Here is a 51718-nt window from a genome sequence, read left to right on the forward strand (position 1 = left end):
GATGGTGGCGGCATAATCGAGGCGGAAATCCACTTAGCGAAACGCCCGAAACTGTTCAAACAAACCGAGCCACCTCTGATATGCTGCGTTATCCAGATTGCGGTATTGCGTAGCTGCTGGCGGATTGACGTCATCGGCTCGAACCGTCAACAGTGCGAGGATCATTCCATTTTCAGCCGCCAATGCGTTATAAATCATATAGACAAATGAGTTATAAGTGTCGTATCTCAATGTGTCAGGCGGTATTTTAAAGCCTTCGGTACTGAGTTCCCTCATGCTTTTGACGTAGATATCATCATTCACCTGCAGTGCCACTAGCGCCTCAGGCCGGTTGCCATAGTCGGTTGTGCATGTCTGTGGCAGTGTGACGCTAACAAAATCCTGACTCGCAGCGACCACGAGCTTGCCGTCCTCATTCTGCGTGGCGTCTACAGGCCCCCATTTTGCATCTATGGATTTCGAGTTATCAATAAAGACCAGGTGTGGCGGCATGTTGTCTGGCAGCTCCGCGCGCTCGTTCCACAGGCGGACAATGGGTTCGATGATTGCTTGGGTATGACTAGCATAATAGAATTCTAACTTGCCGTCCGCCCCGGAAGTGAGCTTGTAGCCAGTCTCTCCGTCGTCATAGTCCGCAAAACTTCCGTCGCTTTTTAAAACCGCAACTGAACGGGGCGAGAGGCTGACATAGACGTCCATTGACGCGCCGCCTGTGCCATCATTTGTTATGAGCTCGAACTTGATTGACCCATCCGTTGTTGTTGGTACATCTGCTGTTGAGACATCAGTTACTTTAAGTGGGGGACTAGTAAATTGAATAGTGTTTGCCATTGAATTAACCTCATGTTTTACAATGCGCATCAACAATGAATTTTAAAACGAAACGCAGCAACTGTTGGGAACGACATAATCTTTGACGGAGTTGCCAGTTGCGCTGAAAATTGATCGATACCGGAGACAATGCGCGCTGATCAAAAGCTGATCCAGCCGTCAGCAAACCGGCACGATGATTCCCGAAAAATCCGCTCTCCTGGGGCGTGCTATCTCGCCGTTCTCAATGCGTTTTGAAAATGGGGAAATAGAAAGCATATTCCCGAAAATAAATATAGATTGGATTCGTCCTTGATGAATATAATATTCATTATTAGATTTATTTAATATAATAAAAATTCAAATTATTCATTGAATTTTTATTTAAATATGAGAAAAAGCTAGAAACTGTATTATTTAAGAGAATTGAGATGTTAAATTATCGCCGCAGATTCAGTGTATATCATTTTTCTAAATTAAAAATACTTAATTTAAATCTCCGTTCAAGTGTGGCGCTCCCAAAGGCACTTATTTTGGCGGCCTTATTGTTCTCACCCGTCTTGCCAGCTCTTGGCCAGACAGTGGGTGGGCGAGGCGGGGAAGGGATTCGTAGCACCGGTCAACCTGGTGACGGTGGATCGCCTGGCCAGCCGGGAACCGATGGAGTGCAACCTTCGGGCTTTCTTGACGCCGGGGTGGGAGGTGGAGGTGGCGGTGCCGGAGGCGGCCTGGGCGGGCATGGTGCCGGAGGCGGGGGACGAGCGCAAGGCGGCGATGGCGGCCTGGGCGGAACGCATGACAAGGAGGATGGCGCTAACGGAGACGATTACACAACCCCCCTTACCGGCGGATTAGGGGGCAATGGCGGTGACGGACAGGATGCAAACATTACCCCCAATGGCGACGGTAGCGGGGGTGGCGGTGGTGCTGGTGGTTATGCCCTGATCATTGCTGGCAATAGTTCTGTTACAAACCATACGACGATTACGGGTGGTAATGGCGGTAACGGCGGCAACAGTGGTCACATTATCGGTAGTATTTTAGTGAACGCAGAGGGTATGGGCGGCGGTGGCTATGGCGGTGGCGGCGGCCTAGGCATCTGGATGAATGGTGACGGGATAACTGTCACGAACTCCGCTACAGGCGTGATTATTGGCGGAAACGGTGGCAAGGGCGGAACATCTTTTTCGGCTTCGTTATCGGCAGGAGTTGGCCGGAACACTGGCAATGGTGGTGACGGCGGCGCGGGTATTTATGGCGCAAGCGGTAATCCTTCTCAGGCTCGACCTGATTCAGCAGTTGTGAACCAGGCATCAGGGAGCATCACCGGTGGCGCGGGTGGTGAAGGAGGGGACACGGACCCGACCGTGATTCAAAATGGCCGATCAGCCATCGACGAAAATGGGGCCAATGGCGGCGTTGGTGGCGCAGGCGTCTTTGGTGTTGCTACGGTGACGAATGAACAGGGCGCGACCATTACTGGCGGTGCAGGTGGCAAGGCCGGTCGGGGGTCGCAATGGGTCATAAACGCTGCGGATATAAATACCGAAGCCAATGGTGGTGCCGGGGGCGCCGGGGTGGTTACGCTTTCAGTTGCGGGAGGGGCTCAGTCGAGCGTCGATAATTCCGGTGCGATCACGGGTGGCAAAGGTGGCAAGGGCGGAGATGCGCTGACACCGCTACTCGATACGCTCACCGTGAACCAGAGCGTTGGCGGCAGAGGTGGCGACGGTGTCAGGGGCGATAATACAACGATTACCAATACGGGCGTGATCGCGGGTGGTGATGGCGGCGATGGCGGCGCAACACTGGCGGGGACAACCGCGGGGCGCAACGGCGATGGCGGTGCCGGCGGTGACGGTATCAATGGCTCGAACCTGATGGTTGTGAATAGCGGCACCATTGAAGGAGGTAATGGTGGCGCTAAGGGAGCAAATGGTGCCGGCACTGCGGCGGACGGAAAAAATGGCTACGGCGTACACTTCACGAGCGGCACCAACACGCTGGAACTCCATAATGGTTCCACCATTATCGGAGGCGTTTTCGCCGACGCCGGAACGACCAATACGTTCATACTCGGTGGAGCTGCCGCTGGTACCTTCGACGGAATCCTGTCGACCAAAATAGATGGTTCAGGAACCTATCAAGGGTTCACTACCTTCGAAAAACGGGACACCAGCAACTGGACGCTGACGGCGGCCAGCGATGTGAGTTGGACCATCTATGGCGGCACCTTGACGATCGGCAATGGCGGCGGATTAGGCACCGCTGGCACCTCCGTCAATACCGGTCCAAGCGCCGCAGAAAAAGGCATCCTGGCTTTTGATAGCAATGGTTCAATAACGGTCGGCAGCACGATTACCGGCGGCGGTAAGGTCGTTCAGAAAGGGACGGGCACGGTTTCTCTGGGTTCAATCGCCAACACCTACACGGGCGGGACTGACCTGAACGACGGTATTATGTCGGTAGAACTTGATCAGGCTCTCGGCGACATAACCAGCGGTGTCACTTTTAACGGCGGAACATTGCGTATAGCGGGAACGGACAACGATACATCGAACCGTCAATTCGCGCTGAATTCTGCATTTGGCACATTCGATATTGATGATGCGGCCAATATCTTCACGCTCACAAACGATTTGGACGGCACCGGAGCGTTGAAAAAGACCGGCGCGGGAACGCTCGCTCTGACAGGCCTCAACGCATATACCGGCATGATCGCAATCGAAGAGGGCACGTTGCAGATTGGTGACGGTAGCACGGTGGGAGAACTCGGTGCAGTTTCGGATGTTACGGTTGCCAGTGGTGCATCGCTGGCTTTCAATCGAACCGACGATAATCTTGTTGTGAGCCAGACGATTAGCGGTGATGGCGGTGTTACACAGAAAGGCACGGGGAAAACGACGCTAACTGGCACCAACAACTACATTGGTGTAACTGACATCCAGGCGGGCGCGCTTCAGCTTGGCCAGAACACAACAGCCGGTAGTCTGGATCCTCAAAGCACCGTTAACATCGCCCAAGATGCAAAATTTATCATCAATCACAACGATGCCTCTTTTGATTTCACCAACATGATTCAAGGCGACGGCCAGGTGGTGATTGACGGCGACGGAACTGTCGTGCTCACCAATATGAGCAATACCTATACGGGCGGCACTGAACTCGAGAAGGGTGTCCTCAAGCTTTACTCTGATAGGGTCCTGGGCTCAGGTGACCTAATAATGAATGGTGGCACGCTGTTGCCGGATTCGGCTGTTGTGCTGGGCCACGATGTTCAGGTTTTGGGCATTGACAGTGTGTTCCAAACGAACACATTGAAGGACTTAACGCTTACGGGAAAACTGACGGGCGACGCAGGTACTGCTTTCACTAAAACAGGTAACGGTCGCCTGATCCTCAATCAAAGCGCCAATGCGTCGGGCTTTGCTGGTTCTGCCAACGTGAACGAAGGCGCCTTGGTGGTCAACAGCAACCAATTTGGTGGTAGTGTCATCGTCAACAGCGGTGGAACGCTGGCAGGCGCTGGCACAGTCGGCAATACGAATGTTGTGACTGGCGGAAAGCTGGCAGGTATGGTTGGCACAACGCTGACTATAAACGGCAATCTGACCGTCGATGCGAATAGCACCGTTGATGTCAATATTGGTGCAACAACTTTCAATCAGGAGATGTTCAACGTTACGGGCAACCTCACCCTTAACGGAAAACTCGACGTTAGTACCAGCGGGGGTGCGGCACCCGGTATCTATCGCATTTTTAATTATGATCCCAGTCAAACGAACGCCTATAGCACTTTCCAATTGGGTACAATTGATGGCGCCGCCGCCAATTCGGCCGACTGGAAGATTGAGGACACGAATCCCGGTCAGATCAATCTCGTCAATATGAAGGGCATGTCGTTTGTTGTTTGGGATGGTTCCAATACAAACGATGGTGGTGGAGTCCACGGCGGTGACGGAACCTGGAACATCGCGGACACCAATTGGAAAGATATTCAAAGCCTATCCGTCAATGACCCATGGGCTGACGGATCAGTCGCGGTCTTCAGAGCAGCCGCTGGAACAGTAACCATTGACGATCAAGCGGGTGGCGTAAATGCAGCGGGCTTGGTGTTTGAGACCGATAATTATCACATCAACGGTCGACCGCTCAATCTGGTTCAAGGAGTTAATGGAACGGCGCCGTTTATACAGGTCGGTGCGGGAAGCGATCCGACCGTTAAGGCCACAATCGACACCGTTTTGCAAGGAAGCGCGGGCTTGACCAAAACAGGCGTTGGCACGCTGATTCTGACGAAGGATGCGACATATAGTGGTACAACAACGGTAACCGCTGGCACTCTTCAATTGGGCAATGGTGGCCACGAGGGCGCGGTGAATACGGATGTCGAGTTGAATGGTAGTCTGCTTGCTGACACTGCGCTCGTATTCAATCGTTCGGATGGGTTTCATTTCCAGCATTCGATCAGTGGCAACGGTGAAGTTATCCAGCGCGGCACCGGGACCACAGTTTTCGATGCAAGCAATAGCTTTTCTGGTGGTCTGACTGTCGAGATTGGGACGGCGCAAGCCGGCATCGCGGACACTGCGTTCGGCGCAGGCCGTGTGGCCGTGGAAAAAGGTGCCACGCTCGATCTTGCTGGATTCAACCAAACCATCGGTGGTCTCGTCGGCAATAAAGACGACAAGGGTGACGGTGATATCCAGCTCGGTAGCGGAATCCTGACACTCAATCAGGACTTCAGCACCAATTTTTCCGGTAAGATTTCTGGTACAGGCGGTCTCGTAAAAAACGAGAACGGTACGTTGACGCTGTCGGGTACAAACAACTATTCCGGTGTTACCACTGTCAATGGCGGCTCGCTGGTGCAAGGCGCGAAAGATGCCTTCAGCGGTACATCAGCCTATGCCGTGGCCAACGGAGCGACACTCGATCTAGGCGGTTTTGCCACCGGCATGCGGTCACTGGAAAACGGCGGTACTGTTGATTTCGGCGGTACTGGTGGTACTGCGCTTAACATTGCTGGCGATTATGCTGGTGGCGGCACGCTTGTCATGAGCACCGTGCTGGGTGCGGATAACTCCACCACGGACCAGATGAAAGTCGGCGGCAATACTTCCGGAACGACATCGGTTGTGGTCAAGAACCGGGGAGGGCTTGGTGCCGCGACGGTAAATGGTATCGAACTGATCGATATCGCGGGGAACTCGGGCGGCACATTCAATCTTCAAGGTGATTACACGACCAAGGATGGGCAGCAGGCAATACTCACCTCCTCGGCATATGCCTATACCTTGCAGAAGGGCGATGCGAGCGGTTCAAACACCAACGATTGGTATCTTGTCAGCCAGTACACCAGAAACGATCCGGATGGCCCTAATCCGCCGGCTTGTGATGATCCGAATGGTTGTCCTGAGAATCCGAGCAATCCAAGTGGACCATCCCGGTTTAGTCCCGCCGCTCCGGTATATACGTCTTATGCTGCCAGCATGCAGGCACTGAACCAACTGCCAACATTGCAGCAGCGCCGCGGGGATCGTTACCTTAACAAGTCAGGATCACTTCGCGGCTCCTCGGAGGCTGGCGAGACGGATGATCGGGCCATTTGGGCACGTATCGAAGGAGCGCATAACCGTCTGGAGCCGAATACGACTGCCGGGCATGTGCAGCAGGATATCAATACTGTCATCATGCAGGCTGGTGTCGATGGGCAGTTCTATGAGGATGAGAGCGGTCGGTTGATCGCAGGCATTACCGGTCAATACGGCAATGGTCGTGCCAGAACGGCGAGCAATTTCGACGATGTCAACGGTGGTGGCGAGCTGAACACCCAAGGCTGGGGTCTCGGTGGAACCATTACCTGGTATGGCAATGACGGTTTCTATGTCGATGGACAGGCGCAGGCCAACTGGTACAAAACCGACCTTCGCTTTGGCGGCGGCAACAACGGGCTGACGAACGACAATAATGGTTTCGGTTATGCGTTAAGCGTGGAATCTGGAAAGCGTTTCGATATCGATGAAAATTGGTCGCTGACGCCGCAGGCTCAGCTGATGTTCTCATCGGTCGATTTCGATACGTTCTCGGATAGCTACGGCGCGACTGTCAGCAATCGTGACGGCAACAGCCTCAACGGTCGTCTCGGGCTTGCCGCCAACTACGCCAATAGCTGGCAGGGAGCGGATAGCCGCATGGTCAATGCCAATGTGTATGGCATCGCCAACCTCTATCAGGAGTTCCTCGGTGGAACGAGCATCAACTATGGCGGCACCCGGATGAAAGCCGACCGGGACCGTACATGGGCGGGCATTGGTTTCGGTGGCACCTATGCCTGGGCGGATAATAAATACTCCGTCTATGGCGAAGGCACCGTGAACACTTCGCTCAACCACTTTGCTGACAGCTATGCCGTCAAAGGAAACGTAGGTTTCAAGGTGAACTGGTAGGATCAGCATAACAAGAAGAGCCCCAACAGGCTCTTCTTGTCGCTCCATCTCGATGCTGACGCTGGGCTTGTGGTTTACTTCTTTTGCCATCGGGCGAGGAATGACGTCAGGTCGCAATGCATCGGACGGACAGGGCGTTGTCGGGGAATCGGTTATTGCGAGACCTTAGCAAAGGTTGCTCGGAAGCATTTCCGGTAAATCGGAAGGACTTGCAGGGAAAATCGGACGAGACTGCTTCCCATTCATTTTGGATAGGCAAAACATACCCTAAGCAAAAAAGAAGCGCCGGTTTGATTGTATCAAATCGGCGCTTTCGTTTTCAGAGCAAGAATTCCGCTCGCTTTGAAGCCTCGGTAGGTTGTCGCGTTTCGACCGAGGGACTGATGGAGCGTTTTAATTCGGAGTGGACAACCTCTACCGAACTCACAGCTGGAGTTCGTTCAGTGAAAGTCGGATCGCTTTAGCCGGTTTAACTCGTTCTTTGGCGCCTATCTTATCCGAAACAGTTTCGGACATTTCCGTCCGCGCTCTCGAAGTCAGTCGCCATTCGTCAGGCGGGGCGCGACTTTCTCGATCTCGCCGATCAGCTCCAAAAGATTGCGGCTGATATGACCATGCAGGGAGGCTGCCACTTCCGGGTATTCTTCCAGAATGCGCCGGAAGATTGAGCGGCTGATGCGGATCACTTCGGTTTCCGCTTCGGCAACCGCGCCGGTCAGGCGTGATGTCTGGGCGATGAGAGCCATCTCACCAAGCATCGCACCGGGGCCAACGGGGCGGATCGATATCCGCCCCTCATCAGCGTCGTGAAACAGGGTAATGTTGCCGGAAACGACGATATAGGCACAGTCCGCGCTCTGGCCTTCACGAAAAAGCTCGCGGCCCGCGCGCAGCACAAGCCGCTCGGCGCCGAAGGCAAGGAGGCGCAACTGTTCCGGAGTGAATGACTCGAACAGGCCCACCGTGCCCAGAATGCGAATATCGTCGTCTAGCGCCATAGAGTGTCAATACACCTGCATCGGGCGCTGTCCATCACGGGACAAGCTTGTATCCCCCGCTTTCTGTGACGAGAAGCGTCGCGTTGGATGGGTCCTTCTCGATTTTCTGGCGCAGACGGTAGACATGGGTTTCAAGCGTATGGGTCGTCACGCCTGAATTATAGCCCCAGACCTCCTCCAGCAGCACATCGCGACCGATGACCTTGTCGCCAGCGCGATAGAGATATTTGATGATCGCCGCTTCCTTTTCGGTGAGGCGAATCTTTGCACCCTTCTCGTCGATCAGCAGCTTCTGACCCGGCTTGAACGTATAGGCGCCGACCGTGAAGGTCGCGTCTTCGCTCTGTTCATGCTGGCGCAATTGCGCGCGGATGCGGGCAAGCAAAACGGCAAATTTGAACGGCTTGGTGACATAGTCGTTCGCGCCGGATTCGAGACCGAGGATCGTGTCCGATTCGGTGTCATGTCCGGTCAGCATGATGATCGGGGACTTGAAGCCGCCTTTGCGCAGAAGCTTGACAGCCTCGCGGCCATCCATGTCCGGCAGACCCACATCCATGATCAGAAGATCGACGATGCCATTGCGGGCCGTCTGAATGCCCTTGGTGGCGTTGTCTTCCTGCAGAATCTGGAATTCTTCACACAGCTCAAGCTGCTCGACGAGGATGGAGCGGAGATCTTCGTCGTCATCCACAATCAGAATTGTACGGCCTGTCATGCCTGTCCTCGTTACTCTTTGATTTAAATATGGCTCTTCGTGTTTTATGACACTTAATGGCCAGAAGTTGAAGCGGCGAAACGCGAATCAGGCTTTCGCACGCCTCAGGGGCGAAGTGTAAACATATTTTGCCCGAAAACTGAAAATGGAGACGGCAGCGTGACCAGATACCAAGGAGGCCGTGGGGTCGGCATCATCAATGTTCGGGCCAAGCCGGGCCACAAAACGCGTGGGCTGCTTACTGCTGGCAATCTGGTGCTGGAATGCGCGCTTGGCAAGGGCGGCATCAGCGCTTTCAAGCGCGAGGGCGATGGTGCAACGCCTCTGGCCGCCATGCGTCTGCTTTATGGTTATTGTCGCGGTGACAAGGGCAACCTGCCATCGTCACGGCTGCCTCTGCGCCAGATCCGCCGTCTGGATGGCTGGTGCGATGCGCCGGGCGACCGCAACTATAACCGGCCGGTGCCGCTGCCTTACAGGGCCAGTCACGAGGATATGTGGCGCAAGGACGAGCTTTACGATGTTTGCATCGTCATGGACTGGAACATCCTGCCGCGCCGCCGCGGCTGCGGCAGCGCCATTTTCTTCCACCTGGCGAGGCCGGGCTATACACCGACGGAGGGCTGTATCGCATTGAAGCGCGCCGACATGGCGCGCCTCTTGCCGCATCTATCGGACAGAACGGTCATTCGCGTCCTGCGATAGTTCCGATTTTCAGTGCGCCGGTGCGGGCACGATTTTCACCTCGTTGCCCTGCACGTCGTAGAGCTTTCCGCCGAGGAAATAGTCGCCGTCGTGCAGCTCTGCGATGTGGTGATGACGGATAATGCGCTCGGTGCCTTCCGAAAACACCGACATTTGATCGGAATTACCGGTCTTGAACTCATTGAACAGCAGGTTCAGCACGATGGCCATCAGCGCAGCCGAGCTGATGCCCGAATGGAAGATGGTTTCAAACCAGTCGGGAAACTGATGGTAGAACTGCGGTGCAGCGATCGGGATCATGCCGAAACCGATGGAAGTGGCCACGATGATCAGATTGACGTTGTTCTGATAATCGACCCTCGACAGCGTGCGGATGCCGCTGGCCGCGACCGTGCCGAAAAGTACGATGCCCGCACCGCCCAGAACCGCTGGCGGAACACAGGCAATCACGCGCCCCATCACCGGCAGCAGGCCGAGCGTGACAAGAATGAGACCGCCGGTCGCGACGACAAAGCGGCTTTTCACGCCCGTCACCGCCACCAGTCCGACATTCTGCGCAAAGGCGCTCTGCGTGAACGAGCCGACGATTGGGGCAAAAATGCTCGACGCCATATCGGCGCGCAACCCGTTGCCGAGCCTGCGGGAATCGACCTTGGTGCCGATGATTTCGCCCACGGCCAGAATATCCGCCGAGGTTTCCACCAGGGTCACCAGAATGACAATGAACATGGAAATGGTCGCAGCGATGCTGAATACGGGCATGCCGAAATGAAAGATTTCTGGAAAAGCCATGATCGGGCCTTCGCTGACGCGCGAAAAATCCGTCATGCCGAGCGCCCAGGCGATCAGCGTGCCGCACACCATGGCGAGCAGGATTGACAGGCGGGAAATGGTGGCACTGCCGATCTTGCTCAGGATAAGCACGAGCGCCAGTGTCAGTCCGGCCAGACCGATATTGGACATGCTGCCGAAATCGGGCGCATTGCTGTTGCCGCCCATCGCCCAGCGGGCCGCAACGGGCATCAGCGTCAGGCCGATGGTTGTGATGACGATGCCAGTCACGAGCGGTGGAAAGAAGCGCGTTATGCGTGAGAAAATCGGCGTTATCAAAAAGCCGATAAAGGCCGCCGCCATGACGGAGCCAAGCACGACTTGCAGGCCTGCTTCACCGCTGCCGCTGGACGTGACAATGGCCACCATTGTGGCGACACCGGCAAAGGAAACGCCCTGCACGAGCGGCAGCTGGCATCCGAAAAAGGGAATGCCGATGGTTTGCAGCACGGTGGCAACACCGCCGGCAAACAATGAGGCAGTGATGAGCAGACCCACTTCACTGGGGCTCAATCCTGCGGCCTGACCGATAATCAGGGGAACCGCAACAATGCCGCCATACATAGTCAGCACATGCTGAAAACCATAGGCAAGGTTTGCTGCAACCGACAGTTTTTCATCTTCAGGGCGCGAAACTGCATCCGCCCCGGACAGGTGCGTATTCAATGCTACTCCCTCCCGGCAGACGGGTTTAGACCAGTCTGCCCTCTCCGTTCTCCCTGCGCAATCGTGTTGTGGCTGTCCGAGTTGTGCCGCACACAAAAATACGCATGTCTCCTCCAAGACAGTCGTCAGAGTATAGCGGCACCCGTCCGCATGACTGTGCGTGTTTTGCTTGAAATTGTTTTCGACGCGGGAAGGCTAATGTCGTGGTTGGGTTTAGCAACCTGTCATTTTCATCGCTTCTTGCAGAACCGTGAAAACAGCGGGGTCTGTCGATTGCGCCACGTTGAAGCGCAGATAGGCGCTTGCCGTGCGTGACGGGCTGAATACATCGCCGGGCGCCATAACGACACCCTTGTCCAGCGCGTGCCTTGCAATGGTGCCGGAATCCATGCCGTCGGGCAAGCGCGCCCAGAGAAACATGCCGCCTTGCGGTTCGGCCCAGAGTTCCAGCCCTGCGGCTTTCAGGCGTTTGGCGGTCAGCGTCATGGCATCGGCAAGCTTGGCGCGCATGCCTTCGATGTGGCGGCGATAGGTGCCATCGGTCAAAAGCGCATGGACGATTTGCGCCGAGATCGAATTGCCGCCGAAGGTGGTGGCGAGCTTCAGATCGGTCAGGCCGTCGATCCAGTCACTGCGCCCGGCAATATAGCCGACACGCGCCGCAGCCGAGAGCGTCTTGGAAAAACTGCCAATGTGCAGCACGCGCTCGAACCCGTCGAGTTCCGCCAGTAGTGGTGCTGGCGACGGATGAAAATCGCCGAAAATATTGTCCTCGACGAGAATAATGTCGTGCGCTTCCGCGAGCTTCAGAAGGCGATGCGCGGTTGCGGGCGACATGACGCCGCCGGTCGGATTTTGCAGGCCCGCATTGGAAATATAGAGTTTCGGGGCGTGTTCGGTGGCAGCCTTGGCGAAGGTTTCGAGGTCCGGGCCGCTATGGGTATAGGGCACGCCGACCAGCTTGACGCGGTGGGTCAGCAGCACGGCCTGAAAGTTGAAATAGCACGGATCGTCCACCAGCACGGTGTCGCCCGGCTGGAGCAGAAAGCGGCAGATGAGATCAATGGCCTGCGTGCCGGAATCGGTCAGCAATATCTCGCTGCCGGAAATATCCATGCCCTGTTCCGCCAACCGGTGCGCGAGATGGCTGCGCAACGGGCGGAAACCGAGCGGTTCGCCATAGGTGGCGAGATCGCTGCGCTCGTCGCGGGCAATGGCGCGCAGCGCACGGCGGATGCCCTCAAGCGGCAGCCATTCATCCGGCAGCCAGCCGCAGCCGGGCTTCAATGTCTTGCCTTCGGTTTCCAGCGATTGGCGCATGACCCAGAACGGGTCGATCTGCCGGTCCTTGTGCGGCGTGGTGGTGGCCAGCGAAAACGGCTGGCGCGCTCGCTCTGACACATAGAAGCCAGCACCACGGCGCGAGTGGATGATGCCTTCTGCCACCAGCCGGTCATAGGCTTCGACGACGGTGGATTTGGAGACGTCCATGGTTTCGGCTAGGCGGCGGATCGATGGCAGGCGGGCGCCGGGCGCAAGGCTCATGGCCGCAATGCGTCCGCGTATAATGGACATGACTTTTTCGACGAGCGAGGTTTTTTCAGCCATGCCATTTTCATCACCGCGCGCGCTATCGACGCCCGCATAGGCGGCTTCCACGGCTTCGAGGCTGCGCAACAGGCCCGTCGATATCATCTGTACTCTCTTTCGTATCAGTACAGTTTGCCAGAATTGTCCGGTAACTGTCTCTGATTATTTCGGCAAGTTCGCGGCATTGTCCGCGAAATTCATAGACGATTTTGCTGAAAGCTGAAAAGACACAATGAGCGAGAATGTTGGGAACAACGGTATTGGCAACAAGACCGCCGGTTGGATGAATGGGTTTCTGGGCGTGCTGATTTTCTCAGGCTCGCTGCCTGCGACACGTCTTGCGGTCATCGATATCGACCCGACATTCCTGACCCTGGCGCGCGCGTCGATTGCCGGGCTGTTGGGCATGGCGCTGCTGCTGGCATTTCGCGAACCGCTTCCGCGCAAGAGCGATGTCATTTCGCTGATCGTGGTGGCGCTGGGCGTGGTGGTCGGCTTTCCGCTGCTCACGGGTATTGCGCTCCAACATATGACCTCGGCGCACGCGATTGTCTTTATCGGCCTGCTGCCGCTTTCGACGGCAGTGTTCGCTGTGCTGCGCGGCGGCGAGCGGCCGCGTCCGCTGTTCTGGCTGTTTTCGATCGTGGGTGGGGCTATTGTCGCGTCCTATGCTTACGGGCAGGGCAGCCAGTCCACGCTGCTCGGCGACGTGCTGATGCTGGGTGCCATCATTGTCTGCGGGCTTGGCTATGCGGAGGGGGCCAGCCTGTCGCGCAGGCTCGGCGGCTGGCAGGTCATTTGCTGGGCGCTGGTCTTCTCGCTGCCGATCATGCTGCCGCTGACCATTCTCATGCGTCCTGAAACATGGACAGGCATTGGCGCGATGGCATGGGGCGGGCTGGTCTATGTGTCGCTGTTTTCGATGCTGATCGGGTTTTTCTTCTGGTATCGCGGGCTGGCGCAGGGCGGGGCTGCGACGGTCGGACAGCTTCAGCTTCTGCAACCGTTTTTCGGTCTCATGCTGGCGGCAGGCATTGCGGGAGAGCCCGTCAGCATGGGCATGGTCGCGACAGCGGGCATCGTCGTGCTGTGCGTTGCGGGAGCGAAACGCTTCGCTTAAGCGGGTCTAAATGAATGCCCAGACGGTCGTGCGCTTGACTTCGGAATCTTCCAGCGCACGCGTCACGGGCACCGTATAGACCGCAAGCTGCTCCAGCCGATCCTTGGGCAAATAGGCGCGGCCCGGATCCCCAACGATGATTTGAGCGCCGCGTTTCGCCAATTTTGCGAACCATGGAATAAGCCGGTCGGCCAGCGGCTTTTCATAGAAGACATCGCCCGCCAGAACCACATCCCAGCCGTGATCGGCGCCGATGAGATCGTCAAGGCTGGCCGTCACTGCAACGCCATTGGCCTTGGCGTTGATATCAATTGCGGGAAGCGCGAAGGGATCAATATCCGAAGCGACGACGCTTTTCGCGCCCGCTTTCATGGCCGCGATGGCGACAAGACCGGAGCCGGATGCAAAATCCAGCACAGTCTTGCTACGCACGGCTTCCGGATGGTCGAGAATATAGCGCGCCACGCCCTGACCGCCCGCCCAGGCAAAGGCCCAGAAGGGCGGCGGCAGGCCGATTGTGGCCAGTTCTTCCTCTGTCTTGTGCCAGAGGTCGTGCGCTTCGTCAGCCAGATGCAGGCGGATTTCCGGCACATGCGGCGGTGCTTGCAGGCCGGTATTGGCCAGAATGAAGCTGCGCGTGCTGGTTTCCGCCGGATCGAGCATCAGATATCTTTGGCGTCGAGGCCGCCCATGCGGCAAACCTCAATCCATTCATCTTCCGTCACGGGCTGAACGGACAAGCGCATGGAGGTGACAAGCGCCATATTCTCAAGCTTCGGGTTCGCCTTGACATCCTTCAGGGTGACCGGCTTCGGCACATCGCGAACAGCCTTGATGTCCACGCAATCCCAGCGCGGGTCGTCGGTGGTGCTGTCAGGGTGCGAAAGCGCGCAAACCTCGACAATACCGACCACTTCCAGCCCTTCATTGGAATGGTAGAAAAAGCCTTTGTCACCGAGTTTCATGGCGCGCATGTTGTTGCGCGCCAGATAATTGCGCACGCCATCCCATTGCTCGCCTTTTTCACCACGGGCCTTTTGCATTTCCCATGACCATTTGAACGGTTCGGATTTGAACAGCCAGTAAGCCATTGTGCGTTCCTCGGTAAGCGACTCAGGCGTTGGCGGGATTTTTGAACGACCAGTTCCACGGGCGCACGGTCACGTCCTGAAACAGACCAGCCTTCGCATAGGGATCGTTGGCGCCGATGGCTGCTGCTGCCGCCTTGTCTTCGGCTTCGACAACGAGAAGGCTGCCATTTGGCTTGCCATCTTCGCCAAGGAAAGGACCGGCAAACTTCAGCACATCGCCAAGGCTCGTAAGGTATTCGAGATGCGTCGGGCGCGTGTCGAGGCGCACCTGCAGATGGTCGGGCTTGTCGTTGCAAAGAAGTGCAAAAAGCATCGTCTGGTCCTCTAGTCTTCGGTCTTGAGTGGTCGGTTGATAAGGTTGATCACAGCCTCGTCGATGGTGATCTTTCCGCTGAGCAAAGCGCCAACCGCATCGATGATGGGCGCGGAAATGCCGTGCTTGTCGCACAGTTCCGCAGCAATCGGCGCGGTCGCGACACCTTCGGCCAGAGGCCGGTTGGTCAGGTCTTCGCCGCGACCAAGCGCGAGGCCGTAGGAATAATTGCGCGATTGCGAGGATGAGCATGTCAGCATCAGATCGCCGAGGCCGGAAAGCCCCATAATGGTTTCCGGCTTTGCGCCCATGGCCTGACCGATACGGCGCAGTTCGGCAAAGCCGCGCGTCACAAGGGCTGCCTGCGCGCTCGCACCATAACCGCGCCCGACAGCGGCACCCGCCGCAATCGCCAGAACGTTTTTCAACGCACCTCCGATCTCGACACCTTTGAGATCGGTAGTCGAATAACAGCGGAAAGCAGGACCTGAAAGAAGTGCAGCCAGCTGGTCAGCGGTGTCGGCATCCTCGCAGGCAACCGTTACTGCCGTTGGCAGGCCACGCGCAACATCGGTGGCAAAGCTTGGGCCGGATAGGGCGGCGATGCGGTGGTTCGGCAAAACTTCCGCCACCACTTCCGACATCAGGCGTCCGGTGCCGCGCTCGATGCCCTTTGCGCACAAAACGACGGGCGCGGATTGCGGGATGAGGCTGTTCAGTTCGGAAAGGCCTGCGCGCATGGCCTGTGCCGGGATCACGGCCAGAACGGCGTCAGCACCGGTTACAACGTCCGAAGCGCTGGCGCTGGCGTGGATACCAGCGGGCAGTTCGATGTCACCCAGATAGCGCGGATTGCGCCGATCATTGTTGATGGCTGCGACAGTTTCCGCATCGCGGGCAAAGAGCCATGCTTCGTGGCCACTGGTCGCTGCCATGGCGGCAAGCGCCGTGCCCCATGCGCCGCCACCGAGAACGGCGATCTTCGTGCGAGCACTCATGCCTTGGCTCCACGCCGTCCCGTGCCGATCAGCGGCGCGGATTTTTCATCGAGCGGCCAGCGCGAGCGCGGCGCGATGGCAAGCGAATCCGGAGACTTGGTCGCGGCATGTTCTGCCCCGGCCCAGGCGATCATGGCTGCATTGTCGGTGCAGAGATTGAGCGGCGGCGCGATGAAGCTGAAGCCGTGTTTGGCGCAAAGCTGTTCCAGCGACGCCCGCAGGGTCTTGTTGGCGGCGACGCCGCCCGCAACCACCAGCGAAGGCGTTGCACAGTCGGGAAACTCTGTCTTGAACCGTTCAAGCGAACGCCCGACCCGGTCTGACAGCGTGTCCGCCACGGCTGCCTGAAACGAGGCGCAAATATCCGCAACATCCTGATCGCTAAGCGGCACCAGTTCGCTTGCTGTCTGGCGCACGGCGGTCTTGAGGCCCGAGAAGGAAAAATCGAGCCGCGCTTCGCCTTTCAGCGGGCGGGGCAGGGCAAAGCGTTTCGGATCCCCCTGAAGCGCCATGCGCTCAACCGCCGGGCCGCCGGGATAAGGCAGGCCCAGAAGCTTTGCCGTCTTGTCGAAGGCTTCGCCCAGCGCGTCGTCTATCGTGGTACCGAGACGCTCATAATCATTGAGCCCGCGCACCAGCACCATCTGCGTGTGACCGCCGGAAACCAGCAGCAGCAGATAGGGAAATTCGAGCTTGTCGGTCAGCCGCGCCGTCAAAGCGTGGCCTTCCAGATGGTTCACAGCATAGAACGGCTTTTGCGCGGCCATAGCGAGCGCCTTTGCCGTCATCAGGCCGACGATCAGCCCGCCGATGAGGCCGGGACCGGCAGTGGCCGCCACGGCATCCACCTCGTCGAGTTGCATATCCGCATCCTGCAAGGCGCGCGCGACCAGCCGATCCAGCGCCTCGACATGGGCGCGCGCGGCAATTTCCGGCACGACGCCGCCATAAGGCTCATGTTCGGCGATCTGGCTCAGAACCACATTGGACAAAATACGGCCTTCGCCCTTATCGTTGCGTTCAACGATAGCGGCGGCTGTTTCGTCGCAACTGGTTTCTATTCCAAGAATGCGCATTTGCGGTTAGACCCTGCCAGTCTCATATTTCTGATACGTCAAGCAACCCGGTACCATGGACGACGCGATATGCAAACAGCATCCTTGAAGATTGGCCCATTGAAGATTGGTACGCGCGGTAGCAAGCTGGCTTTGGCGCAGGCGCACGAGACGCGTCGCCGCCTGATGCAAGCGCATGGTCTGTCGGAAGACGCGATTGAAATCCTGCCCATGTCCACGGCGGGCGACCGCATTCAGGATCGCCCTTTGTCGGAAGTCGGCGGCAAGGGGCTTTTCACCGAGGAAATCGAACAGGCGCTGAAGGATGGCACAATCGATATTGCCGTCCATTCGACCAAGGATATGCCGACCGTTCTGCCCGAGGGGCTGCATCTTTCCGTCTTTCTTGAGCGCGAGGACCCGCGCGATGCTTTCATCGGCCGCACCGCCGGGCGATTCATGGATTTGCCGCAGGGGGCAATCGTCGGTTCGTCGTCGCTGCGCCGTCAGGCGTTGATCCGGCGTTTGCGCCCGGACATTCAGGTGGTGATGTATCGCGGCAATGTCGATACCCGTCTGCGAAAACTTGAAGCGGGCGAAGTGGACGGCACCTTTCTGGCTTGCGCCGGGCTCCGGCGTCTCGGTCTCGATGCGGCGATCACCGAACTGGTCGATCCGCTTGCCTTCCCACCGGCACCGGGACAAGGCGCCATTGGCATTGAAAGCCGCATCGGCGATACGCGCATCGATGCGCTGCTGGCACCGCTGGCGCATCGCGATACGCAAGTGGCGCTTGCCTGCGAACGCGCATTTCTGGGTGCGCTTGACGGCTCCTGCCGCACGCCGATTGCCGGTCTGGCGACGGTGGACGGCGACAACGTGCATTTCCACGGCATGATCCTGACGCCGGATGGCGCGCAAGCGCATGACGTGACGCTGGACGGCACGGCAGCGAACGCGGCTGCAATCGGCGTCGAAGCCGCCAGAACTGTACGTGCGGCTGCGGGTCCGCATTTCTTCACGGATTGGGACTGACATTGAACGGGCCGGGCGAAGCGAAAGCAGGCAGACGGGTTCTGGTCACACGACCGGAACCGGCAGCCTCGCAGACGGCATCCCGGCTTTTGCAAGCGGGTTTCGAGCCGGTGTTGTTGCCGCTCAGCCGCACGGTTTCGCTGGCGTTCTCGATACCGGGCATTCCGTTTGCAGCGCTGACAGTGACAAGCGCCAATGCTTTCCGCCATGTCGAGCGCGCCGTTCTGCCGTTACATCTGCCGCTTTTCGCGGTCGGTGAAGGCACGGCGCAGGCCGCGCGTGAGGCCGGTTTCGGCCAGGTGATCGAAGGCGGTGGCGATGCCGTCCGGCTTGCCGAAACGATGCGTCAGGCTCTGCCTGCGGGTGCGCGGGTTCTTTATCTCGCCGGGCGCGTGCGTCAGCCGGTCTTTGAAGAGCGCGTGGCGGCAGCCGGTCTCGATATGACGGTGTGTGATGTCTATGATATCGAAACCATCGACTATTCCCGCAGCGAACTTGAGCGCCTGTTGGGCCCCCAGCGGCTTGCGGCGGTGATGCTTTATTCCGGCGTTGCTGCGGAAGCATTCGTGGCGGCGATGGACAGGATCGACCCGCCTTTTAACGATAAGACCCGTTTTTTGTGCATATCGACGCGCGTGGCCGAAAAACTGCCATCGAACTGGCAGAGACATGCGCTGGTGGCGGAACAGCCGGATGAGACAGGACTTTTCCGACTGTTTCCCAAACTTTGACTCTTTTAGACGCAACCTTCCTGCGACAGAAGATTTTATCTGTTAGAGTCACACCGAGTTACCGGCAGGCAATCGACGATTACGAGAGGACCCATGGCGAAATCCGGCACCCCGCGACATTCCAAACCGGCCCGCAATCCCGTGACGATCAATCTCGATCCGTCTGATGTAAAGCGTGTCGACGAACAAGCGGGAGCCAGGACGACACCGCCCGCCGAACCGGTCGGGAACTTTGCTCAGGCAACGACCGCCAAGCCCGCTGAAACGAAAGCCGAGCCGAAACCGGCTGCAAATGCCGCAAGGCCGCCCTTCACCGCTGGCGTAAAACCGGAAACGGAAAAGCCGGGCACGAGTTCGGGCACATCTTCAACCGTGCCGCCCGTCGGCAACTCCAGCCCGAAGCAAAGCACCGGCGCGTCGCATCTTCTGGCGGGTATTGCCGGTGGCGTCATCGCGCTTGGTGGCATGTTTGCGCTGCAATGGGGCAATGTCATTCCGTCGCCCGGCGCGCGCGTGACCGCCGAGCAACTGGCCGCGATGGAGCAGCAGATCTCAGAACTGCGCACCAACCCGACGCCCGCACCGCTCGACGCTGCGAGCCGCACGCAATTTGCCGATTTGCAGAAGAATGTTCAGGCCGCCGAAATCAAGGCTGAAGCGGTCGCAGGCACGCTGACGCAATTGCAGCAGCAGGTCGAGACATTGCCGCAGGGGAGTGCAGGCGCTGCTTCGGGTGACATTGAAGCGCTGACCGGGCGCCTCGACGCGCTGGAATCGAAATTGTCGGCGGCCCAGAATCAGGCGGATCAGGCTGCAGCCGGTGTTTCCGGTAATACCGGCACGATTTCTTCGCTGGAATCGAAGCTGACCTCCTTGCAGGCAACGGTCGGCGAAGCCGCCCGCCAGCCGGATGCAACAGCGCTGATTGCCGCCAATGCGCTGAAAACGGCCATCGATCGCGGCGGTTCGTTCAAATCCGAGCTTGAAACCTATGCGTCGCTGGCGCCACAGGATAGTTCGGTCGAGGGCCTCAAGGCCTTTGCCAATACGGGCGTGCCGACCGTGGCGGACCTCAATGCCTGGTTTGGTCCCGTCGCCAATCGTATTGTCGCCACCGAAAACAAGCTGCCCGCCGATGCGGGCGTTTGGGATCAACTCGTTGCCAGCGCCAAGGGGCTGGTGAGTGTTCGGCCCGTCGCAGGCAATGTGGAAGGCGAAGGTGTCGGACCCACGACCGCACGTATGGAAGCAGCGCTTCATGCAGGCGATCTGGAGCGCGCCATCGGTGAATGGGAAAAACTCCCTGCCGATGCGAAAGCGGTGTCCGGAGAATTTGCGAACCAGATGAAAGTGCGGCGCGACGCCGACGCGCTGATCCAGCGTCTGGTTGCTGACAGCCTCAAGCCGAAAGCACCGGCAGAAGCGGGTGCCGCGGCACCGGCGGGCAATTAAGGGGGCGGGCCGATGCTGCGTGTTTTATTCTATCTGCTGATCGTTGTGGCCCTTGGTTTCGGCTTTGCCTGGCTGGCTGACCGTCCGGGCGAGCTGGATGTTGTTTTTGCAGGCAACCATTATAATGTGCCGCTGATTACGGCAGTCGCCGGTATTGTGGCTATCGTGGCGGCGATCCTGCTTTTGTGGTGGCTGGTGAAAAGCATCATCCAGTCGCCCTACACGCTGCGCCGCCATTTTCGCGCCCGCAAGCGCGACCGTGGATATCAGTCGCTTTCGACTGGTCTGATCGCTGCCGGTGCGGGCGATGCGGAAGCTGCGCGCCGCATGACCAAGCAGGCGGGCAAGCTGCTGAATTCCGATCAGGAGCCGCTCATCAAACTTCTGGAAGCGCAGACGGCGATGCTTGAAGGTCGCACGGACGATGCCCGCAAGGGCTTCGAGGCGATGTTGGAAGACCCCGAAACCAAGCTTTTGGGCCTACGCGGGCTTTATATCGAAGCGCAGCGCGTCGGCGCAATCGAGGCGTCCCGTCATTATGCTTCGGAAGCTGCCAAGCAGGCGCCGCAGCTCGAATGGGCGTCATCGGCAATGATGGGCCAATTCTGCGCCGACGGCGATTGGGATGGCGCATTGAAACTGGTCGAGGCGCGCAAACAGGCGCTGGCGCACAGCAAGGATACGGTGAAGAAGGAACGCGCAGCGTTGTTGACCGCCAAGGCCATGGCAACGCTGAATGTCGATCACGCTCATGCCAAGACTATTGCGCTGGAGGCAAACAAGCTTGCGCCCGATCTGGTGCCTGCCGCTGTCGTGGCTGCGCAGGCGCTGTTCACCGATGGCGATGTGCGCAAGGGTTCCAGGATTCTGGAGGCGGCATGGAAGCGTTCCCCGCATCCCGATATCGCTTCCGCTTATGTCTATGCCCGCGCAGGCGACACGGCGCAGGATCGTCTGAAACGCGCGCGGCATCTGGTGTCGCTGCGTTCCAACACTGCGGAAGGCAGTCTCGTTCTGGCGCGCGCGGCCTATGAGGCTGGAGATTTCAAGGCAGCCCGCGACAATGCCGAACAGGTGTTGCGGGCACGCCCGACCGAAAGCGCCTATCTGCTGCTGGCCGATATCGAGGAAGCCGAAACCGGCGATCAGGGCAAGGTGCGTCAGTGGCTCGCGAGAGCGCTCAAGGCGCCACGCGATCCGGCCTGGACTGCCGATGGTTATGTTTCCGAGCGCTGGTCGCCAGTTTCGCCGGTTACCGGCAGGCTGAACAGCTTTGAATGGAAAGTCCCGGTTGTCGAACTTGCGCCGGTTGTTGAGGCCGAAGAGCCGGAAATCAAAGGGCCTGTCCCGGATGTTAAACCGGCAGTGCCCGTGGTGGTGACGCCGCCGCTTCGCGACGCACCTCCGAAAGCTGCGCCGCAGCTTGATGTGGTGGAGGCCGAAGTGGTTGTGCCCGCCGCCGAGCCCGTGAAAGACGATCCGCCTGCGCCAGTTCTGAAGCGCGATGAAACTCCGCAACCGCCGCTTGATGGAACCTCGTTCGATGACGTCGAAGACGGAGAGGACAAGCGCGGTCATTTCGTGGTCGATGATCCGGGTGTGGATCAAAACAGCACACCGCGCAAGGTGCAGGGTGGTTTACGGCTGTTCTAAGCCAGTTCCACTTGAATAAAGCGTTGCTTAAAAACAACGCTGGCGACGTCATCTGCGTCGAACCGTCTTTCATGACGGTTTGTCGCGTTGCCTGCCGTATTTCCCCCGTTAGGTTCGCAAATATGCAGGTCGGCGTTTCCCTGGTGAGGCGCTTGAGCGTTAATGTGTCTCGCGAGGGTGAATGTTCGATCGTCTGTTGGAATTTTTGAAAGAACTGCCCGGCAACGGTTTTCGTGACCGCACGGGAAATATTTCCAACGATGATCCGAAACTTGCCGCCGCTGCCCTTTTGTTTCACATCATGGATGTCGACGGAGAAACACGCGAGAGCGAGCGCAAGAAGCTCGCCGCGATGCTGTCGCTGAAATATAATCTCAAGGGCGATGCGCTGAAGAAGCTCATCAAGGCCGCCGAGGCTGCCGATAGCGAAGCGATCGATTTTTCAAGCTTTACATCCGTTCTCAAGCGTCAGCTGGACTATAATGCGCGGCTCGATTTCGTGGGTCTGATGTGGGAAATGGTCTATGCCGATGGCGATGTCAGCGAAGTGGAAGCGGACGTGACATGGCGCATCGCCGAGCTTATCGGCATCCGCGAGGATGACCGCAATGCCCTACAGGCGCGGGTACAGATAGAAAAGGCGAGCCGTAGCTCGCCCTTTTGATCATCAAGTCCGGCCTTGCAGATGGCGGGCCTTGCGCAATTGCGGGAACATGGCTGCCCAGATCATCGCGACGGCGATGGAGCCGACGCCGCCAATCACCACTGCCGGAACCGCACCCAGAGCCGCCGCCATCAGACCTGCGCGGAATTCGCCCAATTCGTTCGACGCGCCGACGAAAACCATATTCACGGCATTGACGCGTCCGCGCACATGATCCGGCGTCCAGAGTTGCATCAGCGTTTCACGGATGTAGACGCTGATCATATCGGCAGCACCGGCCAGCGCCAGTGCGACGACGGAAAGCCACGTCAGCGTTGAAACGCCAAAGATGATGTTGAACAGGCCGAAAAGCCCAACGAAGACGAACATCACCCGGCCTGCATGGTCGCGGATCGGATGACCGGCCAGCCAGATCGCGGTCAACACCGCGCCAATGCCGGGTGCGGAACGCAACAGGCCAAGCCCCCACGGACCAAGATCGAGAATATCGCGCGCATAGATCGGGAGCAGCGCCACCGTGCCGCCGAGCAGCACCGCAAAAAGGTCGAGCGAGATCGCGCCCAGCACGATCTTTTCCTTCCAGATATAGCGGAAGCCGGCGAGCATGCTCGACAGGGAACGCTGTTCTGCAAGCGTATGCTGCTTCGGCTTTGGTATCGAGAAGGTGAGGACCGCAGCCGCGATCAGAAAGACCGTGGCAATGCTGTAGGCTGCGACCGGCGAGATGCCGTAGAGCAGGCCGCCCGCGACGGGGCCAACGATGGTTGCGACCTGCCAGGCCGACGAATTCCAGGATACGGCATTGGCAAAATCCTCGGTCGGAACAAGGTTCACCACCAGCGATGCCGAGGATGGCCCGAGGAAGGCGCGGGCGATGCCGAATAGCAGGAGGCTCGCAAATACGGTCGCTGGCTCGAATAGCCCCGCAAGCGTCAGTGAGAGCAGCAGTCCTGTGACGACAGCTTCCAGAACCAGCGACAGGCCCATGATCAAGCGCCTGCCGAAACGGTCAGCCGTGGCCCCGGTTACGAGAACGAGCAGCAATGCAGGCAGAAACTGCATCAGCCCCACCATGCCCAGATTGAAGGCATCGCGGGTCTGGTCATAGATTTGCCAGCCGACCGAAACGCTGACGATCTGCACCGCAAAGGCGCTCAGAAAGCGTGCGCCCCAGTATTTTTTAAAAGATGAGTGGCGAAAAGCTGCGTAACGATCAGCAGAAGAAGCATCGGTTGAGGGAGACATTGCTCAAAACATCGCGAGGAAAGATAGGGGTTACTTACAGCATCCTTCCCATGATCGGAATCACTTTTTGGTGGCAATTGTGTCGGCAATTCCCGAAGCGGAAAGGACTTCAAGAAAAAGGGCGAAAAAAAAGGCCGACATGACGTCGGCCTAGTCGATCCGGGAGGGCGGATCAATCCTTGCCAAGCAGGCCTTTCCAGATGATCGCGCCGAGCGCTGCACCGATCAGCGGAGCAACCCAGAACAGCCAGAGCTGGCTGAGTGCAGCCGTTTCAGCGAAGAGCGCAACGCCGGTGGAGCGAGCCGGGTTAACCGACGTATTGGTCACCGGGATCGAGATCAGGTGGATCAGCGTCAGGCCGAGACCGATCGCGATGGGGGCAAAGCCAGCCGGTGCGATCGACGATGTCGAACCCAGAATGATGATGATGAAGAACGCCGTCAGGACGATTTCGATCAGCAGGGCCGAGGTCAGGCTATAGCCGCCCGGCGACAATTCGCCATAACCGTTGGAGGCGAAGCCGCCCGCCGTGAAACCGCTTTTCCCCGAAGCGATCAGATAGAGCACTGCCGCTGCGACAATGGCACCCAGAACCTGTGCGATCCAGTAGGGGATAAGATCCTTTGCCGGAAGCCTGCCGCCGATCACGAGACCGAGCGAAACAGCCGGATTGAAGTGGCCACCAGAAATGCCGCCCACAGCAAAAGCCATGGTCAGGACGGTGAGACCAAAAGCAAAGGCGACGCCCAGGAAGCCGATGCCAAGTTCAGGAAAAGCCGCAGCGAGCACCGCGCTGCCGCAGCCGCCGAAAACCAGCCAGAAAGTTCCGAAAAACTCAGCCGATAGTTTATTCAACATGGAAATCCCCAAGGTTGGTGTAGTGAAACTGGCCGAATGCGAATCAGATATCCAAAACTATATCCCTGTCATATTCTTCCGGCAATATTGTTGAAAACAAAGAATGGCGTCTATGCTTTGCTTCGTAGAACTATTTTAAAAGTAAATATCGAAAATTACCCCAATTATATTGTTGTTATTCGATAATATGATTGATAAGCACTTGAATTGATTAATGTAAATCATGTGCCCTACGGCTGAAGCGAAGGGCGAGCAGCAATGGCGCCCCGGAGGGCGTTGTCACCGGTCGTCGGCTGAATGACGCAATTGCGGGGTTGCTTGACCGCTGACTTCCATAGCCGGGTTATTGCGAAGGGGGCTGCATGCGCGTTATAAGCGAAGAGTAGGCACGGGGCAGGCCCGTAACCGAAGAACAGCCATTTTCAAAGGCTGTCGTAGAGCAGACAGGGAGTTTGCGGTTTGAACATGCATCCTAAGACCAGAGGATCGAGAATCTTTTGGGGTATCGCCATGGCGGTGCCGCTGGTTTCCGCTCTTTCCGGCTGCACGGCGACCGCATGGACGGAAAAGGTCAAGATCGACACCACGCCGCTACCGACCGAATGCGCGGGATGGCAGAAGATCGATCTCAAGCAGCGCACCACAATGGTTCTGCTGCGTCAGGATCCCAAGCTTATTGTCGAGATCGATTCTCACAATCTGAAGGGACGTAATCTCGGCTGCTGGCAGTAAGCGATCCAGCTTTTGAAACACGCGTCGGGGCTCAAGCCGGACGCGCCATCCTGATATCGACCTTCTCGATTGTGCCGCGCAGGGCGGGCAGCATCGTCTCGAAACGGATGTTTCTGCCGGGTTCGATGCTTGTGCGCACCGGTTCCAGCAGGCGTTCACGCTTTTGTCCGTCACGATAGGTGATGCTGACGATCAGAGCCGGTGGCGGCTGCGTTTCGTGGCTGTCATTCCTGATGCTGGCGCCCACATTCAGCACATTGCCTTCGGCGCGCTCTGCGATATTGCTGGTGATGTCGGTCACTTTCAACGCGGAAACGAGCGGCAGTGATGGCAATACGCTGGCGACGGCGTCCGACGACTTGCCTGTCATGATCGTATAGCCGCCCGCCATCCAGAAGGCGGTCGTGGCGCAAAAGGCCACCAGAACCCAATAGGCAACACTGGGGCCGCTCGCGGTTTCCGTCGCAATCGCCGGGCGTTGCTGTTTGCGGAAAAGGCTGAACCCCGGCAGCACATGCGGCGTGGCTGGCTTTCGACGTTCCGGCAGCACAGTTTCGAATTCGGCGTCCTCGACTTCGACAGCGGGCGCGTGACGCCAACCGGCAGACGTCGAGGCACGCTTATGGGCGCGCGCATGGTCTGCGGCGGGGGATCGCTTCGCCATCATGAAGTCATCTTCCTTTGCGTTTGCTCACTCATTCCAGCCCCATAGGCTGCCGCAAAATGGTTAATGCTTCGCTCGCGAATATTTTAACGGCCGAAACGGGTCCGATTTAACGCAAGATTAACCATAGAGGGTAAAGGTCGAACGGGTATTGATGCGCGACGCGTGAAGGCTTCGCGCGCGCGAAGAACAAAGAGAAACTGACCGGTGATACGTTTCGAGAATGTCGGGCTGAGATATGGAATGGGACCTGAAATCCTGAAGGATGTCAGTTTCCACATACCGCCGCGTTCATTCCAGTTTCTGACCGGCCCTTCGGGTGCCGGGAAGACGTCGCTCATGCGGCTGCTTTTCATGGCGCTGAAGCCGACACGCGGATTGATCAACGTGTTCGGCAACGACGTGGCGCGTCTCGACCATAAGCAGGTGCCGCTGCTGCGCCGCCGTATCGGCATTGTGTTTCAGGATTTCCGTCTGCTCGACCACATGACCACTTATGAGAATGTGGCGCTTCCGTTGCGGGTGCGCGGCAAGGAAGAAGCCACCTATCGGCATGAGGTGGAGGAACTTTTGCACTGGGTTGGCCTTGGTGACCGGATGGGCGTTCTCCCGCCGGTCCTGTCCGGTGGTGAAAAGCAGCGCGCCGCGATTGCGCGCGCGCTGATCGACCAGCCGGAACTGCTGTTGGCTGATGAGCCGACCGGCAATGTCGATCCGCCGCTCGCCAAGCGCCTGCTGCGCCTGTTCACGGAGCTTAATCGCTCGGGCACCGCTGTCATCATCGCGACGCACGACCTTTCCCTGATGGATCAGGTCAATGCGCGCCGCATGATTCTGGAACATGGGCGGCTCGATATCTATGAATAAGCCCCGCAGTGGTCGCCTAAACGGCTGGCAGAAAATTCTGGATGACCTCAAGGTTCGTTTCGAAGACCTGAAGGACATGGTTCTGGTGCGGGTCGGCAAACGCCGACAGCGCAAGGGGCCAAGCCCCATCGTGCCCGATGGCAGCGTCACCGGCACGGCTTTGGTGACCGTTATCGCGATCATGACCTTTCTCGCCTGCCTGACCATGGGCGGCGTTTCGCTGGTCCGCGCATCGGCTGCCGCCTGGCAGAGCCAGATTGCGCGCGAGGCGACCATCCAGATCCGTCCGGTCGAAGGGCAGGATATTGAAAAGGCCTTGCAACAGGCGAGCGATATCGCGCGCGGCTTTGCAGGCGTGAAGGCGACGAACATCATCGACAAGGATGCTACGGCGCGTCTGCTGGAACCCTGGCTTGGCAGCGGGCTCAACATTGACGAACTGCCGGTGCCGCGCCTTGTCGTGGTGACCATTGACGAAAGCGCGCCGCCAGATTTCGGCACCATGCGCGCGGAACTGACCCGCGCCATACCGGCAGCCAGTTTCGACGATCACCGGACTTGGGTGGACCGGCTGGTGTCGATGGCGCGAACCACGGTTCTGGTCGGCACGGCAGTTCTTTCGCTGGTGATCGCAGCCACCATTCTCACCGTCATTTTCGCCACGCGCGGCGCAATGTCCGGCAATAGCCACATCATCGAGGTTCTGCATTTCATCGGGGCGGAATCGAAATTCGTGGCGCGTGAATTCGAGTGGCATTTCTTCCGCACCGCGCTGAAAGGCGCGCTGTTCGGCGGTGCCGCCGCCATGCTGGTTTTCCTGATCTTTTCGTGGTGGGCTTCCCGCCATATGGCGACGCCGGAAGGCGATCAGGCCGCGGCGATGTTCGGGAACTTCGCCATCGGTCGCAGCGGCTATCTCGGCGCCGCCGCCATCATCATACTGGTCAGTGTCCTGACCATGCTGACCAGTCGCCTGACGGTTATTCGCCAGCTCGCAACCATGGATGGTCCGGGAGTGCGCTCCGAATGACAATCTTTTGGCCCAATACGCTCCGCCGCTCGCAAATTCCTGGTAGTTTTCCGAGTTATCGCCGCAATGCTGCGTATGATAGCCAGAGGAACAACGGGCGAATCGCGCACGCATTGGGCGGCGGATACCGGGCGAGTAACGATGCGGTGGCAAAGGGACAAACAGCGGAAGAGATGCGAGCGGGCGCCGTGGTCTGGCGACGCAGCCCCCCTGTTGTTGCCCCTTCATCCTTGCTGCTTGCGCCAGCCAGATTCCTGTGGTCTGTCATGATGCGCATGCTGAGACGTTTCCAACCCATTTCCATCGTACTTTTTGGCCTGCTTCTGGCTTTTCTCGTTGGCTTTGTCGCCTTCGGTGAGAAGGTGACGAGCATGACGCCGCCGGTGATCGATGAACCCGCCGACGCCATTGTGGTCCTGACCGGCGGTCAGTCCCGCATTCAGGCGGCGGTCGATCTGTTGCAGGAAAAACGCGGCAAGCGTCTGCTGATCAGCGGCGTGCATCCTTCCACGAATGAAAAATCGATACAGCGCGCCACCCATGCCGATCCGAGCCTGTTCGACTGCTGTGTCGATCTCGACCGTTCGGCACGCAACACCATCGGCAATGCCGAGGAAAGCGAACACTGGATTCGCAACAACGGTTATAACCGGGTGATCGTCGTGACGAACAATTACCATATGCCGCGCAGCATTCTGGAAATGTCCTACCGGATGAAGGACGTGGAATTCGTGCCCTATCCGGTGGTGAACACCGAGGGGCGCGGGCAAAGCTGGGTTGCCGAGGGTGACACGCTGCGCGTATTGTTCGTGGAATATGTCAAATATCTGGGCGCGGTCGTGCGCGTCGGTACGTCGGAGATTTTCGGCTTCGACATCCTGAACGGCGTCGCCGGTCAGAAAATCAATCGGTAACAAACAGCAAATTCCTGACAATCGGTCACTGTTTTCTGTATGGAAAACGGGGCAGTTCCTGATATACGAGTGCCCGAGATTTCGGAAAGCGAAGGTCTGACAGTTTTTCGAGATTGTGTCTCTCTCTACGGGACGTGCTCTAGCCGGGACATTCGCCGACACGATGCTTCTCTATCTGCGTTCAATCCTCTTCAATGCGGCGTTTTACATCTGCACGCTGGTTCAGATGATCGTCTATACGCCGTTCTATTTCCTGCTGCCGCGCAAGAAGGCCTGGATCGTGCCGAAGCTGTGGGCGCGGGTCAATCTCAAGCTCCAGAAGATCATTGCCGGGACGGATTACGTCATTGAAGGTCTCGATAATATTCCAGAGGGCGCCTATATCTGCGCGCCCAAGCACCAGTCGGCCTGGGATACCTATGCGTTCCTGCCCTATCTGGATGATCCGGTTCTGATCCTGAAGCGCGAATTGATGCGCATTCCGCTGTTCGGCTGGTACGTCGCTAAAATGGAGATGATCCCGGTGGATCGCGGATCGCGCGTCAAGGCGCTGCATTCGATCACCAAGGGCGCGGAAAAGGCCATTGCCGAAGGGCGTCAGATCCTGATCTATCCTGAAGGCACCCGCCGCGCGCCCGGTGCGCCGCCGCAATATAAATACGGCATCGTGCATCTTTACGATGCGCTGAACCTGCCGGTCTTGCCGATTGCCCATAATGCCGGGCTTTACTGGCCGCGCCGCAAGTTTCTGCGCTTTCCGGGCACCATTCGGTGCCGCGTCCTGCCGCCCATTCCGCCGGGGCTTGAAAAGGAAGAATTTCTGCGCCGCCTGATCGAAACCACCGAAACGGCCTGCGACGAGCTTCTGGTTGCGGCAAGCCGCGACCCCAACCCACCCCCGATGCCACCGACAGCTGTGGACCGCCTGAAGGAACTGGGTGTTTCACCGCGCAGTTAAATGCCCGACATCCTTCCGGCTGTACATGAGCTAAACGACAATTAGTCGCGTTTTATTGAACTTTCGTTTTTCTTGCACGGAAACATGAAACCCGTTATCAGAGCGCGACACGAAAGGACCCATCATGAATATTGATGCCATTTCCATCGGAACCAATCCTCCCGAAGACGTCAACGTCATCATCGAAGTTCCGGTCGGCGGCCAGCCGATCAAGTACGAGATGGACAAGAAGTCCGGGGCTCTGATCGTTGACCGTTTTCTCTACACGCCGATGACCTATCCGGGCAATTACGGTTTCGTACCGCACACGCTCTCGGAAGACGGCGATCCGATCGACGTTCTCGTCTGCAACACCCGTCCGCTGGTGCCGGGTTCTGTGATCAATGTCCGCCCGATCGGCGTTCTGGTCATGGAAGACAATTCCGGCAAGGACGAAAAGATCATCGCCGTTCCGTCGCCGCACCTGACGCGCCGTTACGAGAAGATCCACGACTATACCGATATGCCGGAAATCACGCTGAAGCAGATCGCGCATTTCTTCGAGCATTACAAGGATCTGGAACCCGGCAAGTGGGTCAAGATCGGTGACTGGGGCGATGAAGACTACGCTCGCAAGTTCATCGTTGAAGCGATCGAACGCGCCAAGGGCAAGTAATCGCCTGTTTCATGAGTTGAGTTCAAAACAAAAGCGCCCGATGATCCATCGGGCGCTTTTGTTTTTGGTGTTTGCTGTGCCGGTCAGAGGAAGAGCGGCAGCAGCGTCGTCCACATGAACTGGCGGATGAAGAAGATAATCAACAGCAGGACAATCGGCGAAATGTCGATGCCGCCGAGATTGGGCAGGAGATTACGGATCGGGCGCAGAACCGGCTCGGTTACCTTGTAGAGAAACTCTCCGACCGAGGCCACGAAGCGATTGCCGGAATTGACGACATTGAACGCATAGAGCCACGAATAAATGGCGCTGGCGATGATGATCCACGTATAGATGTCGAGCGCCAGGTCAATGGTGCGGAACAATGCTATCATGAGTGTCTGTCTCCTTGACGATTGGCCGAGATGTAGCGATTGCTTCGATTGAGGACAAGTGCCCGATAGGCTGCCGGCTCAATTTTCGTGCTTGAGGCACTGGATCGGCCCTTCTCTTTGCTCTGCCGGACAATGCCCTGATATGCCATCGGTGTTGCTATGCTTTGTAATAAATGGCAAGTGAGCTTAACAGTGCTGACCGGTGTTTGGCTGAACGGATAAAACGACAATGGATATTTCAGAAAATAGTCGCGATCCTTATAAGGACCGCAAAAGCATCGAGTTTTCCTTCCGTGCCAAACGGTTCGCCCATATCCGCAAATTGATCGAGGCGGCACTTGCCGAAAAGCCGGAAGGCGAAAAAGTTGAAATCCTCGATCTCGGCGGGTCGGAAAAATATTGGCTGATCGGCGAAGACTTCATCGAAGCCAACCGCGACCGCCTGCATTTCACGCTGATCAATCCTGAAAAGCAGGAAGAGAAAGATACGGGAACCTTCACGTTTCTGGTCGGCGACGCGACCGATCCGGCGCTTTTTGCGGGGCGGACTTTCGACGTGGTTCATTCCAACTCGGTTATCGAACATGTCGGCGACTGGGCGGCCATCACACGCTTTGCGGAAAATACCCGCAGGCTCGGCAAGCGCTATTACATGCAGACGCCCAATTACTGGTTCCCTTATGAGCCGCATTTCCGCTTTATCGGTTTTCAGTGGCTGCCGGTGGCGGTGCGCATCTGGCTGATGACCAAGATGCGGCTCGGCTTTTTCGAGCGTCAGAAAAGCGCCGACGATGCCCGTTTTCATGTGGAATCGATCCGGCTTTTGACCACGGGACAGGTGCGTAAGCTCTTCCCGGATGGGCGGATCGAATTTGAGAAGATTGCCGGACTGGCGAAGTCCATTCTCGCGATCAGGGATTGATCAGTCGAAATCACGCGGTGGGTGTGATTTCGCGGCAATCAGGCTGCCGACATGCTCAAGCGCGTGATCGCGTACGCGCATATCGCGCAGATGTTTCAGCGTGTTGGCGACATAGTCGATATTCGCGCCGGATTCGCCATGCGCGGATGCAACAATCGCAGCCGCGTCCTCGGCCTTGAGCGCGCCCGCATATTGCACATGGCGGCGGTCGGCCACATAGACCAGTCCCTGAACATCGCGCCCGTCATGGAGGCGCAGCCGTAACCTTTTTTCGTGGTAGACATTGTTCGACATTTCGCGTTCGCGCAGATAGACCATCACCTCGTCGGTCATCTCGCCCGGAACGCGGAACGCCATGCCAAGGCAGGAGCCGCCCGCGTCGAGACCAAGCACCAGTCCGGGGTGGTCGGGCGAGCCGCGATGAAAATGCGAATAGATGCACAAGCTGCGACGATAGCCGTGCAGGCGGGCGCGAACGGTCTCCACATGCGCGAAGCCGGGCCGCCACATTAGCGAGCCGTAGCCGAAAACCCAGAAATCACTCGTCCGCTTTGCATCGATATGGTGTGTCATGATGGTATAATATTTGCCGTCTTGTGACCGATTTCCATGGGTAATTGATGGATATCCCTCGTTTTTTCTGAAGCGCCACTTCACAAGACTCAATCCTGCCATAATATGGCCAAGAGTGAGGTTGAGCAAAACATTGTATCGAAAGATGCGTCGCTGGCGGCTCTGCTGCTTCTCAGGCTCAACTCTCTGACCGACATAAGGTTTTTCGATGGTGCATCCCGGGACGGAAGCTGGAACGAAACAACGGAAGTCCAGAAAGCGATCTATTGCGCTTGGCATTTTCCTGATCGTTCTCGTCGCTGCCTACACTGCCGGGTGGTTCTATGTGGCCGACCGCCTGCAAACGCGCGCCACCGCGGATATGGCAAAGCTGTCCGCTCAGGGCATTGGCGTGCGCTGCGAGGATCTGCGCACAAGCGGCTATCCGCTTCGTGTCAATGTGGTCTGCGACAGCATTTCCTGGCAGAAGCCCAGCGCCGGTATGGCCTTTCGCGCAGGGCGTTTCACCTCCGGCTCGCCGATCTATGCGCCGCGCTCGCTCAGCAATGATCTGACAGGACCTGCCTTTATCGAATTTCCGGGTCTTCAACCGCTTGAAGTGAGCTGGAGCCGGTTCAGCTCCAACACCCGGCTTGCCCGCCCATTCCCGACCGAGATTGCGCTTGAAGCGCGCGACATCGTGGTCGGTCGCCGCACGGAAACCACGACGACGGAGCCGCTCAGCAGTCTGGAACAGATGGATTTCAGCATGAGCGCCGTCGATGGCGCGCTGAAACTGGCAGGCCGCTTTGCCGGGCTGAAGCTTGCAGCCCCGGTGATCGGCAATGCCAAGAGCCCCGAGATCGACGGCGTTGCCGATATCGAGATTGCCGATGCTGCCACACTGCTGGCGTCGGGATCTTCCGACTTCAGCCAGCGTCTGCGCGGCCATAGCGGCACGATCCATCAGGCATTTCTCTCCATGCCCAATGGGGCGATGGTGACGCTGACCGGTCCGTTTTCCGTCGATGACAATGGGCTGATCAACGCCGATGTGAAGCTGACACTCGTCAATGCGCAATCGCTGGCGCAGGCTGGCCAGACGGTTTTCCCGGAGCAGGGCAGCAATATCGCCACCATCCTCTTCGCGCTATCAGCCATGCCGAAAGACGAAAACGGCAATCCCACGCTGGAGATTGCCGTTCGCAAGGGCAGAGCCAATGCCGGGTTCATTCCGCTTGGGCGGTTACCGGCGCTTTAGGGGAGTAAGGGAATAGGGGAATAGGGGAGTATGTTTTTACTGCCCTATCTATTGCCTTACTTCTTTTCGTTGGTGCGCGTCGCAGCATGACGGCCAAAGTCTGGCGCATCCACTTCCTGACCCGCATCGATAATGCCACGGCGCACCGCACGCGTGCGCGTGAAGAGGTCGAACAAGGCCTCTCCGTCGCCCCAGCGGATCGAGCGTTGCAGCGAGGCCAAATCTTCCGAAAAGCGTCCGAGCATTTCAAGGATAGCGTCCTTGTTGTGCAGGCACACGTCACGCCACATGGTCGGGTCTGATGCCGCCAGACGCGTGAAGTCACGGAAACCGGATGCGGAATATTTGATGACTTCCGATTTTGTCACCTGCTCCAGATCGCTGGCGGTGCCGACGATGTTGTAGGCGATGATATGCGGCAGATGCGAGACGATGGCCAGCACCAGATCATGGTGCTGCGGGTCCATATGGTCGAGCCGCGAACCGCAGGCCGTCCAGAAGGCCGTAAGCTTTTCCAGCGCCGCTTCATCCGTGTCGGGAAGGGGCGTGAGGATGCACCAGCGATTGTTGAACAGCTCTGCAAAGCCTGCGTCCGGGCCGGAATATTCCGTTCCCGCTAGCGGGTGGCCCGGAATGAAATGCACATTGGCGGGCAGTTCCGGCTGCATCTGTGCAATGACGGAAGCTTTCGTCGAGCCGACATCGGTGACGATGGCGCCCGGCTTCAGGCTGCCAGCGATCTGCTTTGCGACGGTGCCGGACGAACCGACCGGTACCGAGACGATCACCAGATCGGCTTCCCTGACCGCTTCGGCGCTGTCGGTGGTGTAGCTGTCGCCGAGGTTCAGTTCCTCGGCGCGCTTCAGGGTTTCGGCGCTGCGGGTTGCAATTGCGATATGGTTGGCAAGGCCTTCGCGACGGATGACGCGCGCCAGCGACGAACCGATGAGACCGATACCGATCAGCGCGATTTTATCAAAATGGATCGTGGACATTGATCTTACTTTAAAAACTCAGTGAGTGCGGCGACTACGCCGCGATTGGCTTCTTCCGGTCCGACGGTCATGCGCAGCGCGTTGGGGAAACCGTATCCGCCAACACGGCGCAGAATATAACCGCGCTTGGAAAGCCACTCATCCGCCTTGTCTGCCGAGTGTGCGGCGTCTTCGGGGAAATGGATCAGAAGGAAGTTCGTGACCGAAGGCGTCACCCGCAGGCCGAGCTTGGTGAACTCATCCGTCAGCCAGGACAGCCACTTGTCGTTATAGGCGACCGACTTTTCGACATGGTTGCGGTCGCGAATGGCGGCCGCACCGGCGGCAATCGCTGCCGAATTCATGTTGAACGGGCCGCGAATGCGATTGACTGCGTCGATCACATGGGCGGGCGCATACATCCAGCCGATTCGCAGACCCGGAAGGCCGTGGATCTTCGAGAAGGTGCGGGTCATCACGACATTCTCGTTCGACGAAACGAGTTCGAGACCGGCCTCATAATCGTTGCGGCGCACATATTCGGCATAGGCAGCATCGAGGATGAGAAGGACATGCTTCGGCAGGCCCGCATGCAAACGGCGCACTTCCTCGAAAGGCAGATAAGTGCCGGTCGGATTGGCCGGATTGGCGATGAAGACAACCTTGGTGCGCGGCGTAATGCCAGCAAGAATGGCATCCACGTCGATGCGCGCATTGCTTTCCTTCACGGTTACCGGTGTTGCACCGGCTGCCAGCGTCTGGATCTTGTAAACGGCAAAGCCATGCTCGGTGATGACGGCTTCATCGCCCGGCGCAAGATAAGTCTGGCAGAGCAGGCCCAACAACTCATCCGAACCATTGCCGCACAGGATATTGCCAATGTTCAGCCCTTGCGTTTCGGCAATAGCTTCACGCAGCGCGAGCGCCTGTCCGTCGGGATAAAGTTCCAGCTTTTCGCCCGCGTATCGATAGGCCTCCACCGCATGGGGGCTGGGGCCGATCGGGGTCTCGTTGGAGGAGAGCTTATAGACCTTGGCAACGCCTTCCACATGTTCCTTGCCGGGCACGTAGGCTGCGATGTTGAGCAGGCCGGCCTTGGGCTGGGGACGGGAAAGGTTTTGCTGATCGGTCATGATTTTGGCTCCGCCAAAAGAACAGTGTTGCTTTATGGGACGCTCAAGGGATTTGAGCCCCGATGCGACATAAACCGCCATGGGCGCGAAGTCGAGAAAAACCTTGTTTTATGGGGGTTGAGCAAATCCCGAAAAGTGCGAAGCGGTTTTCGGACAAGATGTGCGTCAGAGTAAATATGTAGAGCCGATCTAATGTAATCAGATGGGCTCTAGGCGTCAGACTCTTGTTTGGCCTTGCGCAGTCCGCTGACCGGGGTTCCAAGCACCGGCACGAAAACACGCCGCGACGAGCGCTGCGCAACCGGCAGACCCTGATAGAGACGTTTCTGGGCTTCCACCACCAACACGCCTGAGAAAAGCGGCCACAGCCGCCGCCCCAGACCTTCGATTGCCAGACAAGGCCGCATCATCCAGCGCCGCGTGGCGGGTGGGAAATGCAGGGCGTCGCTGACGGTGTTGACCGTGAAATTGGCTTCGCGCAGCAGGGTGGAAAGCTGGTCGCGGCTGTAAGGCCGCCCGCTGCCGAAAGGCGTATGTTCGAAGCGGGCCCAGACGCCACGGCGGTTGGGCACAACGATCACCAGCCGCCCGTTGGGCGCCAGTACGCGCCACATTTCCTTCAGCGTTTCCGGTGCGCTTTCGGCATATTCCAACGCATGGACCATCAGGATGCGGTCGATGGAGGAATCCGGCAGCGGCAATTCTTCATCGAAGACCAAAGCCGTGGTGGATTTGTCCGCCGAAGGCCAGGCGATCGCGCCCTGTCCGGCTGGCATGAAGGCAAAAGTGCGTTCCGTATCGGCGCTGAACCGGTCGAGATAGGGCAGGCTGTAGCCCATGCCGATGAGCCGTTCGCCCGGAACACGTTCCCAAAGACCGGCAATCGCCATGCGTATGGCGCGCTCGGCCAAATGACCAAGTGTCGTGTCGTAAAAGGAGCGCAGTTCGATAATGTCCGGATGCATGCGGGCACGCTATATCAAATCCTGTCATCGGGGAATGGATATAAGAGCCTGTTCCAAAAGTCGCCCTGTGTGGCTGCAAATGGCAATTTTCTCCATTCCGGTGCTCTCGTACCAATAGTACGCTCCGCTCCGGTACTCGAAAATCACCATTTTCGCACACACATGCCGCTTTTTGTTTCAGGCTCTAAGCCTGGGCTTGTTGACAGGCGGGGTGCATTTTCTTCAAACCGTGCTATAGAGCGTGCCTTCTGCAGGAAAGCGCATCCCGAAAAGCCTGAAAAGGCTTTCGGTGGCCCATGAGCAAAGCAAACGATCAGGAGAGAACCGGCAATGCCAGAAGTCGGCGGCAAGACGATAGAAATTCTATTCAGCCCGGAAGATATTGCCGGTCGCAATCTTGAACTGGCGAAGGCTATTGCCGAACGCAAGTTTCACAATCTGCTGACGATTTCCATTCTCAAGGGCTCGTTCATTTTCGCAGCCGACCTCATCCGTGCCATGCATGATGCGGGCGTGGAACCGGATGTCGAATTCATCACGGTGTCCAGTTATGGCAAGGGCACGACCAGTACGGAAGTTCGCCTGCTGCGCGATATCGACAGCGAAGTGCGTGACCGCGATGTGCTGCTGATCGACGATATTCTGGAATCTGGCAAGACGCTCAAATTCGTCCGCGAACTGATGCTGGAACGTGGCGCGCGCAGCGTCAGTATTGCCGTCCTGCTGGACAAGAGCGTGCGGCGCAAGGTCGATCTGGAAGCTGATTTTGTCGCCTTCGAATGCCCGGATTATTTTGTCGTCGGCTATGGCATGGACGTAGCCCATTCGTTCCGGCAGTTGCCCTATGTCGGACACGTCAAGGATTGAGCGGCAAATTCGTGATGCCGGGCTGCAAAGAGCGCTTTTCTGTGCCCCGGTGCTCACGTACCCTTAAGTACGCTCCGCTCCGTTGCTCGAAAATCACTCTTTTCGCCACGGCCTGACGAATTTGCAACCGTCGTACGAGTTCGTTGAGCAGCCTCTAATCGAACTGTAACAGGCGCTGCAGATATTCCTTTTCCATCTGCGGCGTCAGCGCGTTGCCGAGCTTGCGGCGGATTTCATCCAGAATTTCACGCGCGCGCTGAATGTCGATTTCGCCGGGAATTTTGGTGCCGTTGCCATCATCGGCTCCCATGCCCTGCTGGCGTCCGAGCGGATCGCGGCCACGAGAACCATTCGCGCCCTGACCCTGCTGGACGTCCTGCCCCATCGCCTGCTGCATCTTCTGCATCATGTCGCGACCGGCACGGCGCAGGGCGTCCAGAGCGCTGCCCTGATTGTCGTTGGCCTCCGCGCCTTCATTGCGTCCTAGCGCTTCGGCGGCATTGCCCATGGATTTTCCAGCATCGCCGAAATCCTTGCCGGGTTCTATACCCAAGCCTTTCAGGTCTTCCGTCAGCTTTTGCAGTTCCTGCTGCAATTGCTGCTGCTGCTGTTGCAGCTTGCGCATGGCCTCTGCGGTCTTCTCATCCGTCTGGCCGCCTTGCTGCGAACCGCCGCCCCTGGAGCCGTCATCGCCGGGGAACAGGCCTTCCATGTCCTCACCTTCGCCCTCTTCACCGGCACCCGGATTGCTGTCGAACTGGCGCTGCTGCTGCTGGTCGAGATTGAAGGTCTCATTCATCATCTGCTGCTGGCGGCGCATCAGATCGCCAAGCTTGTTCATCTGCTGCTGCATCTGCCCTTGCTGGCCCTGCTGTCCCTGACCCTGCTGGCCGGGTTGTGTCTGACCCATTTGCAGATTGTTCATCAGGTCCTGCAATTGCGACAGAAGCTGTTCGGCCTGATCGCGCGATCCCTGACGGGCCAGATTTTCGATCTGGTCCATCATGCGCTGTAAATCCCGTTCCGTCAGCATCTGCGCATTGGGATCCGGCGCTGACTGGCGCGCATTCGGGTTCTGCTGCTGGCGCTGGGCGAATTCGCGCAGGAAATCCTGCATCGCCTTGCGCAATTCGGCGGTGAGCTTCTCGATCTCTTCCTGCGAGGCACCGTTTTGCAGCGCATTTTTCAGTGCTTCCTGCGCCTGACGCAGACGCTTTTCGGCTGCCGAAAGATTGCCATCCTCAATACCGAGCGCCACCTGCCACATATAATAGGCAGTATCGCGTAGGGCGTCGTCGCTTCTCGCCATGCGAAGCCTGGTGCGGATGGTGACGAGGCCCAGATAATGCGCGGCGTTCTTGATCGTTTCTTCCGGGCGCAGCATCAGCGCCGACAGCATGTCCAGCACATGATCGCGCTGGTTGGCGTCAAGCGCCAGAATACGCCGCTGTTCGGCAATAGCGCGCGCCAGCGGGTTGCTGAAAGGCCGTTCGGGAAGCGTTATCACCTTGGTTTCGCTGCGCCCAACCTGGCCCGCCGCGTCGGTGACGACGAGGGTTAGCGCTATCTTCTGGCCTGCCCATGGATGTTCGGTCAGGTCTTTCGATGTGGTGGTTTCCTTCACGCCGCGGCGCGGCAATGCGAGCGGCAGCTCCGGTGCCTCGTAAAGCGGGGAGGCCTCTTCGTCTTCATCGATTTCCAGCGGCACGATCTCGGCAAAGGCTCTGGCCGGCACATAGTCGTCATCGATTTCATAGGTCAGTTGCAGCGTGCCGTTGAGCGCGTGACCGGGTTCCTTGGTAAAGCGGATCGTCGGCGGCGTGTCTGGCGTCACCGCAAATTTCCAGCGCGCATCGGTGCCGGAAAGGGTCACGGTTTCGTCTTCGCGTAAATCGTAGCGGAAGTTGCGGCTTCCATCGACAGCGCTTTCTTCCGGCGTCTGTACCGGCCTCAGTCCTTGCGCTTGCGTCTGCTCTTCCTTCGGGGCGACGGGCTGGACTTCCCGTTGCTCGCCTTCTGCATTGGTTGCGGTGGGGCGTTCCGAGCTGCCGCCGATGACGCGGACCGAAAGCACACTGCCCTCGGGAACCGTGATCGCTTCGGCATTGCGGCTGTTTTCAGCGCTGGCCGTCAGGAAGACCGGCGCGCGGCCTGTATAGCGCGGTGGTGTCACCCAGGCATCGACACGGGCAAGGGCGGCACCGTTGCCGGGGCGAATGTGAAAGGCGTCGGCAATGCGCCCGCTGCCAGCGCTGGACGTGTAGGCGAGCGCTGTGACGAAAAGCAGCGCCACGACGGCGCGCAGGCCATAAGGATCGCGTTCCGGCAGGCGCGGTCGCGGCAAGCCGGATTGCAGGTTCTTGAGCCGTTCGGCCATACGCTTCTGATGTTCGCGCCACAGAGCCTGCGAAAACGGATCGTGGGTGCCGCTGGCCATATGGCCGGATTGCACGGCCAGCGGTTCGTGCACGAGGCCGTTGACCGCCTCGATGCGCGCCGTGACATCGTCTTCGGTCGGCTGGCGAAAACGGGATGGGAGATAGAGCGCAACCAGCCCTGCCAGCGCGAAGATCGTCAGCACGGCGATATGCAACCAGCGCGGCATCATGCCGAACAGGCCAAACCAGCTGATGCTTGCAAAAAGCGCAACCAACAGAATCAGCGGCAGGACCAGCGGCCACAGGCGTTCAAACCCGACGGACAAGAAGGTGCGCAGACGCAGTCGGCGCAACAGAGCGCCATCGCCTGAAAACAGGCGCAAAAAGGCTTCCCGCATCAGCTGCGGCCTATCCTTCTTGTCTTGGCCTTGATCCGTCATCCGGGCTTTCTGCTCTGTCTGCCAGCGTGCAATCAAATGACAGGATAACATGCATCATGGCAAAGGCGAGGCTTTGCCATGATTAATATGGGCCCTGATTAATTGGGCCCGATGGCTTACAGCCAGTCCGGTATGGAATCGAGCGCAAGCAGCTCTTCGTAAGTGTGGCGCGGGCGCACGACATGGTAGCGGTCGCCATCGACCAGAACTTCCGGCACCAGAAGGCGGCTATTATAGGTGCTCGACAGGACCGCACCGTAAGCGCCAGCGGTGCTCACCGCAATCAGGTCGCCGGGCGCTGGCTTGGTCGTCTCGCGGTCGAGGCCGAGATAATCGCCCGTCTCGCAGACAGGTCCGACGAAATCGGCGCGGATGCGCGGCGCGTCGTCCTTTGCCAGCTTGACCGGGCGGATATCGTGAAATGCTTCATAAAGCGTCGGGCGGATGAGATCGTTCATCGCGGCATCGACGATGATGAAGTTCTTCGCATCGCCTTCCTTGACGAAAATCACTTCCGTCACCAGCAGACCGGCATTGCCGACGATCAGGCGGCCCGGCTCGAAAACCGTCTTGAGGCCGAGCGGCTTGATGTGCTTGGCGACAATCTCCGCATAGGCCACCGGCAGCGGCGGCGGGTTGTTGTCGGTGCGATAGGGAATGCCGAGACCGCCGCCGACATCGACATGGCGGATGTTGTGGCCATCGGCCTGCAATTCCTTCACCAGCTGCGCCATCAGCGCAAAAGCATTGTCGAAGGGTTCAAGATCGATGATCTGGCTGCCGATATGCATATCGATGCCAACCACGTCGATGCCCGGCAGGCTGGCCGCACGGGCATAGGCCTCGCGCGCCTTGATGCGCGGAATGCCGAACTTGTTTTCAGACTTGCCGGTCGAGATCTTGGCGTGGGTCTTGGCGTCGACATCCGGGTTGATACGCAGCGATACCGAGGCAACCTTGCCCGCCTTGACAGCACGGGCCGAGAGAATTTCCAGCTCCGGTTCGGATTCGACATTGAAGCAATAGATACCGACCTCAAGCGCGAAATCCATTTCGCGCGGGGTCTTGCCGACGCCGGAAAAGACGATTTTGCTGGCAGGGATGCCTGCGGCGAGCGCACGGCGAATTTCGCCTTCCGACACCGTATCGGCACCGGCGCCGAGCTTTGCGAGCGTCTTCAACACGGCCAGATTGGAATTGGCCTTCAGCGCATAGGCGATCAGCGGTTCCATATCGGCGAAAGCTTCGCTGAACACGCGGAAATGGCGCTCGATCGTGGCGCGGGAATAGACGTAGAAAGGCGTACCGACCGCCTTGGCGATTTCAGGCAGGCTGACATTTTCGGCGTGCAGCACACCGTCGCGATATTCAAAATGATTCACGGAAGATAGTCCTTGGGAACTAGAGCAGCTTATCAAGAATGAAAGGCTTGTCTTCCTTGGGTTTCGGCTTGGTGTGGCCCTGATCATCGGTGATCAGCGATGACGGCGGCGGTTCCAGCGGGCCTTTACGTCCACAGGCGGCAAGCGTGGCTGCGAGTGCGGCGATCATAAGCACGGTCGAAATGGCGGAGCGGCCTGTCATCAGCTTTGGTTCCTGAATCAAAATCTTGGTTGGGCTAGCTGTAACGCAAAATTCTCAAGAGTGAAATCACCCGTTGGCCGGATGATTTCACATGACTTTATCTTGAACGGCGATCAGGCCTTCACGATGCGCTTTTTCCAGTACCGGATCTGGCGGCGCACTTCCTGCGGGGCCGTGCCGCCAAAGGACTGGCGGCTCTTGACCGATTTCTCGACCGTGAGATAGCCGAAGATCGCATCGGTGATGCCGGGATGGATCGATTGCAGCTCTTCCAGCGAGAGCTTGGCGAGGTCAACCTTGCGGCTTTCCGCCAGAGCAACCGCGCGACCGGTGATGTGGTGCGCTTCGCGGAAGGGCAGTCCCAGTTCCCGCACCAGCCAGTCGGCGAGGTCGGTTGCCGTGGAATAGCCCGAACCGGCGGCTTTCTTCATGGAAGCGACATTGATCGTCAGGTCGCGCACCATGCCCGCCATGGCGGCAATGGCGAGTTCCAGATTTTCGGCAGCGTCAAAAACCTGTTCCTTGTCTTCCTGCATGTCCTTGGAATAGGCGAGCGGCAGACCCTTCATGATGGTCAAAAGGGCGACCAGCGAACCGTTGATACGGCCAGTCTTGGCGCGAACCAGTTCGGCGGCATCCGGGTTCTTCTTTTGCGGCATGATCGACGAGCCGGTGGAGAAGGCATCGGACAGGCGCACGAAGTTGAACTGCGGCGTGGACCAGATGACGATTTCTTCGGCAAGCCGCGACATATGACCGGCGCAGATGGCTGCAAGCGACAGGAATTCCAGCGCATAGTCGCGGTCGGAAACGCTGTCGAGCGAGTTGCGGGTCGGTTCGCGGAAGCCGAGCGTCGTGGCCGTCATATGACGGTCGATCGGGAAGCCGGTGCCAGCGAGGGCTGCGGCACCCAGCGGCGATTCATCCATGCGCTCGATAGCGTCGCGCACGCGGGACAGATCGCGTCCGAACATTTCCACATAGGCCATGCAATGATGGCCGAAAGTGACGGGCTGCGCGGTCTGGAGATGGGTGAAGCCCGGCATCACGGTCGCCGCGTGTTCTTCGGCGCGTTCCAGAAAAGCTTCGATCAGGTTTTTCAGGGCGACGGCGGTCTTTTCCAGTTCCTGCTTGACCCAGAGGCGGAAATCGACGGCCACCTGATCGTTGCGCGAGCGGGCGGTGTGGAGGCGACCTGCCGAGGGGCCGATCAGATCGGCCAGCCGCGCCTCGATATTCATGTGAATGTCTTCGAGCTTGCGCGAGAAGGTGAACTTGCCGTCCTCGATCTCCTTGAGGATGGTTTTCAGGCCCTGCTCGATCTGTTTGTGATCGTCTGCCGTAATGATGCCCGTCTTTGCGAGCATGGCTGCATGCGCGAGCGAGCCTTGAATATCTTGCGCATAGAGCTTGCGGTCGAAGCCGATGGATGCATTGATCTCTTCCATGATCGCATCGGGTCCTGAGGCAAAACGGCCGCCCCACATCTGATTGCTTGATTTTTGTTCGCTCATGCTCATATGCCCCGAGTGACGATTTGGCCGGATATTAGAAAGAAGTGACGCGACATGGCAGAAGACAACGAAAAGGCGAAATCGGGAAATCGCAAGATCGTCCTTCTTGCAGCCCTTGCCGGTGTCATTGCCGGTATCGGGGCGGTATACGTGATGGAGCGCCCCTCTGGCAATGTGGTAGCCGCTAATGTTTCGTCCGAAAATGACGAAGCGTCCGCCCAATGCGCCTTAAAAGCGGATTCGCTGAAGGCGCTCGACGCGGCTGCAACCGGCGGCGTGGCCGCCATGCGCCCAGCGGAAAAGCCGATTTCCGTGGCGCATCTTGCCTTCACGGGCCCCGACGGCAAGCAGATGACGCTTGGCGATTACAAGGGCAAGACGCTTCTCGTTAATCTCTGGGCGACATGGTGTGCGCCATGCCGCGAGGAAATGCCAGCCCTCGACAAATTGCAGGCCGAAAAGGGCGGCACGGATTTCGATGTCGTGGCGATCAATATCGACACGGGTTCCGACGACAAGCCCAAGGGTTTTCTAAGCGAGATCGGCATTAAGAACCTCACGCTGCACCGCGATGCGACTATGGCAAGCTTCAATGAGCTGAAGCGCAAGAACCTTGCTTTCGGCCTGCCGGTGACGCTTCTGGTCGATAAGGACGGCTGCCAGATCGCATCCATGAACGGGCCCGCCCCATGGGAAGGGCCGGACGCCATGAAACTGATCGAAGCCGCGCAGAAACTTTAACGCTCGACAACGGGGCGAATTGGTGGCTTCCTCCTTTTCCGAAGGAGACATCGCATGAGTCTCGACGTCTGGCTTGCATTCACCGCCGCATCCATCGTGCTTCTGATCATTCCGGGGCCAACGGTTCTGCTCGTCGTGTCTTATGCGCTGGGGCAGGGATGGAAGACGGCTTTTCCGATGGCGGTGGGCGTGGCGCTGGGCGACTTCACGGCCATGACGCTGTCCATGCTGGGCGTCGGGGCACTGCTCGCGGCTTCCGCAACTGTGTTCACAGTGGTTAAATGGATCGGCGCTGCCTATCTCGTCTGGCTCGGCATCAAGCTGTTCCGGGCCGGAGGCACGATGAATGCCAAGGCCCGGCATGACAAGGTGCATCCGGTTAGGATGCTGGTTCATGCCTGGCTGGTGACGGCGCTCAACCCGAAAAGCATCACTTTCTTCGTGGCGTTTCTGCCGCAGTTCCTCAGCCCGCATCGGGATTTTCTGACCCAGATGCTGGTCTTTGAAAGCACATTTTTGGTGCTCGCCTTCCTCAATGCCTTCGCCTATGCGCTGACGGCGGCACGGGCGCGGCGCTTCTTTGCCAGCGAGCGGGCCCTGCGGATTTTCAATCGCGCAGGCGGCACCTTGCTGATCGGCGCTGGTGTTGCGACTGCAACGATCAGGTCAAGCTGATGTAAAACCGGCGCGCTTTAACCGCACAATGGCGAGATCGAGCGCCGACAGAAACGCCGACCGGTCCTTCGGCGCAAATGGCGCGGGACCGCCGGTGATTTCTCCGGCAGAGCGTAGCGAATCCATCAGATTGCGTGTCGCGAGCGTGTTGCCGATGGTGCTTTGCGTATGAACGCGTCCATTGGGCGCGATGACCGATGCGCCTTTTTCGAGCGAACGGCTGGCCAGCGGAATATCGGCGGTGATGACGATAGCACCCGGCTTAGCATTTTCGGCGATCCAGTCGTCGGCGGCGTCGAGCTTGTCCGAGACGACAACCCGCTCCACCCGTTCGGCATCACGCGGGATCGCCACGAAACTGTTGGCGACCAGCACCACAGGCAGGCCATGCCGCTCGGCGACACGGTAGATTTCAGCCTTCACCGGACAGGCATCGGCGTCAACGAGGATGCGGATCGTATTGGTTTCAATGGTCATCCGTTCTCAATAAAACGACGCCTGCCTTTTGGCAAATTGAACGCTGCAATCAGATTTATGCGATAGGTGTTTCTGACGAAGCGGTATAAGGCGAGCGCAAATAAGAGAGTTTGCCATGGCCGCGCGCTTCTTCCCCATTATGTTTGTTCTGCTCTGGGCCACCGGCTTCATCGGGGCCGGATTGTCCATGCCCTATGCGGAACCGTTCACCTTCATGGCGGTGCGGTTTTCCATTGCGGCGGTCATCATGACGCTGTGGGCGCTGGCGAGCCGGGCGGTGTGGCCGAAGGGCGCCACACTGGTTCACGCGGCTATCGCCGGTTGTTTGATCCATGGTGCCTATCTTTCAGCACTTTTCTGGGCGGTTCATCACGGCCTGCCTGCTGGCATGTCGGGTCTGGTCGCGGGGCTGCAACCCATGCTCACCACGCTGATTGCGGCAATGCTTCTGCGCGAAAGGGCGAGCGGACGCCAGTGGACAGGCCTGCTGATCGGCTTTCTCGGTGTGGCGATGGTCGTCTGGCCGAAGTTTTCGGCAGGCAGCGGCGTCGATCCCAAGAGCCTTGCGGCGGCTTTTTTCGCTGTGCTTGCCATCAGCACCGGCACGGTCTGGCAGAAGCGTTTCGGCACGACCAGTGATCTGAAAACCGGTACGGCAGTTCAGTATATCGCTGCTGCCGTCCTGACGGCGCTCTGTGCTTTCAGCTTTGAAACCCGCGTGATCATCTGGTCGCCACAGCTCATTTTTGCGCTGGTCTGGCTGACGCTGGCGATTTCCATCGGCGCCATTCTGGCGCTTCTGGTGATGATCCGCGAAGGCGCGATGTCGAAAGTCGCCTCGTTGTTCTATCTCGTACCGGGCACGGCGGCGATCATGGCCTATCTGATTTTTGGTGAAACGCTCGGTCCAATCCAGATTGCCGGCATGGTTGTCACGACTTTGGGTGTTGCCCTGACGACCATGAAGCGCTGATTATTCCAAGACCAGATCTGGTTGCTGCTCGCGTTTGCGGAAATTCATGATCGCGGCGTTGATTTCAGCGCCGATGATGAAAATAGCCGACAGCATGTAGAGAAAAACGATTGCCACCATGATCGAGGCAAGGCCCGCATAGGTGGTGACATAAGTGGCAAAAGTTTCGAGATATTTTGCAAAGGCGGTCGCGGCCGCCAGCCAGGCGACAAGTGTGATGAGAATGCCGGGCAGGATATCGCCGAGACTGCGGCGTCCGGCTGGCAGCCAGATATGCACCATGAACAGCGCCAGCACCAGAACGGCCACGGCGACGCTATAGCGCCAGAAGGCGATGGTGCCGGTGAAAGGCGCGATGTCTGGGAACCATTGCTCGGCAATGCGCACGGCGAGCGGGGCCAGAACCAAGAGGAAGCTGATCGCCATCAGGCTGAGCGTGCCAACCAGAACGAAGCCGAGGCTTTGCAGGCGGCAGAAAATAATCGAGCGCTGGTCGGTGACGCGGTAAGCACGGTTGAGCGCAATGCGCAGCGCCTCTACGCCATTGGAGGCAAAATAGGCAGCGGCGATCACGCTGAGAGTCAGAAGCCCGCTGCGCTGCACGGTCAGAACGTTGGTCACTTCATTGGCGATGGGGGCCGCGATATTCGATGGCCACATGTCGAAAATGACGTGGACAGCCGTTTCAGCAAATTCCTTGGTGCCGAGAAAACTCGCCAGCGAGGTTGCGAAGATCAGGAAGGGAAACAGTGCCATCAGGCCCGATAGGGCGATGTGACTTGCAAAAGCCCAGCCGTCGTCCGAACTGAAATGGCCCAGCACATCATAGGTAATCTGACGGAGAAAACGTCTGATTTTTCGCATCCGCAGATTTTACCCTTTTCGCCGCCAGCATTGAGTTTCAATGCCTTAAATCTAGCATCACCTGACAGATTGCAAGGGTGGCGCCGTTTTAAAGGCCATGCGAATCAAGCACTGTAGAGGAAACGCGGCGGCAGGATGGGACGAAATGGTTGAGGAACGCGCAAATCGCAGCATCATCATAACCGGCTGTTCTTCCGGCATCGGCGCTTATTGCGCGGAAGCTCTGCACCGTCGTGGATGGCAGGTTTTTGCCACCGCTCGCAAGGAGCAGGACATTGCCGCCCTGCAAGCCAAGGGGATGACTGCCTATTATCTCGATTATGCGGAGCCGGATTCCATTGCCGCCCTTGCCGACGAAGTGTTGCGCAAGACCGATGGCAGGCTGGATGCACTGTTCAACAACGGTGCCTATGCCCAGCCGGGCGCGGTCGAGGATTTGCCGGTGGAAGCACTTCGCGCACAGTTCGAAGCCAATTTCTTCGGCTGGCATGATCTGACGCGGCGGGTGGTGCCGGTCATGCGCGCGCGGGGGCATGGGCGCATCGTCCATTGCTCATCGATCCTGGGGTTAGTGCCCATGAAATGGCGTGGGGCCTATGTCGCGTCCAAATTCGCCATTGAAGGATTGATGCTGGCACAGCGCATGGAGCTTGAAGGTTCCGGGGTGGAGGTTTCGCTGATCGAGCCGGGGCCGATTGCGTCGCAATTCACCTATAATGCCGCCCGGCATGCGCAAGCCAATATCGATATGGAAGCCTCCGTGCATCGTGAGCTTTATCAGCGCCAGATGGCCAAGCTGACGAGCGGCGGCACCAAATCGAAGAACAAGCTTGGACCGGAAGCCGTCTATGATGTACTGCTTCACGCATTGGAGGCGCCGCGTCCGAATCCGCATTATGCGGTGACGAGACCGGCGAAACTGGGAATTCTGGCGCGCCGCCTGATGCCGTCGCGCTGGCTTTACCGGATGCTGTCCGATCAGTCTTGAAGTATTTTCAGCAAAAGTGCGAAGCGGTTTTGCGTCTGAAAATTCAATAGACTGCGGATGATGGGAAGGGAACAAGATGGACGTTGTGTTCAAAGGCGCAGCCATGGTGGCCATGCTCGCCGTTGCGATTGTGTTGATCATCGGCCTGCGCAATATGATGCGTGGTGGCGACGCCAATTTTTCCAACAAGATGATGCAATTGCGCGTCTTCCTGCAATTCATCGCAATCGTTCTGATCGTGGGCGCAATCTATTTCGCACGGTACACGGGCGGACAGTAAGGCATGGTCAAGCTCAACAAGATTTATACGCGCACCGGCGATGACGGCACCACCGGTCTTGCCAGCGGTCCGCGACGGCTCAAATCCGATCTGCGGGTGGAAGCCTATGGCACGGTGGACGAAGCCAATGCCTGTATAGGCATGGCGCGAATTCATACCGGCGAATATGCAGAAATCGACGCGATGCTGTCGCGTATCCAGAACGATCTTTTCGATCTCGGCGCCGATCTTTCGACGCCCGATGACGGCAAGCCGCTGGCCTATGAACCGCTGCGTATCGTTGCGTCGCAGGTCGCCCGCGTCGAAGCCGATATCGATAATCTCAACGCCCATCTTCAGCCATTGCGCTCGTTCATTTTGCCGGGTGGTTCGGCGGCGTCGGCTGCACTGCATCTTGCGCGCACCGTTTCGCGCCGCGCCGAGCGACTGATGGTGGCGCTGGCGAAAATCGAGGGCGAGGTGGTGTCGCCGGAGGCGCTGCAATATATCAACCGCCTCTCGGATTTTCTCTTCGTCGCCTCCCGCGCCGTCAACGATAACGGCGCGAAAGACGTGCTCTGGGTGCCGGGCGCAAATCGCTAAGTTTTTATTTTCGCACATCTTTTCCGAAAACCGCTTCACACTTTTCGGGATGTGCTCAGACGCCTCGCTTGTTGCCCCAGATCAGCACATGCAGTTGGGGCAGCACATGCGCCTCGAACCAGCGGTCGGCAATCACCTTATCCACCAGCCATTCCATGCGGCGCATAATGCCGTCGATGTCGATCAATGCATCGTCCGTTTCTGGCGGTGGCGGCGTGTGATTGCCGGGCTGGAGATAGACCGGCAGATGCGGATAAAGCGCCGAGACGTGTTTTGCGAAAGCATAATCGGCATCGTCGAAGATCACGAATTTCAGCACCGTTCGGGGCTTTGGCCCCGCCGCTTCGACACAGGCTGCCAGTGCGTCGGGATCGAATGCCATCGCGCTGGAAGGCGGTTTCGGGCTCAATACCAGCGTGTCCAGCGCGGAAAACCGGTCTTTTGCGACGGACCCCTGCGTTTCCAGTGCAAAGCGATAGGCCTCCTTCTTGCCATGGGCGATGAGCGGGCCAAGCGGCTGTATGGCCGGATTGCCGCCCGAAAGTGACACTGTTAAGGGTCGATTTTCCGAAAGTGCCGTCACTTCATGCCAGATGGCCTCGACGCCCATTGACTTCCACTCATGGCGAAAGCGGCTTTCGACCGCGTGCAGGCTGTCGCACCATGCGCAGCGGTAGTCGCAGCCGCCCGTTCGCACGAAGACAGTCGGCTCGCCGATCAGGACGCCTTCGCCTTGAATGGTCGGGCCGAAAATTTCGCTGATGCGGATTTCGGAGACCGGTTTCATGGCTTTGCACTTGGGCGATATTCCGCCCAGGTTTTTGGCGTTTCGCTCACCCGCACGGCGGATATTTCCGGCCAGCGCGCATGGCACCAGTCGAAAAAGTGCTTTGCCAGTGTTTCGGCTGTTGTCTGGCCATGGCCCAGCACGTCATTGAGATGCCGATGATCGAAAGCGTCATCGATATAACGCTTAAACGGCGCCAGTTCATGATAATCGCGCACGAAGCCATGGCCGTCGAGATCAGGAGCGGAAAGCTCGACCTCTACAATGTAGTTGTGGCCGTGCAGGCGTGCGCATTGGTGATCGGCAGGAAGTCCGGTCAATTGATGCGAGGCGGAGAAGTGAAACTCCTTGGTGATGCGAAACATCAGGTGTTCCTCCGCGCAACGGCTTCACGCCAGAAATCGGCATCTTCATAGACGGTCGGGTCTTTGACGCCCGCAAGGTGAAAGGCTTCGCGGCGCTCCACGCAGGTGCCGCAGCGGCCGCAATGGTTCTCGCCGCCTTTGTAGCAGGACCATGTCGCCTCGAAAGGCGTGTCGTGCCTCGCCCCATCGGTGACGATATCGGCCTTGGATGCGTTCACATAAGGCGCGAGTAATTTGATATCGGCATAGCCTTCCAGCGCATGGTTTTGCATGGTCTGGAACGCATTGATGAAGTTGGGGCGGCAGTCGGGATAGATGAAATGATCGCCGCCATGGACGGCAAGCGCCACCGCTTCGGCCTTTTGCGCAGCCGCCACGCCAAAGGCAATCGCCAGCATGATGGCGTTGCGATTGGGGACGACGGTGATCTTCATCGTCTCCTCGGCATAGTGGCCGTCTGGCACATCGACATTGTCCGTCAGCGCCGAGCCGGTCAGGCTGGCGCCGATGGTGCGGATATCAATGATCTGGTGCGGAACGCTCAGCCGTTCGGCGCAGGCTTTGGCCGAATCGAGTTCCTTTTTATGACGTTGGCCATAATTGAAAGAGAGAAGGGCAGTGAGGTCATGTTCCGCCGCGATTCTATGCGCAAGCGAAACGGAGTCGAGTCCGCCGGAGCAGACGACAAGCGTTTTCATAGTCAGGGTTCCTTGTTTTGACCGGGTAGGCTGCGACCGGTTAGTGCGGGCGTGTCGTAAAGCAGGATGCCGCCTTTGTAAACGCCACGGATGAGGGAGCAGAAGGCCTCTCAGGGGATGTCGCAATCTGAGAATGAAGTTCTGCCAGAATAAATGGATATTAATCGATATAGATCGCCGAGGCTGATTGACGTGCACGTCAAGCGTCTTTAGGTTTCCCGCCGGTTTCTAATAGGAAGTGCCGTGACGGGACGGTTTGTCACCGTGCTTCCTACGGAGCCGCTTTCACGTCGCATTCCCGTCGGAATCTGGCATGCAGGCGGTGGTTCATGGCGGCATAGTCTGCCGCAAGATTCATGGAAGAGGTGATCGCGGATGAAAGTCCTTGTCGCAGTAAAACGGGTTGTCGATTACAACGTAAAGATCCGTGTGAAGGGAGACGGTTCGGGCGTTGAGCTTGCCAACGTCAAGATGTCGATGAACCCTTTTGACGAGATTGCGGTTGAAGAGGCGATCCGTCT

50 protein-coding genes and 1 pseudogene are annotated in these 51718 nt (G+C 58.2%); 24 read left to right on the plus strand and 27 right to left on the minus strand.

Annotated elements, in window-relative coordinates; translation table 11 throughout:
* Positions 1-33: 33 nt before the first annotated feature.
* Positions 34-831 carry a hypothetical protein gene (locus HWD97_RS20320; protein WP_371835483.1) on the minus strand — a complete coding sequence of 266 codons (798 nt, stop codon included), beginning with the start codon at positions 829-831 and terminating at the stop codon, positions 34-36.
* Positions 832-1241: 410 nt separating this feature from the next.
* Between HWD97_RS20320 and HWD97_RS20325 the strand changes: the two genes are divergently transcribed.
* On the plus strand, positions 1242-7259 hold the full coding sequence (locus HWD97_RS20325; protein WP_371835484.1) for an autotransporter outer membrane beta-barrel domain-containing protein: 6018 nt from the start codon (positions 1242-1244) through the stop codon (positions 7257-7259).
* Between the two features lie 536 nt (positions 7260-7795).
* Here HWD97_RS20325 and HWD97_RS20330 read toward each other — a convergent pair.
* Together HWD97_RS20330 and HWD97_RS20335 are read right to left on the minus strand one after the other, a co-directional pair.
* Positions 7796-8257 carry a cyclic nucleotide-binding domain-containing protein gene (locus HWD97_RS20330; RefSeq protein ID WP_109369936.1) on the minus strand — a complete coding sequence of 154 codons (462 nt, stop codon included), beginning with the start codon at positions 8255-8257 and terminating at the stop codon, positions 7796-7798.
* Between the two features lie 34 nt (positions 8258-8291).
* Complete coding sequence (locus HWD97_RS20335) at positions 8292-8975, minus strand: response regulator transcription factor (protein WP_078337540.1); 684 nt, start codon at positions 8973-8975, stop codon at positions 8292-8294.
* Between the two features lie 159 nt (positions 8976-9134).
* Between HWD97_RS20335 and HWD97_RS20340 the strand changes: the two genes are divergently transcribed.
* Positions 9135-9680 (plus strand): L,D-transpeptidase, encoded by a 546-nt coding sequence (locus tag HWD97_RS20340; protein WP_109369935.1) that lies wholly within the window; start codon positions 9135-9137, stop codon positions 9678-9680.
* Between the two features lie 9 nt (positions 9681-9689).
* Here HWD97_RS20340 and HWD97_RS20345 read toward each other — a convergent pair whose 3' ends face one another.
* Together HWD97_RS20345 and HWD97_RS20350 are read right to left on the minus strand one after the other, a co-directional pair.
* Positions 9690-11177, minus strand: coding sequence for a nucleobase:cation symporter-2 family protein (locus HWD97_RS20345; RefSeq protein ID WP_109369934.1), 1488 nt, complete (start codon positions 11175-11177; stop codon positions 9690-9692).
* Between the two features lie 213 nt (positions 11178-11390).
* Positions 11391-12872: a PLP-dependent aminotransferase family protein gene (locus HWD97_RS20350; protein ID WP_371835485.1), complete on the minus strand. Its 1482-nt coding sequence runs from the start codon at positions 12870-12872 to the stop codon at positions 11391-11393.
* A 127-nt stretch (positions 12873-12999) separates the two neighbouring features.
* Here HWD97_RS20350 and HWD97_RS20355 point away from each other — a divergent pair, with 127 nt between their 5' ends.
* Positions 13000-13887: a DMT family transporter gene (locus tag HWD97_RS20355; protein WP_109369932.1), complete on the plus strand. Its 888-nt coding sequence runs from the start codon at positions 13000-13002 to the stop codon at positions 13885-13887.
* Between the two features lie 6 nt (positions 13888-13893).
* On the opposite strand, the gene HWD97_RS20360 is transcribed toward HWD97_RS20355, so the two are convergent.
* From HWD97_RS20360 to tsaD, 5 genes are read right to left on the minus strand one after another with little or no spacing between them, the layout of a single operon-like run.
* Positions 13894-14550, minus strand: coding sequence for a methyltransferase (locus tag HWD97_RS20360; RefSeq protein ID WP_109369931.1), 657 nt, complete (start codon positions 14548-14550; stop codon positions 13894-13896).
* A complete protein-coding gene (locus HWD97_RS20365; protein WP_109369930.1) occupies positions 14550-14978 on the minus strand; it encodes an EVE domain-containing protein in 429 nt (142 codons plus the stop codon). The genes HWD97_RS20360 and HWD97_RS20365 overlap by 1 nt, the downstream gene beginning before the upstream one ends.
* Before the next feature lie 22 nt (positions 14979-15000).
* On the minus strand, positions 15001-15291 hold the full coding sequence (locus HWD97_RS20370) for a YciI-like protein (protein WP_109369929.1): 291 nt from the start codon (positions 15289-15291) through the stop codon (positions 15001-15003).
* Positions 15292-15302: 11 nt separating this feature from the next.
* A complete protein-coding gene (locus HWD97_RS20375) occupies positions 15303-16289 on the minus strand; it encodes an NAD(P)H-dependent glycerol-3-phosphate dehydrogenase (protein WP_109369928.1) in 987 nt (328 codons plus the stop codon).
* Entirely contained in the window at positions 16286-17365 is a 1080-nt protein-coding gene (gene tsaD / locus HWD97_RS20380) for a tRNA (adenosine(37)-N6)-threonylcarbamoyltransferase complex transferase subunit TsaD (protein ID WP_371835486.1), read from the minus strand. The genes HWD97_RS20375 and tsaD overlap by 4 nt, the downstream gene beginning before the upstream one ends.
* A 69-nt stretch (positions 17366-17434) precedes the next feature.
* On the opposite strand from tsaD, the gene hemC reads away from it, so the two are divergent.
* The 5 genes from hemC (at position 17435) to HWD97_RS20405 (ending at position 22879) form a co-directional block, all read left to right on the plus strand.
* Entirely contained in the window at positions 17435-18379 is a 945-nt protein-coding gene (hemC, locus tag HWD97_RS20385; RefSeq protein ID WP_109369926.1) for a hydroxymethylbilane synthase, read from the plus strand.
* Between the two features lie 2 nt (positions 18380-18381).
* Positions 18382-19110 carry a uroporphyrinogen-III synthase gene (locus HWD97_RS20390; protein ID WP_371835487.1) on the plus strand — a complete coding sequence of 243 codons (729 nt, stop codon included), beginning with the start codon at positions 18382-18384 and terminating at the stop codon, positions 19108-19110.
* 93 nt (positions 19111-19203) lie between these two features.
* On the plus strand, positions 19204-20562 hold the full coding sequence (locus HWD97_RS20395; protein WP_171317141.1) for a COG4223 family protein: 1359 nt from the start codon (positions 19204-19206) through the stop codon (positions 20560-20562).
* Positions 20563-20574: 12 nt separating this feature from the next.
* Positions 20575-22215 (plus strand): heme biosynthesis protein HemY, encoded by a 1641-nt coding sequence (locus HWD97_RS20400; RefSeq protein WP_109369923.1) that lies wholly within the window; start codon positions 20575-20577, stop codon positions 22213-22215.
* Between the two features lie 181 nt (positions 22216-22396).
* Positions 22397-22879, plus strand: a complete 483-nt coding sequence (locus HWD97_RS20405) for a TerB family tellurite resistance protein (RefSeq protein ID WP_109369922.1) — start codon at positions 22397-22399, stop codon at positions 22877-22879.
* 3 nt (positions 22880-22882) lie between these two features.
* On the opposite strand, the gene HWD97_RS20410 is transcribed toward HWD97_RS20405, so the two are convergent.
* Together HWD97_RS20410 and aqpZ are read right to left on the minus strand one after the other, a co-directional pair.
* Complete coding sequence (locus HWD97_RS20410) at positions 22883-24124, minus strand: MFS transporter (RefSeq protein ID WP_109369921.1); 1242 nt, start codon at positions 24122-24124, stop codon at positions 22883-22885.
* Between the two features lie 172 nt (positions 24125-24296).
* The gene (gene aqpZ, locus HWD97_RS20415; RefSeq protein WP_109369920.1) at positions 24297-24983 is read right to left on the minus strand and encodes an aquaporin Z; all 687 of its coding nucleotides are present in this window, start codon (positions 24981-24983) and stop codon (positions 24297-24299) included.
* A gap of 465 nt (positions 24984-25448) precedes the next feature.
* On the opposite strand from aqpZ, the gene HWD97_RS20420 reads away from it, so the two are divergent.
* Complete coding sequence (locus tag HWD97_RS20420) at positions 25449-25715, plus strand: hypothetical protein (RefSeq protein WP_109369919.1); 267 nt, start codon at positions 25449-25451, stop codon at positions 25713-25715.
* 31 nt (positions 25716-25746) lie between these two features.
* On the opposite strand, the gene HWD97_RS20425 is transcribed toward HWD97_RS20420, so the two are convergent.
* Entirely contained in the window at positions 25747-26382 is a 636-nt protein-coding gene (locus HWD97_RS20425; protein WP_371835488.1) for a hypothetical protein, read from the minus strand.
* A 240-nt stretch (positions 26383-26622) separates the two neighbouring features.
* Between HWD97_RS20425 and ftsE the strand changes: the two genes are divergently transcribed.
* The 5 genes from ftsE to ppa all read left to right on the plus strand — a co-directional run bounded on the left by ftsE (position 26623) and on the right by ppa (position 30803).
* Entirely contained in the window at positions 26623-27246 is a 624-nt protein-coding gene (gene ftsE / locus HWD97_RS20430; protein WP_210261380.1) for a cell division ATP-binding protein FtsE, read from the plus strand.
* Entirely contained in the window at positions 27239-28276 is a 1038-nt protein-coding gene (locus tag HWD97_RS20435) for an ABC transporter permease (protein WP_109369916.1), read from the plus strand. Before ftsE ends, HWD97_RS20435 begins: the two co-directional genes overlap by 8 nt.
* Entirely contained in the window at positions 28273-29190 is a 918-nt protein-coding gene (locus tag HWD97_RS20440) for a YdcF family protein (RefSeq protein WP_109369915.1), read from the plus strand. Before HWD97_RS20435 ends, HWD97_RS20440 begins: the two co-directional genes overlap by 4 nt.
* Before the next feature lie 163 nt (positions 29191-29353).
* On the plus strand, positions 29354-30148 hold the full coding sequence (locus tag HWD97_RS20445) for a 1-acyl-sn-glycerol-3-phosphate acyltransferase (RefSeq protein ID WP_109369914.1): 795 nt from the start codon (positions 29354-29356) through the stop codon (positions 30146-30148).
* Between the two features lie 124 nt (positions 30149-30272).
* A complete protein-coding gene (gene ppa / locus HWD97_RS20450) occupies positions 30273-30803 on the plus strand; it encodes an inorganic diphosphatase (RefSeq protein ID WP_078337519.1) in 531 nt (176 codons plus the stop codon).
* Between the two features lie 83 nt (positions 30804-30886).
* Here the strand turns inward: ppa and HWD97_RS20455 are convergent, their stop codons facing one another.
* A complete protein-coding gene (locus HWD97_RS20455; protein ID WP_109369913.1) occupies positions 30887-31177 on the minus strand; it encodes a YggT family protein in 291 nt (96 codons plus the stop codon).
* Positions 31178-31406: 229 nt separating this feature from the next.
* Between HWD97_RS20455 and HWD97_RS20460 the strand changes: the two genes are divergently transcribed.
* Positions 31407-32099 carry a methyltransferase domain-containing protein gene (locus HWD97_RS20460; RefSeq protein WP_109369912.1) on the plus strand — a complete coding sequence of 231 codons (693 nt, stop codon included), beginning with the start codon at positions 31407-31409 and terminating at the stop codon, positions 32097-32099.
* On the opposite strand, the gene HWD97_RS20465 is transcribed toward HWD97_RS20460, so the two are convergent.
* Positions 32100-32672: a gamma-glutamylcyclotransferase gene (locus HWD97_RS20465; protein ID WP_109369911.1), complete on the minus strand. Its 573-nt coding sequence runs from the start codon at positions 32670-32672 to the stop codon at positions 32100-32102. It lies immediately after the preceding gene.
* A gap of 208 nt (positions 32673-32880) precedes the next feature.
* Between HWD97_RS20465 and HWD97_RS20470 the strand changes: the two genes are divergently transcribed.
* Positions 32881-33912, plus strand: coding sequence for a DUF2125 domain-containing protein (locus HWD97_RS20470; RefSeq protein WP_109369910.1), 1032 nt, complete (start codon positions 32881-32883; stop codon positions 33910-33912).
* Positions 33913-33968: 56 nt separating this feature from the next.
* Here the strand turns inward: HWD97_RS20470 and HWD97_RS20475 are convergent, their stop codons facing one another.
* The 3 genes from HWD97_RS20475 to HWD97_RS20485 all read right to left on the minus strand — a co-directional run bounded on the left by HWD97_RS20475 (position 33969) and on the right by HWD97_RS20485 (position 36984).
* Complete coding sequence (locus tag HWD97_RS20475; RefSeq protein ID WP_109369909.1) at positions 33969-34907, minus strand: prephenate/arogenate dehydrogenase family protein; 939 nt, start codon at positions 34905-34907, stop codon at positions 33969-33971.
* Between the two features lie 5 nt (positions 34908-34912).
* Entirely contained in the window at positions 34913-36019 is a 1107-nt protein-coding gene (hisC, locus tag HWD97_RS20480; protein ID WP_109369908.1) for a histidinol-phosphate transaminase, read from the minus strand.
* A gap of 209 nt (positions 36020-36228) precedes the next feature.
* The gene (locus tag HWD97_RS20485; protein ID WP_109369907.1) at positions 36229-36984 is read right to left on the minus strand and encodes a class I SAM-dependent methyltransferase; all 756 of its coding nucleotides are present in this window, start codon (positions 36982-36984) and stop codon (positions 36229-36231) included.
* Positions 36985-37314: 330 nt separating this feature from the next.
* On the opposite strand from HWD97_RS20485, the gene hpt reads away from it, so the two are divergent.
* Positions 37315-37851 (plus strand): hypoxanthine phosphoribosyltransferase, encoded by a 537-nt coding sequence (hpt, locus tag HWD97_RS20490; protein ID WP_124915119.1) that lies wholly within the window; start codon positions 37315-37317, stop codon positions 37849-37851.
* A gap of 154 nt (positions 37852-38005) precedes the next feature.
* Here the strand turns inward: hpt and HWD97_RS20495 are convergent, their stop codons facing one another.
* The 4 genes from HWD97_RS20495 to argH all read right to left on the minus strand — a co-directional run bounded on the left by HWD97_RS20495 (position 38006) and on the right by argH (position 43767).
* Complete coding sequence (locus HWD97_RS20495) at positions 38006-40669, minus strand: TIGR02302 family protein (protein WP_371835489.1); 2664 nt, start codon at positions 40667-40669, stop codon at positions 38006-38008.
* Between the two features lie 116 nt (positions 40670-40785).
* Positions 40786-42051, minus strand: coding sequence for a diaminopimelate decarboxylase (gene lysA / locus HWD97_RS20500; RefSeq protein ID WP_109369904.1), 1266 nt, complete (start codon positions 42049-42051; stop codon positions 40786-40788).
* A gap of 19 nt (positions 42052-42070) precedes the next feature.
* The gene (locus tag HWD97_RS20505; RefSeq protein WP_078337809.1) at positions 42071-42253 is read right to left on the minus strand and encodes a lipoprotein; all 183 of its coding nucleotides are present in this window, start codon (positions 42251-42253) and stop codon (positions 42071-42073) included.
* A 113-nt stretch (positions 42254-42366) separates the two neighbouring features.
* Positions 42367-43767, minus strand: a complete 1401-nt coding sequence (gene argH / locus HWD97_RS20510; RefSeq protein WP_109369903.1) for an argininosuccinate lyase — start codon at positions 43765-43767, stop codon at positions 42367-42369.
* 54 nt (positions 43768-43821) lie between these two features.
* On the opposite strand from argH, the gene HWD97_RS20515 reads away from it, so the two are divergent.
* Positions 43822-44508: a TlpA disulfide reductase family protein gene (locus tag HWD97_RS20515; protein WP_371835490.1), complete on the plus strand. Its 687-nt coding sequence runs from the start codon at positions 43822-43824 to the stop codon at positions 44506-44508.
* 54 nt (positions 44509-44562) lie between these two features.
* A complete protein-coding gene (locus HWD97_RS20520; RefSeq protein ID WP_109369901.1) occupies positions 44563-45183 on the plus strand; it encodes a LysE family translocator in 621 nt (206 codons plus the stop codon).
* Here HWD97_RS20520 and HWD97_RS20525 read toward each other — a convergent pair.
* Entirely contained in the window at positions 45175-45660 is a 486-nt protein-coding gene (locus HWD97_RS20525; RefSeq protein ID WP_109369900.1) for a YaiI/YqxD family protein, read from the minus strand. The two genes, HWD97_RS20520 and HWD97_RS20525, sit on opposite strands and share 9 nt — an antisense overlap.
* Before the next feature lie 115 nt (positions 45661-45775).
* Here HWD97_RS20525 and HWD97_RS20530 point away from each other — a divergent pair, with 115 nt between their 5' ends.
* Positions 45776-46633, plus strand: a complete 858-nt coding sequence (locus tag HWD97_RS20530; protein ID WP_109369899.1) for a DMT family transporter — start codon at positions 45776-45778, stop codon at positions 46631-46633.
* Here the strand turns inward: HWD97_RS20530 and HWD97_RS20535 are convergent, their stop codons facing one another.
* The gene (locus HWD97_RS20535; protein ID WP_109369898.1) at positions 46634-47497 is read right to left on the minus strand and encodes a YihY/virulence factor BrkB family protein; all 864 of its coding nucleotides are present in this window, start codon (positions 47495-47497) and stop codon (positions 46634-46636) included.
* A gap of 145 nt (positions 47498-47642) precedes the next feature.
* Between HWD97_RS20535 and HWD97_RS20540 the strand changes: the two genes are divergently transcribed.
* From HWD97_RS20540 to HWD97_RS20550, 3 genes are all read left to right on the plus strand, one after another.
* Complete coding sequence (locus HWD97_RS20540) at positions 47643-48485, plus strand: SDR family oxidoreductase (protein WP_109369897.1); 843 nt, start codon at positions 47643-47645, stop codon at positions 48483-48485.
* Positions 48486-48561: 76 nt separating this feature from the next.
* Positions 48562-48765: a twin transmembrane helix small protein gene (locus HWD97_RS20545; protein ID WP_109369896.1), complete on the plus strand. Its 204-nt coding sequence runs from the start codon at positions 48562-48564 to the stop codon at positions 48763-48765.
* A gap of 3 nt (positions 48766-48768) precedes the next feature.
* Positions 48769-49347: a cob(I)yrinic acid a,c-diamide adenosyltransferase gene (locus HWD97_RS20550; protein ID WP_109369895.1), complete on the plus strand. Its 579-nt coding sequence runs from the start codon at positions 48769-48771 to the stop codon at positions 49345-49347.
* Between the two features lie 55 nt (positions 49348-49402).
* Here the strand turns inward: HWD97_RS20550 and queE are convergent, their stop codons facing one another.
* Genes queE through queC form a run of 3 tightly spaced genes read right to left on the minus strand, consistent with a single transcriptional unit; the run spans position 49403 to position 51197 of the window.
* The gene (queE, locus tag HWD97_RS20555) at positions 49403-50134 is read right to left on the minus strand and encodes a 7-carboxy-7-deazaguanine synthase QueE (RefSeq protein ID WP_371835491.1); all 732 of its coding nucleotides are present in this window, start codon (positions 50132-50134) and stop codon (positions 49403-49405) included.
* Positions 50131-50499 (minus strand): 6-carboxytetrahydropterin synthase QueD, encoded by a 369-nt coding sequence (queD, locus tag HWD97_RS20560; protein WP_109369894.1) that lies wholly within the window; start codon positions 50497-50499, stop codon positions 50131-50133. The genes queE and queD overlap by 4 nt, the downstream gene beginning before the upstream one ends.
* The gene (gene queC, locus HWD97_RS20565; protein WP_124915115.1) at positions 50499-51197 is read right to left on the minus strand and encodes a 7-cyano-7-deazaguanine synthase QueC; all 699 of its coding nucleotides are present in this window, start codon (positions 51195-51197) and stop codon (positions 50499-50501) included. The genes queD and queC overlap by 1 nt, the downstream gene beginning before the upstream one ends.
* A 375-nt stretch (positions 51198-51572) precedes the next feature.
* On the opposite strand from queC, the pseudogene HWD97_RS20570 reads away from it, so the two are divergent.
* Positions 51573-51718 (plus strand): annotated as a pseudogene (locus tag HWD97_RS20570) (electron transfer flavoprotein subunit beta/FixA family protein); the annotation flags it as partial.

This window comes from Ochrobactrum sp. C6C9, from assembly GCF_022627935.1.
GTDB classification, from domain to species: domain Bacteria; phylum Pseudomonadota; class Alphaproteobacteria; order Rhizobiales; family Rhizobiaceae; genus Brucella; species Brucella teleogrylli.

Bases quoted from the DNA above. Each gene is read 5' to 3' on its own strand.
- HWD97_RS20320 (WP_371835483.1), bottom strand. From the start codon at position 831: ATGGCAAACACTATTCAATTTACTAGTCCCCCACTTAAAGTAACTGAT.
- HWD97_RS20325 (WP_371835484.1), top strand. From the start codon at position 1,242: ATGTTAAATTATCGCCGCAGATTCAGTGTATATCATTTTTCTAAATTA.
- HWD97_RS20330 (WP_109369936.1), bottom strand. From the start codon at position 8,257: ATGGCGCTAGACGACGATATTCGCATTCTGGGCACGGTGGGCCTGTTC.
- HWD97_RS20335 (WP_078337540.1), bottom strand. From the start codon at position 8,975: ATGACAGGCCGTACAATTCTGATTGTGGATGACGACGAAGATCTCCGC.
- HWD97_RS20350 (WP_371835485.1), bottom strand. From the start codon at position 12,872: ATGATATCGACGGGCCTGTTGCGCAGCCTCGAAGCCGTGGAAGCCGCC.
- HWD97_RS20355 (WP_109369932.1), top strand. From the start codon at position 13,000: ATGAGCGAGAATGTTGGGAACAACGGTATTGGCAACAAGACCGCCGGT.
- HWD97_RS20360 (WP_109369931.1), bottom strand. From the start codon at position 14,550: ATGCTCGATCCGGCGGAAACCAGCACGCGCAGCTTCATTCTGGCCAAT.
- HWD97_RS20365 (WP_109369930.1), bottom strand. From the start codon at position 14,978: ATGGCTTACTGGCTGTTCAAATCCGAACCGTTCAAATGGTCATGGGAA.
- HWD97_RS20370 (WP_109369929.1), bottom strand. From the start codon at position 15,291: ATGCTTTTTGCACTTCTTTGCAACGACAAGCCCGACCATCTGCAGGTG.
- HWD97_RS20375 (WP_109369928.1), bottom strand. From the start codon at position 16,289: ATGAGTGCTCGCACGAAGATCGCCGTTCTCGGTGGCGGCGCATGGGGC.
- tsaD (WP_371835486.1), bottom strand. From the start codon at position 17,365: ATGCGCATTCTTGGAATAGAAACCAGTTGCGACGAAACAGCCGCCGCT.
- hemC (WP_109369926.1), top strand. From the start codon at position 17,435: ATGCAAACAGCATCCTTGAAGATTGGCCCATTGAAGATTGGTACGCGC.
- HWD97_RS20395 (WP_171317141.1), top strand. From the start codon at position 19,204: ATGGCGAAATCCGGCACCCCGCGACATTCCAAACCGGCCCGCAATCCC.
- HWD97_RS20400 (WP_109369923.1), top strand. From the start codon at position 20,575: ATGCTGCGTGTTTTATTCTATCTGCTGATCGTTGTGGCCCTTGGTTTC.
- HWD97_RS20405 (WP_109369922.1), top strand. From the start codon at position 22,397: ATGTTCGATCGTCTGTTGGAATTTTTGAAAGAACTGCCCGGCAACGGT.
- HWD97_RS20410 (WP_109369921.1), bottom strand. From the start codon at position 24,124: ATGTCTCCCTCAACCGATGCTTCTTCTGCTGATCGTTACGCAGCTTTT.
- aqpZ (WP_109369920.1), bottom strand. From the start codon at position 24,983: ATGTTGAATAAACTATCGGCTGAGTTTTTCGGAACTTTCTGGCTGGTT.
- HWD97_RS20420 (WP_109369919.1), top strand. From the start codon at position 25,449: ATGCATCCTAAGACCAGAGGATCGAGAATCTTTTGGGGTATCGCCATG.
- HWD97_RS20425 (WP_371835488.1), bottom strand. From the start codon at position 26,382: ATGATGGCGAAGCGATCCCCCGCCGCAGACCATGCGCGCGCCCATAAG.
- ftsE (WP_210261380.1), top strand. From the start codon at position 26,623: ATGGGACCTGAAATCCTGAAGGATGTCAGTTTCCACATACCGCCGCGT.
- HWD97_RS20435 (WP_109369916.1), top strand. From the start codon at position 27,239: ATGAATAAGCCCCGCAGTGGTCGCCTAAACGGCTGGCAGAAAATTCTG.
- HWD97_RS20440 (WP_109369915.1), top strand. From the start codon at position 28,273: ATGACAATCTTTTGGCCCAATACGCTCCGCCGCTCGCAAATTCCTGGT.
- HWD97_RS20445 (WP_109369914.1), top strand. From the start codon at position 29,354: ATGCTTCTCTATCTGCGTTCAATCCTCTTCAATGCGGCGTTTTACATC.
- ppa (WP_078337519.1), top strand. From the start codon at position 30,273: ATGAATATTGATGCCATTTCCATCGGAACCAATCCTCCCGAAGACGTC.
- HWD97_RS20455 (WP_109369913.1), bottom strand. From the start codon at position 31,177: ATGATAGCATTGTTCCGCACCATTGACCTGGCGCTCGACATCTATACG.
- HWD97_RS20460 (WP_109369912.1), top strand. From the start codon at position 31,407: ATGGATATTTCAGAAAATAGTCGCGATCCTTATAAGGACCGCAAAAGC.
- HWD97_RS20465 (WP_109369911.1), bottom strand. From the start codon at position 32,672: ATGACACACCATATCGATGCAAAGCGGACGAGTGATTTCTGGGTTTTC.
- HWD97_RS20470 (WP_109369910.1), top strand. From the start codon at position 32,881: ATGGTGCATCCCGGGACGGAAGCTGGAACGAAACAACGGAAGTCCAGA.
- HWD97_RS20475 (WP_109369909.1), bottom strand. From the start codon at position 34,907: ATGTCCACGATCCATTTTGATAAAATCGCGCTGATCGGTATCGGTCTC.
- hisC (WP_109369908.1), bottom strand. From the start codon at position 36,019: ATGACCGATCAGCAAAACCTTTCCCGTCCCCAGCCCAAGGCCGGCCTG.
- HWD97_RS20485 (WP_109369907.1), bottom strand. From the start codon at position 36,984: ATGCATCCGGACATTATCGAACTGCGCTCCTTTTACGACACGACACTT.
- hpt (WP_124915119.1), top strand. From the start codon at position 37,315: ATGCCAGAAGTCGGCGGCAAGACGATAGAAATTCTATTCAGCCCGGAA.
- HWD97_RS20495 (WP_371835489.1), bottom strand. From the start codon at position 40,669: ATGACGGATCAAGGCCAAGACAAGAAGGATAGGCCGCAGCTGATGCGG.
- HWD97_RS20505 (WP_078337809.1), bottom strand. From the start codon at position 42,253: ATGACAGGCCGCTCCGCCATTTCGACCGTGCTTATGATCGCCGCACTC.
- argH (WP_109369903.1), bottom strand. From the start codon at position 43,767: ATGAGCGAACAAAAATCAAGCAATCAGATGTGGGGCGGCCGTTTTGCC.
- HWD97_RS20515 (WP_371835490.1), top strand. From the start codon at position 43,822: ATGGCAGAAGACAACGAAAAGGCGAAATCGGGAAATCGCAAGATCGTC.
- HWD97_RS20520 (WP_109369901.1), top strand. From the start codon at position 44,563: ATGAGTCTCGACGTCTGGCTTGCATTCACCGCCGCATCCATCGTGCTT.
- HWD97_RS20525 (WP_109369900.1), bottom strand. From the start codon at position 45,660: ATGACCATTGAAACCAATACGATCCGCATCCTCGTTGACGCCGATGCC.
- HWD97_RS20530 (WP_109369899.1), top strand. From the start codon at position 45,776: ATGGCCGCGCGCTTCTTCCCCATTATGTTTGTTCTGCTCTGGGCCACC.
- HWD97_RS20535 (WP_109369898.1), bottom strand. From the start codon at position 47,497: ATGCGAAAAATCAGACGTTTTCTCCGTCAGATTACCTATGATGTGCTG.
- HWD97_RS20540 (WP_109369897.1), top strand. From the start codon at position 47,643: ATGGTTGAGGAACGCGCAAATCGCAGCATCATCATAACCGGCTGTTCT.
- HWD97_RS20545 (WP_109369896.1), top strand. From the start codon at position 48,562: ATGGACGTTGTGTTCAAAGGCGCAGCCATGGTGGCCATGCTCGCCGTT.
- HWD97_RS20550 (WP_109369895.1), top strand. From the start codon at position 48,769: ATGGTCAAGCTCAACAAGATTTATACGCGCACCGGCGATGACGGCACC.
- queE (WP_371835491.1), bottom strand. From the start codon at position 50,134: ATGAAACCGGTCTCCGAAATCCGCATCAGCGAAATTTTCGGCCCGACC.
- queD (WP_109369894.1), bottom strand. From the start codon at position 50,499: ATGTTTCGCATCACCAAGGAGTTTCACTTCTCCGCCTCGCATCAATTG.
- queC (WP_124915115.1), bottom strand. From the start codon at position 51,197: ATGAAAACGCTTGTCGTCTGCTCCGGCGGACTCGACTCCGTTTCGCTT.